This is a genomic window from Flavobacterium rhizophilum (genome assembly GCF_046000485.1).
GTDB lineage: Bacteria > Bacteroidota > Bacteroidia > Flavobacteriales > Flavobacteriaceae > Flavobacterium > Flavobacterium rhizophilum.
Genome location: NZ_JBELQB010000007.1, coordinates 115344 through 171610, shown reverse-complemented (window position 1 = coordinate 171610; position 56267 = coordinate 115344). Strand labels below are relative to the sequence as shown.

The window sequence follows — 56267 nt, the reverse complement described above, 5'->3', positions numbered from 1 at the left end:
ATAACTAAAACCTAAGCCAAAAATACACCATACAACAAAGCCTATTATAATTCTTAAAGGCTTAAGGGTTTCTTCACTCATTAAAGGGAAGACTATATCTAATAAAAGGCTCATTATTAATGCCCATGTAAAACCCTGTACTATCCAGTTTTTCATAAGTTATTAGTTTGGAGTTTTAGTGTTTTGTTTTTTTAACGAATACTTTACCCAAAAAAAGCTGGCAGCTATCCATACCGGTATGCCTACAATAACCCTAGTTTGTAAAGGTACTTCATCATTTATGCCAATAAGAGGGAAAAGAAAAGTGGATATAGAGAACATAAGTACAAAAAATATAAGTCCTGCTATAATTTTTTTATTCATTGTAAAGTGTATTTGTGACAATAGCCAAATATATGTAAACTTCTTAATCTAAACAAAATGTGTGTTGATTGTGTAATTGCCTAATTATCCTATCTTTGCGGCTTCAAAAAAATACCTCTATGATAACTGTAGATGCGCTTTCGGTACAATTTGGCGGTACCACATTATTCAGCGATGTTTCTTTTTCTATAAATGAGACAGATAAGATTGCCCTTATGGGTAAAAACGGGGCAGGAAAATCAACATTGCTAAAAATAATAGCAGGAGTTAACAAGCCTTCAACCGGAGCTATATCGGCACCAAAAGGGACTGTTATAGCTTATCTTCCGCAGCATTTACTTACAGAGGATAATGCTACGGTTTTTGAAGAAACATCAAAGGCTTTTGCTACTATCTTTAAGATGAAGGAAGAGATTGATGCCTTAAATGAGGAACTTACCGTTCGTACCGATTATGAGTCAGACGAGTACTATAAGATTATTGAAAGGGTATCTGAGCTTAGTGAGAAGTTCTACTCTATTGAAGAGGTGAACTATGAGGCTGAGGTAGAGAAGGTGCTTATTGGTATGGGCTTTAGCCGTACCGACTTTACAAGACCTACATCTGAATTTAGCGGTGGATGGAGAATGCGTATTGAGCTTGCTAAAATACTGCTTCAAAAACCGGACCTTATCCTGCTGGATGAGCCTACTAACCACATGGATATTGAGAGTATACAGTGGCTGGAGGATTTCCTTTTAAACAGTGCTAAAGCGGTTATCGTAATTTCTCACGACAGGGCTTTTGTTGATAATATTACTAACCGTACCATAGAGGTTACTATGGGAAGGATATACGATTATAAAGCGAAATATTCACATTACCTTGAGCTTAGAAAAGACCGCCGTGCACAACAGCAAAAGGCGTATGATGAACAGCAGAAGATGATTGCCGAAAACATGGAGTTCATTGAGCGTTTTAAAGGGACTTATTCTAAAACCTTACAGGTACAGTCGCGCGTTAAAATGCTGGAAAAACTGGAGCTTGTAGAAGTTGATGAGGTAGATACATCGGCACTAAGGCTTAAGTTTCCGCCATCACCACGTTCGGGTCAGTATCCTGTGGTGGTAAATGAGCTTTCAAAATCATACGGTGATCATGTAGTGTTTAAAGATGCTTCGATGGTTATTGAACGTGGACAAAAACTAGCCTTTGTAGGTAAGAACGGTGAAGGTAAATCGACCATGATTAAAGCCATTATGGGAGAGCTTGAGTTTGAAGGAAGCCTTGAGGTAGGGCACAATGTACAAATAGGATACTTTGCGCAAAATCAGGCATCGCTTTTAGATGAGAACCTAACTGTTTTTGAAACGATAGACCGTATTGCTGAAGGTGATATTCGTACCCAGATAAAAAACCTGCTTGGTGCGTTTATGTTCAGTGGGGATGATACAACCAAAAAAGTAAAAGTACTATCGGGTGGAGAGAAAACACGTTTGGCTATGATTAAGCTATTACTTGAACCGGTTAACGTACTTATTCTGGATGAGCCTACCAACCACCTTGATATGCGTACTAAGGATATTATTAAGGATGCTCTTAAAGCTTTTGACGGTACATTGATATTAGTATCGCACGACAGGGATTTCCTTGACGGACTGGTGACTAAAGTATTTGAGTTTGGTAACAAACGTGTTAAAGAACACTTTGAAGATATTAAAGGTTTCCTTGAACTTAAGAAGATGGAAAACCTAAGGGAGATAGAGAAATAATATTTCTATTACATTATATAACAAAGGCAGGATTTAATCCTGCCTTTTTGGTTATTGTACCATATTTACGAGTCGTATAAACTCGACTTTATAGCCATCGGTATCATTTTTAATACCTTCTTTTGCGAGTTTCTCAATCTTTTTAGACGATTTACTTGGTATAAGCTCAGAGTCCCTTAGTTTAAGCCCAAACCACGCTACTGATGCGGCAAACTTAAAGTCGGCAGAAGCTTTATCGAGTTCAACAGGTTCGTTTTCTATAACCAGTTCTGTTTCGGTACTCTTATTGCCATCCGGTTTTTTGTGCCTTAATTTAACTGTTGCGAGTTCATCTTCATATTTGCTTTTCTCTTTTGCCTGTTGGGTATACTTCAGTTTTGAATCAGGGGTAAAGTAATCACTTTCCACACCAACCGGGATTATTTCATATAAAGCCGTAACGGTATGTCCGCTACCCAGTTCGCCGGCATCTATAGCATCATTTTCAAAATCCTGATCCCTTAATTTACGGTTTTCATAACCTATAAGCCTGTACGACTGTACATGTTTAGGATTAAATTCAATTTGTATTTTAACATCCTTAGCTATAGCATACATAGAGCCTTTAAATTCTTTTTGAAGAAAACGATCGGCTTCCTGCATGTTGTCTATATAGGCATAGTTACCATTCCCCTTATCTGCCAATATTTCCATTTTGGAGTCCTTGTAGTTACCCATTCCGTAACCAAGGCAGGTAAGGAACACACCGCTTTCTCTTTTTTCTTCAATTAGGGTTTGCATCTCCCTGTCGGAAGAGTCTCCTACATTAAAATCACCGTCGGTAGCCAGTATTACACGATTGTTTCCGCCTTTAATAAAGTTTTCCTGTGCCGTTTTGTAAGCCAGTTCAATACCCTCCCCACCGGCAGTACTGCCACCTGCCGATAGCTCATCAAGGGCATCAATTATTTTTGTTTTTTCACTTCCGTTAGTTGAAGGCAATACCAGTCCGGCAGCACCTGCATAGACCACTATTGCAATTTTATCTTCAGGGCGCATTTGGTTAACCAGTAGTTTCATAGACTGTTTAAGCAATGGTAACTTATTGTCATCACTCATAGAACCACTTACATCTATAAGGAATACAAAGTTAGAAGCCGGTAATTCGTCCATTGGTATATCTTTACCTTTAAGTCCTATTTTAAGCAGCTTGTGGTCAGGATTCCAAGGGGCGTCACTATATTCTGTATTGATAGAGAACGGTTGTTTGCCTTTAGGCTGAGGATAATCGTATTTAAAGAAGTTTATCATTTCCTCAACACGAACCGCATCTTTAGGTACTTTTTGTCCGTTGTTTAAAAAGCGTCTTATATTAGTATAGGAAGCATTATCAACATCAATAGAGAAAGTAGAAAGCGGATTTGTAGTAGGATTTTCAAACTGATTTTCCTCAAACATATTATAGCTCTCGCGGTCTACCTGTATTTTAGACGGATCTAAAGGTTCGTTTTCCTCTTCGTCCTCTTCAATAATTTCGCGGGCATATTCTCCCTGTTTTGTTTTGATAACCACAACACCGTTACTTCCTCTCATACCGTATAACGAAGTTGCACCGGCATCTTTTAAAACCCTGATGTTAGCCACATCATTTACATTCATATTCTTTACGGTCTCCTCATCTACCGGCATGCCGTCAAGGATGTAAAGGGGAGTGCTGTTTCCGCGGGTTGTAACAACGCCCTGTAGCAACGCCCTTTTCTCTGAGTCTGACTGATTGTCTAAAGCGGCTGTGTTCAGCTCTATAGTTGTACCTTTTACTGTAGTTATAACAAGTACACCGTTAACACCTTTGTCTCCGTAAGCCGATATTGCATCCTGGTCTTTAAGTATTCTAATTGTAGCAATATCATTTTGATTTAAATTCCTGAAGGTATCTTCGTTAACCGCTACTCCATCTACTACATACAGAGGTGCTATACTGGTTTTATCAGCTATATTTAAAATAGCTGTATATGTTTGCTGATCTGTTTCAGAAATTTGTCCCGGTAACTCACGAAACTGAATTCTTCCGTTAGATAAGGTGTCATATTCTATATCGTTAGAGGTTACTACTGAAGCCTCTTCTTTATACATATTTTTACGTAAATAGTCCTGATTGTTTTGAGAACCCTTGTCAGCTTTACTTGTTAGAACGCTTACATAACTTGTAGACTGCTTGTCCCCGTCTCTGAAAATACGTTTTGAATTGGCTTGACTTTCTCTGTTTTTACGGGTATAGACTTTGTTTTGTTGGGAATTCATATCTACATACCCACTTTGCATACTTATATTGTCTATTGAATTACTGTCTTCAATTTTTACACCTGCCACTCTTCCCTGTAAACTTTGTGATATGTTAGTGTTTATATTCTGCTCTTCTATGTTTGCTACAGCCATTGCAGATTTAGCTACAGTAGTAACACGGTATACATCTTTAACAACTTCATTAAGCTGTATACCTTCGTTTAGCTGTACATTTACTTCTTTATTGTTCTCTTTAAGAGCTACAGTTTGGCTGCTGTACCCAACAAAGGCGAAGTCTAAAGTGTCTCCAACTTTAGCAACGATGGTATATTTACCGTCTAAATCGGTTTGAACTACCTGATTGGTGCCTTTTATATACACATTTACAGAAGGAAGCGGTCCCGTTTCATCACTTACAATTCCCGTTATAGTGTCTTTACCAAAATAAAGGCTGTTAAGGTGGGTGTACTTATCCTTTGAAGGAACTATAAATTCATTTAAATTCTCGTTTTCAGGATCCTGTAGGGCTACGTTACTATAGGCGGTGGCAGAATAAGAACTATCATCCTTTTTAGGTGTTATTTCTCCTTTTACCCGAAATTCTCCTTTGTCGGTTCTGGTATTCCAAACTATTGCTTTTTTCGTTACAGGGTCAAAGTGTATGGAATCGGCTTCTATTGTATAAGTTGTATTGTTTCCTTCCCCTACAACCACTTCAATTTTTTGAGTATCCCTTACTGTTGTTGGGTTAAATGTTTCCTCTACTTTATTGTGGTCTATAGCGGTAACCTGTGTTTCGGGGTTTAGTTCGGGTTCTGTAGGGTTAGCGTGTTTTTTAAAGAACTGACCACCTATAGCTAATAATATTAGCAACATGGCAGCAATCCCGCCATATCTCCAAAAAACAAGGCCTCTTGGTTTCTTTTTGTGGTCCAGTTTTTCTTCAACCCTGTCCCATATCGCTTCCATTCGGTCAAAGCCTTTGTTCTCGACTTTTCCGGCAGCGTTTTTAAACTGATTATCTAATTTATTTTGATTTTCCATAGCTGTTTTCATTTTGATAATAAACACTGTTTATTAAATCTTTTAATTTACTGCGGGAGACATTTAATTGTGATTTCGAAGTCCCTTCTGTAATATTCAGCATTGCAGCTATTTCTTTATGAGAGTAACCTTCTATGGCAAAAAGGTTAAATACCGTACGGCAACCTTCAGGAATGTAGTCAAGCAGTTTTAGCAGGTCTTCCTCTTCGAGACTGGCCGGTTCGTTTTGCGAAGGCTCTGCCGCTGTGCTCATGTCTTCAATATAAATATTAAAGTTTACCTTCCTTTTTAAAGTTAAAAGACACTGGTTTATGGTTATACGCCTTGCCCAGGCCTCAAAAGCCTTAACTTCTTTTAACTGATTGAGTTTTGTGAAAATGGTATAAAAGGCATCGGCCACTGCCTCTTCTATTTCCTCTTCACTCTTTAAATACCTTTTGCAGGTGTGGTATAGCTTGGGTGCCATAAGTTCATACACCTGCCTTTGGGCATTTCGGTGCATGTTCCTGCATGCTGTTATGAGTTTTTCGTCTATCACAATATGTCTCTTTGTTTATATAGAGCAGAAAAAACAGTTAAAGGTTGGGAGAGAGGTAATTTTTTGTTTAAGGTTTCAAGTTTCATGTTGTAGTTAAACACGTAACTAATAGCCCGTAACATAAAACTATTTATCAATAGTAAGTTTATATATGTCAGATTCGGTTGCATCACTATCGGTATCTTCACATAAAAGGAATTCCAGTGATTTGCCCTTGTCCTTGTATAGGGTAATACCCTCAAACTTATTCTTGTTCGATATTATTTGGGTAAACTCCACCTTTACAGTCTCGATATCAATACAACCTATAAGTGAACCAGCCACTTCACCATCAAGATAAGTAGAGCCCGACTTTTCAGCAGCAGCAATAAAGTATAGTTTATCACCTACTTTAACGGCATCGGTAAAACTGGCCTGAGCACCGTTTATTTTAGGCAGGGTAATAGGGTTGTATATAATCTGGAAATAAATTTCGTTAATATCACCATCCAGTGTAAACAGTCCGTTTTGCTGTGCAGGTCCATTACCACGCTGAAACAGGTACCATATAGTTCCGTCGTTAACCGCAGCTTCTATATTAAAGTCTTCCGGACTAATCTCTCCAAAGCTCTGCATACCAAGGTAAAGGTCGGTCAGATCTGTAGGTGCTTGTGTGGTCTTGGTTTTAAAGTTGTAATGGGCAAGGCTGTTTCGGTTTTCCTTTAGCCCCGAACCCGAACCAAATATATATAAGGTGTTATCAAGTTTAGTGATAGCTTCAAAGTCCTGCTTGTCTTTTTTAGGGATGTTTTCAAGCGGACCAGTATAAGTGCTGTCGGCAAGGGATATCTTGCTGGTGGTTTTGTCGGTCATGTTGTATTCATACAGCATGTTGCTGTTGTCTGAAATAAGGAATAGCGAATTGTCGTTAAAAAACAACCCTGATGCAGAGCCTATTCCCATAATGTGTAACAGCAGTTCCAGCTTAAATTTTTGCATAAACTTGTGTTTTTGTTGTAAACGTATTGTTGTTTAATTTCTTACATTTATAAAGATAAATATTTCTTCGCATGGATATCAATACCGACGATTTTAAAGTAACCGAAACTTTTTCCATAAGTAAAGCGCCTACAAATATAGAACTGGAACTCTCAGCTAAAAAGAAAATAAAGAAAATTGAGAAAACCGGTAAAAAACTGGGTAAGCTTCAGGATAAGATGTATGCCAATAACCGCTATAGTGTTTTAATATGCCTACAGGGTATGGATACTGCCGGTAAGGACAGCCTTATACGTGAGGTATTCAAAAACTTTAATGCAAGGGGAGTGGTGGTGCACAGCTTTAAAACGCCAACATCAAACGAATTAAAACATGATTATTTATGGAGGCATTATATTGCCCTGCCACAAAGAGGAAAGTTTGCTGTTTTTAACCGTTCTCATTATGAGAATGTACTGGTAACCCGTGTGCATCCCAACTATATTTTAAACGAAAACCTTCCCGGCGTGGATAAAGAAGAAGATATAACTGATGCCTTTTGGGAAAGCCGTTTTGAACAGATTAATAATTTTGAGCAGCATTTGGCCGAAAACGGAACCATAGTACTTAAATTTTTCCTGCACTTAGGGAAAGAAGAGCAAAGACAAAGACTACTGCGCAGGCTGGAAAAGGAAGATCACCTTTGGAAATTTTCTGCAGGAGACCTTGACGAAAGGGAATTGTGGGATACTTATCAAACCTATTATGAGGAAGCAATAAGTAAAACCAGTAAGCCTCATGCACCTTGGTTTGCTATTCCTGCAGATGATAAAGAAACGGCGAGGCTGCTTGTAGCAAAAACAATATTAAACGAACTTAAAAAATATGATTTTAAAGAACCCGAAGTAAGTGATGATGTACTGGATAATATTGCCTTATACAGGGTAAAGTTACTTAACGAAAAGCCTTAAAAACATTAAAGCCTGTAACTTTTACATTACAGGCCTTAATTTGGTCTACTTAGGTTATTTATTAATTATTTTGGTGTTTCAAAGTTTAAATCCGTAGGCTACCCTAAAGGCAATCTGGTCGGCATGAAAATCGTTCATTCCTTCATATCTCAGGCTAAGGTCAATAAAACTGTTGGCATAACCTATACCCGGCGACCATAAAAAGGTGGTTTCGTTGTAATCGTTTGTTACAGCAAACCCGGCACCTGCCTCACCTAATACATAAAATCGGTCGCCCCACACAAAGGCTTTAAAACCGGCTTTAGCAGGAATAAATCCAAGATCTTTTATTTCATCCTCTCCAAAAAGATGCGTATAACCCGTTGTAAGGGTTAGAGAGGTTTTTTGAGAAAGATCATATTGTAATCTTGCATCGCCTCCCAAGGCAAAATTGAAATAATCTCCGGTTACTGCCCCGGCGTTAAGACCAAATCCTAAACGGAATCCCTGGTCGTAATTTGTATTCTCATTTACCTGTTGTGCATGGCTCGCTCCTGTAATTAGCAGAATGACAGCCATTAAAAAATGTTTCTTCAACTTCATATATCATTTTGTTACGATTATGAAGCAAAATTAACGCTTCAAATATAAAAATATTTTTAATATAAGGTTAAAAACTGTTATTATTTTTATTTTTTTAACGCTAAATTGTTTTTATGTTGATTTTTAGTGTATTAGGTGTTCTTCTTACTTTTGCAGAAAATTTAAAGCGGTGAACTTAGCGCAATACACAAAGGAATTCTCTTATAATATAAGGCTGGCCTATCCGGTAATACTGGGTATGCTGGGGCATACCATTACAGGTATTATAGATAATATAATGGTAGGGCAGCTGGGTGCTGCCGAACTTGCTGCTGCCTCACTGGGCAACAGTATGGTGTTTGTGGCTATGTCTGTAGGGATTGGCTTCTCCACAGCAATTACACCTATTATTGCAGAAGGTGATGCCGAAAAGGACACCGCTAAGGTAAGAACGGTTTTCCATCATGGTCTGTTTTTATGTACCATGCTTGGAATAATGCTGTTTGCAGTAGTATGGTTTGCCAAACCGCTTATGCATTTAATGGGACAGCCGGATGAGGTGGTTACTCTTGCGGCTCCTTATGTGGATTGGGTAGCTTTCTCGCTACTGCCTATGGTTATATTCCAGGGATACAAACAGTTTGCCGACGGACTTTCGCTTACCAAATATGCCATGTATGCTGTTATAGCCTCAAACATTATTAATGTTGTGGTAAACTACCTGCTTATATATGGTATTTGGATATTCCCTAAAATGGGGATTATAGGTGCGGCACTGGGTACTGTGGTTTCAAGGATATTTATGCTTATTTATATGCATATAAGCCTGTACAAAAACTCAAAACTCGAAACCTATTTTAAAGGCTTTACTTTTAAGGAAATTACAAAACCTATACTAAAAAAGATTACTTCGCTTGGCGTGCCGTCGTCTATGCAAATGTTGTTTGAAGTAGCCTTGTTTACGGGTGCGGTATGGCTTTCGGGCTCTATTGGGGCAAACAGCCAGGCGGCAAACCAAATTGCACTGAGCCTTGCTTCCATGACGTTTATGTTTGCCATGGGGCTTAGCGTTACGGCCATGATTAGGGTAGGGAATCAAAAAGGACTTCAGGATTACAAGAAGCTGCAACTGGTTGCACGTTCCATATTCCTGCTGGCTATTATACTGGAAATAGTGTTCGCTTTGTTCTTTGTGCTTTTCCATGATTACCTGCCAATGTTCTTCCTTAATATGAAGAACCCCGAACTGGCGCTTGAAAACAGCGAGGTTATAAGTATTGCATCTACCTTATTACTGGTGGCAGCCGTTTTCCAGATTACCGATGGTATTCAGGTGGTGGTGCTGGGAGCACTCCGCGGACTACAGGATGTTAAGATACCTACCTATATTACCTTTGTAGCCTACTGGGTTATTGGTTTCCCTGTATCTTATTATTTAGGGTTACATACGCCTTTAAAAGCGACCGGAATATGGATAGGACTGCTGGCAGGGTTAACAGCTGCCGCAATATTTTTGTATATTCGCTTTCACGTACTTACCAAAAGGCTTATTGCTAATCCCGTTAGCAAAGCCGAAGTAGCGTAAAACGGATTTATTGTAAGACTTATATTTTATAAATTATACTATGGAACTACCTAAATTTTTATTGGGAGATAATACCGATCATCCGGAAGATATTTACATTATTCACCTTGACTATCCTCGATTCATTATCAATTTAAAAGATGATGAGGTAGAGTTCCTGGAAGAGCCGGAAGACCTTGACGAAAATGAACTGAACAGTGAAATGGAAGGCCTTATTGAAATGGCTAATAATTTTTACGACAGGGAAATGGAACGTTATGAAAGTGAATAGGTAACCTATTTACCAAAATATTTTTCCAACAATATATGAGCGGCTGCAAACGGTGATATTTCATTGTTTTGCACCGCTTTTTTATTTTGGTTAAGCAGTTCGGCAATATCAGGCCTGTTGTAAAAACGGTTTTTAAGCTGTTCGTTTATAGTTTCGGTAAGCCAGTGGCTGTTCTGCTCGCTGCGTCTGTCTTCAAAGTAGTTGTTCTCTTTAGTAAGAGAGAAATATTCGTTCATTATCTGCCAAACATCATCTATACCATCATGGGTAACGGCACTACAGGTAGTAACCTTTGGTTGCCACCCTGATGTTTTTGCAGGGAATAGGTGTAAAGCTCTGTTGAATTCGGTTTTGGCAAGTTTTGCCTTTTTAATGTTATCACCATCGGCTTTATTGATTACAATTAAATCGGCCATTTCCATAATCCCGCGTTTAATACCCTGAAGTTCGTCTCCGGCTCCGGCAATTTTAAGCAGCAGGAAAAAATCAACCATACTGTGTACGGCAGTTTCACTTTGCCCAACTCCTACGGTTTCTATTATAATAGTATCAAAGCCACATGCCTCACAAAGTATAATCGCTTCGCGTGTTTTGCGGGCTACACCACCCAGAGTATCGCCCGATGCTGACGGACGTATATAGGCATTTTCATCTTTTACTAACTCTTCCATACGGGTTTTATCGCCCAGTATACTACCGTGTGATAACGAACTGCTGGGGTCTACAGCCAGTACAGCAACCTTGTGTCCATGTGCGGTAAGGTGTTTGCCAAAAGCCTCTATAAAGGTGCTTTTTCCTACACCCGGTACACCCGTAATCCCTATTCTAACCGACTTATTTGCATGTGGAAGGCAGGTAGCAATAACCTCGTTAGCTTTTTCAAGATGCGATGGGTTTGTGCTTTCTATAAGTGTAATGGCACGGCTAAGCGCAATTTTATCTCCGTTAAGTATACCGTCAGACAGTTCTTTGGCAGAAGGCTGTTTTCTCCTAAGATTGGTAATATGCTCAATGGAAGATTTACTGATGCTTTCCGGCTGGTTAACACCTTCTTTTTCGTGCAGGGCAGTTTTATGGGCTTTCGGGTTATTCACGTGTAATTTCTTAGTAGGGTAAAATTACGTTTTTTTGTGCAAAACGCCATAGTTGCAGCGCTAAACATAAAAAGGAATGCAACTGCATTCCTTTTTAATATATACTAGGTATGATGGGGGGTTAGTATGCTGCGGTAAAACGTTGCTGGTGGTGTTTTGGGTTTTCGGCCTCATCGGCAATAACAACAGCAAGGTCCTCGCCCGAAAGTATACTTCTTTTATCATCATTAAATACAGGGTTTTCCAGTCCTAAGCGGTAGTTACCTGTACGACCTGTATCAATACCCTGATGCATTTCTATGGCAGGACTAAAGAAAGCCCAGTCAAGCTCTTTTTCATCTCTAAGTATATTAAGGTAGTCTCTTGCAGCAGTAGCGCCTGCTTTGTAGTCTTCAGGGAATTCAGGAGTATCTACAAGCTGTAGGTTAGGAGCAATGTAAAGGCTTCCGGCACCCCCAATAGTGATGAATCTTTTTACACCTGATTTCTTAACAGCTTCCTGTATGGATTGTGATCCTTTAATGAAATCGTCATAAATGTTAGGGTTGGTCCATCCCGGGTTATAAGCGTTTACAACAACATCGTTTCCTTTTAATGCCTCGGCTAGAGCTTCAGTATCAAAAATGTCTGTTTTTTTCCAGGTAACACCACTAACGTCTTCTTTTGGATTACGTACAATGGCAGTTACTTCGTGTTTTCTTGAAGTAAACTCTTTTACAAGGTTTGAGCCTACAAATCCGGTGGCTCCTATAATTGCTATTTTCATAATTTTATATGTAATTAAAAATGTTACAGTTTAGGGTAAAAAAAATCAAAACTTATCAGTAAACTCCAAAAGGCTAATGTCCTTTAACTGAACGCTGATTTTATTGTTTATGTCATCATATAATGCGTCTAGATTCTGGTTTATTTTTTTTCCTACCGGGCAGGCAGGGTTAGGGTCATTTTTGGCATAGCCGAGACTTACTTTCTCAAAAGTCATTTTAAAAATATCATCAAGGCTAATATCCTTCACTGATTTTGCCAGTCGTGTACCGCCGTTTTTTCCTTCGCGGCTTTCTACCATATTATGCTTTTTCAGGTTGGCAATTTCTTTTCGTACCAATACAGGATTTATATTCATGCTACCAGCCAAAAAATCTGACGATAGGTATTCGTCCGGAAATTTTGAAAGGAGCGTGAGTATATGTAATGTTATGGCAAACTTACCTGAAATCATACTGTAATAAAATATATTACAAATGTACGATATTATTTGAAATAAACATAATTGAATGTTTTTATTTAAAAAATAGGTAAAAAAAAATTAAAGTTTATATTTGCTTTTAGCATAATTGTACAAACACTACCACCTACAAGAATGAAAGGAACACAAGAAGTAGCCCCGGTTTTTGTGTCCGGATTCCGTTTTGGTTTGCCGGATATCACCTTACAGATTATTTTAATTATTAGTTTTTATATGACTGTAAGTTTACCTGAAAATTCTGTGTATTTTCTGTTATTCGGGTTATTTCCCTTTTTTGTTTCCATACTTTTTATATCACATTTCTGTAACAAATCAGCCAGGAAAATAAGTTTTACCTCTCTAAGTAATACTGATTGTAATGGATAATGTTATATTGATTTTTATATGCCTTGTGCTGGGTGTAGTGTTACAAAAAATTAAGGTTTTTCCTAAAAATGGCCATGTAACATTAAACCAGTTTATTATTTATATATCATTGCCGGCATTAACACTTTACTTTATACCTAAAGTAGTAATACGCAGTGAACTGCTATTTCCTCTATGTACTTCGTGGATAGGGTTTATTCTTGCTTATGTCTTTTTTACTTTATTGGGAAGATGGCTGGGCTGGTCTAAAAAACTAATAGGCTGCCTTATTTTAACCGGAGGCTTAGGTAATACGGCATTTATTGGATTTCCTGTAGTGGAGGCCCTTTTTGGCAAGCAGGGGCTTAAAACAGCTATAGTGCTGGATCAGGCAGGGACCTTTGTGGTAATGGCTACACTGGGGATATTGGTGGCAACCACACATTCTGCCAGTATGAAAGACAGTGGGGCGAGCGTGATTTTAAAGCGGGTTTTTACGTTTCCACCGTTTATCGCCTTTCTTATCGCCGCAACAATGAATGTTAGCGGATTTGATTTTACGGAAGATATTCAGGAAGTTATTATGAATATATGCCGTACTACGGCACCTGTGGCATTGGTTGCTGTAGGAATGCAGTTAAAAATTGACAGAAAAAGCAAATATTGGAATTCACTATACATCGGATTGTTTTTTAAACTAATTTTGATGCCGGCTGTAATATTTACCCTTTATAAGGTAATACTTGGGGGGAAAGGCCTTGAAACCAATGTCTCTTTGATAGAGGCTTCCATGGGCCCCATGGTAACCGCGGCAGTGTTGGCATCGGCATATGGTTTAAAGCCTAAACTTGCCGGTATGATGATAGGGGTGGGAATCCCTGTTTCTTTTATAACACTGGACTTTTGGTATTGGTTAATACTGAATTACTAATTTTTAAGTCCGTTGTTTTTTTATGGATAATGTTCTTACAGAGAAGCAAAAAGAAATTGCTTCTAAAACCGTTTATTCAATTCTCTTTTCCATAAGTTTTGCCCATTTGTTAAACGATTTGTTACAATCGGTTATTCCGGCATCTTACCCTATACTTAAAGAAAATTACAATCTTAATTTTACTCAGGTAGGACTTATTACCTTTTCCTATCAGGTAGCAGCATCGATACTACAGCCTTTTGTAGGCTTTTTTACCGATAAAAACCCAAAACCATTCTCTAAAGTTATAGGTATGCTGTTTACCCTTTCGGGTATCATCACGCTTTCTTATGCGGGATCTTTTCCTGTTATATTACTTTCGGTAATTATGGTGGGTATTGGTTCTTCAATATTCCATCCTGAAGCATCCAGAGTTGCTTATTTGGCATCCGGAGGTAAAAGGGGACTGGCACAATCCATTTTCCAGATAGGGGGTAATACAGGTACGGCGATTGGTCCCTTACTTATAGCATGGGTAGTAGTGCCAAACGGACAGCGTTACATTGTTTGGTTTGCCATTGTAGCTATACTGGCTATCATGGTACTAACCCATATTGGGAGATGGTATCAGGAGCATTTAAATCTTACTGCCAGAAAGAAAAAGATAGAAAAATTACCCGACTTAACGCAAACTCAGGTAGTAATTTCGGTAGTCATATTGTTGGTGCTTATATTCTCAAAATACTTTTATGTAGCGAGTATTTCCAGCTACTTTACCTTTTATCTAATGGATAAGTTTTACCTTTCGGTACAGGATGCACAGTTCTACTTATTCATGTTTCTTATATCGGTAGCTGCGGGTACACTGCTTGGCGGGCCATTGGGAGATAAGTTTGGCCGTAAATATGTAATATGGTTCTCTGTACTGGGTGCAGCTCCGTTTACGTTACTGTTACCGTTTGCTAGTTTGTTTTGGACAGCCATACTAATTGTAATAATAGGTGTTATAATCTCGTCGGCTTTCCCGGCAATATTAGTATATGCGCAGGAACTACTCCCTAAAAAACTGGGAATGGTATCGGGACTTTTTTATGGTTTTGCTTTTGGTATGGGTGGACTGGGCTCTGCATTATTGGGCTACCTTGCTGATAAAACCAGTATTGAGCATGTATATAACATTTGTGCCTACCTTCCATTAATAGGTGTTATAGCTTATTTCCTTCCGAATCTGAAAAAGAAATAAATAAAATCAGTTATAATTTTAACAAGAGCCGGTGATATTGTTTTATTATCGGCTTTTTGTTCTTTTTTGTAGTATTTTGACTAAGTTTATGAAATCCATCTAAACTCAAAACAATATGTCTGCATTAAAGTTAACGGCAGTCCCTGTGCTTAAGGTATTAAGGGCTGCAAGGCTGGTGATTTTTGAAATTATCGGCAGTAAGTATCTCCCCAAAAAAACACCTGCTATGGTACCTATACCTGTAGCGAATAAAAAGTTTCCCCCACAATGTACAAAGTAACTCCCCACTTAACATTTAAAGGAATTTTTAATTATGTGGATTTTTGATACTACAAGAGATAAAAGATTATACAATTTCGTTCTTTTTTTAATCAGGATTACAATAGCTCTTTTTATGCTTACGCATGGGCTAAAAAAAATAGACCTACTACTTAGTGATGAGCCCGTACAGTTTGCCGATCCCTTTGGTATAGGAGCAACCGCTTCCCTTATGCTAACGGTATTTGCAGAGGTAGTGTGTTCTGCACTGTTAATAATAGGCCTGGCAACCAGGCTTGCGGTATTACCGTTAATAATAACTATGGTAGTGGCAGTGTTTATGATTCATGGTTCTGATGGTTTTGAACGACAGGAGTTGGGAGGTATATACTTAATGGTTTATGTGCTGTTACTCATTACAGGTAGCGGGAAATATTCACTGGACCATTTGATATGCAGGAAAAAAAGGAAGATGTTTTATTAGTACTTTTATATTTTTCAGGCTGGTTTTTTGTAGTACTTTTGATGTAAACTTACATTAATACTATGATGACTAAGCCGCTAACACAAGAAATGATTGCCTCACTTGAAACGATAGTAGGGCAGTCATTTCTTTTTTTAGATACAGATACCCGAAACCATTACGGACATGATGAAACCGAGGATTATATTTTTCCGCCCTCGGTTGTGCTTAAACCCGGCAGTACCCAAGAGGTGGCTGCTGTAATGAAACTGGCAAACGAGTATGGTGTACCTGTAGTGCCTATTGGCGGGCGTACAGGTCTTAGTGGTGGTGCGCTTAGTATTTATGAGGGGATCGGGCTTTCTATGGAGCGCTTTAATAAGATTGACATAGATGAAAAAAATCTTCAGGCAACTGTTGAGCCTGCGGTAATTACTCAGGTATTTAGGGAAGCAGCTAAGGAAAAAGGACTTTTTTATCCGCCAGATCCAAGTAGTCAGGGTAGTTGTACCATAGGAGGTAATGTAGCCGAAAATGCCGGAGGTGCCCGTGCTGTTAAATATGGTGTTACTAAAGATTATGTACTTAACATGGAAGTAGTATTACCTAACGGCGAAATTATATGGACAGGCGCCAATACACTTAAAAACTCAACCGGATATAATTTAACCCAGCTTATGGTGGGTAGCGAAGGAACACTTGGTATCATTACCAAAATTGTAATGAAACTATTGCCTGACAATTCCCATAATATATTGATGTTAGTACCTTTCTTTAATGCAGGACAGGCTTGTGAAGCTGTAGCACAAATATTCAGGGCCGGGGTAGTTCCAAGTGCGCTTGAGTTTATGGAGCGTGATGCGATTGACTGGACGCTTAAATATGTAGATGGTGTAAGCCTTGATATTAAGGATGAGGTTGAAGCTCATTTGCTTATTGAAGTAGACGGTAATTATCCTGATGTGCTTTTTGCCGAAGCAGAAAAGATTACCCAAGTACTGGAACAGTTTGATATTGACGAGATTTTATTTGCCGATAGCGAAGACCAGAAAAATGCACTTTGGAAACTCCGCAGGGCTGTTGGCGAGGCTGTAAAATCGAACTCGGTTTATAAGGAGGAAGATACCGTAGTGCCACGATATGAACTTCCTACACTTTTGGAAGGAATAAAAACAATAGGTAAAAAGTATGGTTTTCATTCGGTTTGCTACGGACACGCCGGAGATGGTAACCTGCATGTGAATATCATAAAAGGGGATATGACCGATGAGAACTGGAAAACCAAAGTGCCTAAAGGGATACGTGAAATTTTTGAACTTACGGTATCATTAAAAGGAACGCTTTCGGGGGAGCACGGTATTGGCTATGTACAGAAAAACTATATGGATATTGCTTTTAACAACACCCAGCTTCAATTAATGAAAAGCATTAAAAAGATATTTGATCCTAATAACATACTGAATCCGGGTAAGGTGCTTCCTGATAATTTGATTTAATTACTTTTTGGATAGCAATTTTCCTGCAATCTTAGCAATAGATAGTCCCTGTACCAAAATAGAGAATACCACCACAAAGTAGGTAATGGCAATTATATCATTTTTATAAGGTACGTCGTCTATAGATAATGCCAGTGCTATAGATACCCCGCCTCTTAGTCCGCCCCATACCAGTATTTTTATGGTACTGGAGTTGAATTTCTTTTTGAAGGGAACTATAAGTGTAGGCAGCCATATAGATACATAGCGAGCCAGTAATACAACAACGACACAGGTAAGTCCCGGTAGCCAGTAACTATTTATGTTATTTACCATAAGCAGGTTGAAACCTATAAAAAGGAATAATACGGCATTGAGTATTTCGTCGTTAAGTTCCCAAAACTTCTCGAGGTAATCTTTTGTTTCTGCTGACATCGTCGATTTCTTTTTGAAATTACCTATAATTAAACCGGCAAATACCATGGTAAGCGGACCCGAGATATGCATTGCCGAAGCAATTAAATAACCTCCCATAACAACAGCCAGTGTTATTAATACGGTCACTTTATAGTCATCAATTTTTCGTATGGCAGTTGCAGCAACTACACCTAACAGTACACCAAGTAAAAAGCCACCGCCTGCTTCTCTTAAAAATAACCAAACCACATTAAAAACGGTAGGGGTGTATTCGTTGTCCTGGGCAATGTTAAGTATAACGGCAAAAGCAACAATTGCCATACCATCGTTAAAAAGAGATTCCCCGGCGATTTTTGTCTCGAGTGATTTACGCACTTTAACTTCCTTTAATATACTTAGTACTGCTACAGGATCTGTAGGGGATATAAGCGCCCCAAAAAGCAGGCAGTACATGTATGGAATATTAAGGTGTAAAAAGGGCGTAAGATAATAAAGGAATGTGCCTACGGCAAACGTTGATATAACAACGCTTACGGTAGAGAATATAATTATAGGAAGTCGCTGCTCCCTGAGGTCTTTTAAGTTAATGTGAATAGCCCCTGCAAAAAGCATGAAGTTAAGCATAGCACCCATTAGGAGCTCGGTAAAATCAAACTGGGAGATAAGTGACGATATTCTATGTAGCGTATCGGGAACTACATGACCAAAGACTACCAAAAATATAGATACAGCCATTGCTATAACCATGATGCCAATAGTGGAAGGCAGTTTAAGGAAGCGTACATTAAAATAGGCAAAAAAAGATGCTAATACTATCAGTACAGAGAGAGAATAGTATAATTCCATAGGTATTTAAAAGTATAAGAGTAATAAATGCGGGTTTTCCAAAAATACAGAAATCCAGATGATTTACCTATTCTTTTAAAACACAAAAGTCGTTTAATTGGAGGACTCTTGTGTTAAATTTTTTAAAGCTTTTACATCCTGCGAAAAACCAGAAAAGACTGTGAACAATAAAATGAAGGTAATTAGGCGTTTTTTCAGGGTTGTTTGATTTTTGGTAAAGATGAATTTTTTATCTTAAAACAGATGGTATAAAAAAATCCCGACTGTTAAGTCGGGATTTTTATTTATGAGCTGAATATAATTACTCGTTTACAATAACCCATTCACCGGTTGAAATCATGCTTTCAGCCTTTTTGAATTTCATGGTTTCGGTTTTACCGCTCATAACATGTTTAATAGTAACATTGTCATTACGGTTAATTTTTGGAGCATCCCTTACAATGGTTTCAGTAACCTGAGGTCGGCTTTGGCTTTGTTGTGACACTTGGCGTGCTTTTTCGGCCATTTCCTCAGTATTTAAAACTTCTTCCTTAGTTTCAGTATACTCTTCTTTTTGCTGGACCTGTTGTCCCGCATCCTGAATTTGCTGAGCATTTTGAGACGGAAGCTCTCCTTTAAACAGGAATGAGATTACATCTTTGTTAATACCGTCTACCGTCTTTTTAAACAGTTCGAACGCTTCAAACTTATAGATAAGCAGCGGATCTTTTTGCTCGTGCACTGCAAGCTGTACCGATTGTTTCAGCTCATCCATTTTGCGAAGGTGCTTCTTCCAGGCCTCATCAACAATGGCAAGGGTAATGTTCTTCTCAAAATCAGTGATAAGTGATTTACCTTCGCTTTGGTACGCTTTTTCAAGGTTAGTAACTACGTTAAGTGATTTTACACCATCGGTAAACGGTACTACTATACGCTCATACTGTCCCTGATTATTTTCGTAAACGTTTTTGATTACGATAAATGCCTCGGCAGCAGTACGTTCTGTTTTATCATGGTAAGTTTGGCTTACAACTTTGTAAACTTTACCTGCAATTTCTATAGAGCTTAGTTTACCAAATTCGGCTTCGCTAATTGGAGAACTTATAGCAAAATTACGGATAAGTTCAAACTCAAAGTTTTTAAAGTCATTTATGGCTTTGTTGTTTTCGGCAATAACTTCGGCAGTATCGTACATCATGTTAGCGATATCCACTTTAAGACGCTCCCCGAATAATGCGTGCTTTCTACGTTTGTAAACCACCTCACGTTGTGCATTCATTACGTCATCATATTCAAGAAGACGTTTACGTACACCAAAGTTATTTTCTTCCACTTTTTTCTGTGCACGCTCAATAGACTTGGTCATCATAGAGTGTTGGATAACCTCACCCTCTTTAAGTCCCATTCTGTCCATTATCTTGGCTACTCTTTCAGAACCGAATAAACGCATCAGGTTATCTTCAAGAGATACATAGAATTGAGAACTTCCCGGGTCTCCCTGACGACCGGCACGACCACGAAGCTGTCTGTCCACACGTCTTGAATCGTGACGTTCTGTACCGATGATTGCTAAACCTCCTGCAGCCTTAACCTCTGGGGTAAGCTTAATATCGGTACCACGACCTGCCATGTTTGTAGCAATGGTTACGATACCCGGTTTACCTGCTTCGGCAACAATTTCTGCCTCTTTTTTGTGAAGTTTCGCGTTCAGTACATTGTGCGGTACATTTCTCATTTTAAGCATACGGCTTAATAACTCTGAAATATCTACCGATGTAGTACCGATAAGTACCGGTCTTCCTGCCTGAGAAAGTTCTGTTACATCTTCAATAACAGCGTTGAATTTCTCACGCATTGTGCGGTATATAAGATCGTGTTTGTCTTTACGTGCAATTGGTCTGTTAGTTGGAATTTCAACAACATCCAATTTATAAATTTCCCAAAACTCACCTGCTTCTGTAACAGCTGTACCCGTCATACCGCTCAGTTTGTTGTACATCCTGAAGTAGTTTTGCAGGGTAATGGTAGCAAAGGTTTGAGTAGCAGCTTCAATCTTAACGTTCTCTTTTGCCTCAATTGCCTGGTGTAAACCGTCTGAATAACGTCTACCATCCATAATACGACCTGTTTGCTCGTCTACAATCATGATCTTATTGTCCATGATTACATACTCAACGTCTTTTTCAAACAGGGTATAAGCTTTTAACAGCTGAGTAAGGGTATGGATACGCTCACTTTTAACAGAGAAGTCTTTAAATAATACTTCTTTCTCTTCTGCCTCTTCTTCTTTGCTTAATTTTTTCTTTTCAATGTTGGCAATTTCGGTACCAATATCCGGAAGTACAAAGAATTCTTTGTCTGTATCCTGAGAAAGGAACTGAATACCGTTATCGGTAAGTTCTACCTGATTGTTTTTCTCTTCGATTACAAAGTAAAGAGCCTCATCAATTTTATGCATTTCACGGTTGTTGTCCTGCATATAGTGATTTTCGGTTTTTTGAAGCAGTTGCTTCACACCTTCTTCACTCAAGAATTTGATAAGTGCTTTATTTTTAGGTAAACCACGGTGTGCTCTTAATAACAGGAAGCCGCCTTCTTTAGTATTACCTTCTTTGATTAATTTTTTAGCCTCTGCAAGTACACCGTTAATAAGTGTTTTCTGCATGTTGTAAAGGTTGTCTACTTTTGGCTTAAGTTCGTTGAACTCGTGGCGGTCTCCCTGCGGAACCGGACCGGATATGATAAGCGGCGTACGGGCGTCGTCAATCAATACCGAGTCAACCTCATCGACAATTGCATAGTTATGCTTTTTCTGTACGAGGTCGCTAGGAGAGTGAGCCATATTATCCCTTAGGTAGTCAAAACCAAACTCGTTGTTTGTACCATAAGTAATATCTGCAGCATATGCTTTTCTTCTGGCGTCAGAGTTAGGCTGGTGGTTGTCAATACAGTCAACCGTCATACCGTGGAACTCAAATAAAGGAGCTTTCCATGTACTATCCCTTCGTGCAAGGTAGTCGTTCACCGTTACAAGGTGAACTCCGTTTCCTGTAAGGGCGTTAAGGTAAAGCGGAAGTGTAGCCACAAGGGTTTTACCTTCACCCGTTTGCATCTCGGCAATTTTACCCTGGTGAAGTACTATACCACCAATAAGCTGAACATCGTAGTGAATCATATCCCAGGTAATTTCCTTACCTGCGGCATTCCACGTGTTAGCCCACGAGGCGTTGTCGCCCTCAATGGTAATATAAGGTTTAGTTGCAGAAAGTTCAATATCCTTAGGAGTAGCCTTAACCGTAATAGAGCTGTTCTCTTTAAATCGGCGGGCTGTTTCCTTAACTACCGCAAATGCTTCCGGTAGTATATCCATTAATACTTTCTCACTTATCTCATATGCCTCTTTTTCAAGAGCATCGATAGATGCATAAATATCTTCTCTTGCATCAATGTCTTCTGTTTGTTCAACTTCCTGCTGGTAAGAGGCTATTTTAGCATCTTTATCGGCACGGGCATCACGTATCTTCTCCTTAAAGTAGATAGTTTTAGCTCTAAGCTCATCGTTAGAAAGTTGCGCTAAAGCTTCCTCGTAGGTTTTAACCTTATTGATTAAAGGCTGGATGGCCTTTATATCCTTTTGCGATTTGTCACCTACAAAAGCTTTTAGAATGCTGTTTATTAAACTCATTATTATATAATTACTTTTGTTTGTTTTTCTCTGATAGGTACAAATTTAACCAAAAAAAAAGCCTCATTGAAGAGACTTTTCAGTTGATTTTATTTTCCTAATATTCATCCTCATTCCAAAGATAGTCTTCGTCTGTAGGATAGTCAGGCCATATTTCTTCCATTGATTCGTAGATTTCTCCTTCATCTTCAATAGATTGTAGGTTTTCTACTACCTCAAGTGGTGCTCCTGTTCTGATGGCATAGTCAATCAGCTCATCTTTTGTAGCCGGCCATGGGGCATCACTCAAATAGGATGCTAGTTCTAATGTCCAATACATCTTATAAACGATTTAATTTTATGCAAAAATAAATTTTATACTGAAATAGTCAAGTAAAATTTTGTTTATTTTCTGTAAAAAGTTAAGAACGTTTTTTTGGTGTCCCATATGCGGTGTTCACGGGCAGTTTAAGACTGCTTAGATTCCCCGATTTTACTGTTAACCATAAAGGTTTGCCAACTAATACTTTTCCGGTATCCACTTCACTTCGTCAGCCTTAAGATCATGGGACAACTTTCGTGCCAACACAAAAAGGTAGTCAGAAAGTCGGTTTAAGTATGTCAAAACCCTTTCATCTGTAGGCTCAAGCTCATGTAAATGTACCGATAAACGCTCTGCACGACGGCAAACACAACGTGCTATGTGACAATATGACACAGTTGTATGGCCTCCCGGAAGCACAAAGTGCGTCATAGGTGGTAGTTCAGAATCCATAGCGTCAATCTCATTTTCAAGATGTTGGATATTCTCTTCAGAGATTTTAGGGATGTTAAGCCTATCTTTTCCGTTTTTCAGGGTTAGTTTTTCGGGGTCTGTTGCCAATATGGCACCCAAAGTAAACAGGCGGTCCTGAATATGCTCCAGTACTTTTTTGTAATGCGGGTTCATATCCTGATCACGGATAAGCCCAATGTGTGAGTTAAGTTCGTCTACAGTACCGTAGCTCTCTATGCGTATATGGTGTTTTGGTACACGGGTTCCGCCAAAAAGGGCGGTAGTACCTTTATCTCCTGTTTTAGTATATACTTTCATTTTGTTATGCTATTGAAAGATTGGAAATTTAATGATTAAAAAAATTATGCATGGTTATCATCCTGACGAAAGAAGGATCTTTTTTCCTGATTTAGATTCTTCACTCCGTTTGTATTTCGTTCAGAATGACAGCCTGTTTGCGGAATATTGTCAAATGTTCACTGAATACTACCTGTGCGGATTAGGGTTAACTTTGTCGCTTTCTATAACACCGTCCCTAAGCCGGATAACCCTGTGGGCATAAGCCGCAATGTCTTCCTCGTGGGTTACCAGTATAACGGTATTACCGTTTGCGTGTATCTCATTGAAAAGTTTCATAATTTCAACCGATGTTTTACTGTCAAGGTTACCTGTAGGTTCATCGGCAAGGATAATAGATGGGTGATTAACCAGTGCACGGGCTACAGCAACCCTTTGGCGCTGCCCTCCCGAAAGCTGGTTGGGTTTGTGATCCATGCGGTCTTCCAGTCCTACCTGTGTTAGCACCTGTGAGGCTCGCTCGTTACGCTCGGGTTTTTTGTGGCCTGCATATACCATAGGCAAGGCTACATTATCCAGTGCGGTGGTGCGCGGCAGCAGGTTAAAAGTTTGGAAAACGAAACCTATTTCTTTGTTACGTATTTCGGCCAACTCATTATCGCTCATTTTGCTCACGTCCTTTCCGTTAAGAATGTAAGTACCTCCGGTAGGGGTGTCCAGGCAGCCTAACAGGTTCATAAGGGTAGATTTACCGGATCCCGACGGGCCCATTAATGCCACATATTCGCCTTTGTTTATAGTTAGGTCAATGCCTTTTAAAACTTTTACCACCTCATTGCCCAGCGGAAAGTTTCTGGTTATGCCTTTTATATCGATAATTGGTTGTGCCATACTTTTATTTTGAGGCTTAAAAGTAAGGAATTTTTGTTGGAATGAATAGTTTTGACTGTTACACTAATTCATTAATTAGATTATGGAAATTAGTTATTGTTTTTTCAGATAATAATTGCTTAACCTTTTTCTTTTTTTCTTTAGTTGAATTAAGTATTGAAAAAACAGTAGCAAAATCTTTTTTGCTGATTTTTTTCTTTTCAACATTTAATGCTAAAAAATAAAGTTTTTCTTTTTCTTCTTCTGTAAAATAGCCTTCAATTTTTTTATTATCAATAGGAAGTATCTTAATTATTGAATCATCTAAATTATATTCTTCAATATATTTTTTTTGAGCCGATTTACCTTCTTTGTCAGAATCTAAAAGAACTTTAAAATCAGCACTCCAACCAATGTTTAGTGAGATTAGTGAAGAAAGGTTTTGTGCTGAAGTGCCTGGATAAATTGTGAATTTTCTCTTAGCTTTTGGATGAAGGACTTCAAACATAACTAATAATACTTTTAAATCAGAGGGTCCCTCAGTTATTATGGCTTTTGTCCAAGGTATGTCAAAAGAGTTTGGGATTATGTTTAATAAGTTTGCTAAGGGTTGATAATATGTCTCATTTGAGGTGTCTTTTTTGATGTAATCAGACCAAAGTGTACTGCTTACCTTTCCTTCATTTCGCTCAATAATATAGGTTGTTTTAATGTTTTCTATAGAAATTAAGTATTGGCTATGAGTACTATAGATTACTGAAGTGTCTTCAACAAGTTTTTGAAAATCAGCTATCATATTTTGTTGGGCGGTTGAATGTAAATTTGAAGCCGGTTCATCAATTAAAAAAATTGGTTTTCCTGAATTAAGTCTCAATTTTTTTCGTCTGAATTCAGTTTTCATCAAAAATGATAAATACCAAAGAGCTCCTTTACTTCTTTCATCGACTTTAAATGTTGTACCGTCAGTATCAGTTATTGAAATTTCAAAATAGTGTTTAGTAGAGTTATAAGTTAGTTCTGTTTGTTCAATATCTTTTACTCCAGAAATTCTTTCCACTTTTCAGAAAAAGATTTATTTAGGGTTTTATTTACTCTTTTTAAAACGGTTTGTGCATCATTTGATCTAAGATTTTTCTTTGAATAGTATTTTTTGAAGCCTTCAATGGAAAAATCTTTATCAGTATTATAGAAAAGACCATCAATAATATCATACCAGTCAGGATTGAAATTTTCATTTGTTTTAGTAGTGATTATCCTTTCAGGTATTCTGTCTTTAAAATCTTCAAAATAGATTATATATGGGCATTTTTTTACAATTGCTTTAGCGAATTCTCTGGATAGTTTGTTTTTTACAAACGAATGGTCTGATATAAATTCATAATAGTATTGTTGAGGGTTTCCGTTTTTAAATGGTATTACTCTAGATATGATTATTTTTTTACTATTATTTAAGTCTTTTAGAAATTCATCAAATAATGGTTTTTGAGTCTCTAAAGATTTTATAAGGTCGTTTTCAAACCAATTGGATGTTAGTTCTTGGATTAACTGTATTGTTGCTGTAATTTTCGCAGGTGAATTAGAGTTGACGTCAGCTTTGTTTCTTATTGCTTTAAAAAAACTATTGTCGCTATCTGTTTCAGAGTCATTTAGATAGTCGAATGTTTCTATTGCTTTTAATATTGTAGTTTTTCCGGACTCATTTAGTCCTAAGAGAAGTACCAAGTCATCCTTAATTAGGTTTATTGTTACGTCTTGTATTCCTTTGAAGTTTTCAATTTTAAAGTTTTTATATATCATAATTGGTTCGGTGTGTGTTAAGTTTTTATAAAAATAATAAATATTATTTATTATTTAGATATTCTAACTTTACAATTTCTTTACATAAAACTGCTTTCGAACATTTTTTTTACTATATTTATAATGTTGATAGTCAGTATATGAAAAATCATTTCCTACTCATGCTTTTTATTATCAGCATGCCGGCATGCCTGGCACAACATGGTTATCCTGAACCTCCCGATAGCCACAAACGCCTTTTTTATATTCAGCACAGCAAAAATCACAATACCTATGTTTATGATGCTAATATTATTAGCAATACCAACATAAAGGACAGTGATCCCATTGATGTGTACCAAATAGATTATAAAAAGGACGGTACCCGTGAAGAACTTACCGGATTACAACGTAAAATGGCTTACGGGATTACATTTAATAAAGTAGGGGAAAACAAGTTTGAGTTTACCCTTGCTGCCTATCCCGAAAAAACACTTACCCTTGCTATGCAATCGGGCAAGCCTGTGGTTACCGTAAACATTAACGGTAAGGAAATGGAACTGGAGCGTATGTTTTTACACTGCAATGCCCTTGGTACAAATGTTTCTCAAATTGACTTTTACGGCAGGGATGTAAAAACACACAAGGATCTTGCTGAAACCATGTACCTAAGCAGGTAAATAATCTTTCTTAAGTCTTAAAGTCTAAAGTCCTCAAGTCGTTATGATGGTAATAGGGTTTATGTGCTTTATGGCTTTCTAATCTTCAATATCTGTTTTTAATTCCGTTAAGTATTTCTTAAAAATCTTAATATATTCTTTAAGTGTATTAAACTATTCTTAATAATTTAACCAAAACTTTGAAATGTCGTAATCATGATGTTACCTTTGATTCATCAAGTAACAAATAATTAAATGACTATGAAAAGATTAAATTTATTATTAGGAGCAGTGTTAGTAGCAGCGGGTGTAACGTCTTGTAAGACTGATACCGAGCAAATGGCAGAACAGAATATTGACCGTTATGAGTCGTATGTAGACTCAATTGGAAACCTTGATGCTACCGAAAGGTCGGCTAACTGGGCGCAGATTGAGGCTGAATATCAGGCAAGACTTGCAGAAGCTGAAGCAGCACTAAGCGAGGCTAAAGAAAGCCAAAATGCAGAAACTCGTATTAATGATACGAAAACCAAGTATGAGAACGTAAAAACTGAAACAGAGAAGGAAGCTAAAGAAACAGCTGCTGATGCACTTGTAGTTTCATACTTCGGTCCTGATAACATGGTTGGAGATGATCTAAACTTTAACTGGGTGAACAAGGATAACATTCTTAGTGTGTACCAAAACTTTGTAGATACCTTTAATAAAAATAAAGATAGCTACACAAGACAGGATTTTGATAAAATCAAAGCTTGGTATGAGGCACTTGATGCCAGAAAAAACACAGTAGAGAAAGAAGGTCTGTCTTCAGAAGATAACCGTAAAATTGCGGCTCTTAAGTTAGAGTTTGCTCCTAAATTTAAATGGGAGCGTATGACAGCTAAAGGTGAAGAAAACCAGGAAGCTAAAGAAGAAGCAACAGAGTAAGTATAAGGTTTTATATAAATTTGTGTTTGTGGAAAAAAGCCGGCTATATGCCGGCTTTTTTAATTTTATTATGTTTGTTTTAACCGGTGTTTAACGTGTTGTTGTTTAATGGTTTGCTAACTTTATGTAGTAAAACCGATTAAAAATATATGTTATGCCAACAGGAAAAGATACTAGACCTCAAATAAAAAATGAAGAGCAGTATGAGGCGTTAAGAGACAAAGGTTACAGTAAAGAGAAATCGGCACGTATAGCTAACAGTGAAGGTGCTGAACACAGGGGCGGTAAAGCTAAAAAGTATGAAGACCGCACAAAGCAAAGCCTATATGATGAAGCTAAAAAAGTAGGTATTGAAGGGAGTAGCAAAATGACCAAAGCGCAACTGGCTTATGCTTTGCGACACAATTAAGCGAGTAATCCCCATAGGTTACGGATGCCTAAAACGGCATCGAGGAAAAAGGAGCGGTAAGGTCGGATAATAAAATCTTGTTTTGCCTGTCCTTTACGGAAAAAGATAAGGCCTAAATGGTACGTGTCTATAGTGACGGTAACATTCGGGTCTTTTTTTATGGTTTCCCACGCCTTTTCCATTTCTGGTGTTTTATGGATATCAGGTAGTACAAACAGGTTTTGGTCGGTTACGTCTTTACGGAGTTGTTCAAAGGCTTTCATAATACTTTGAGTGTTGCTTCCGCAAATAAAACCAAGGTCGAGTCCGCCCGGTACAGGTGCCATAGGAGAAAAGAACCATAGTTTTGTTTTGGTTCTTTCACCTACTTCACGAATGGTTTCGGTAACCTCGTTAGAGTTTTCTCCATATACCACCAGTTTAAACGACTTGCAGTGGTTAATGGTTTTAAATAAAATTGTAAGCACTTTACTGCTGAGACCGTTTTTGTCATTTCCTGATATTTTCTTTCCGGAATAAAATCCTTCGGTTACCAACTCATATACAAAAGGCGAATGTATGCTGTGTGCATTGCTTGATTTTAAAATAAATGTTAGGTATGACATAGTCTTAAAAAGTTTGCTTAGGATTATTCTTCCATTTTAGCGCTTAACTCAAACCAACGCTCTGTTTTTTCGTCTATTTTATCAAGTATCTTTTGTAGTTCGTCAGCCTTTCCGGCAATCGCATCATCGGCTACTTTACCTTCAGAGAAAAGCTGTTCGATAGCTTCTTTCTGTTTTTCCAAATCTTTAATTTCCTTTTCTATTTTTTGGTATTCCTTCTGTTCGTTAAAAGTAAGTCCGGCTTTTACCTGATTTTGTTTCCAGGCTTTTTTATCGGTAGCAGGTTTTGTTTCTTCCTTAACAGGTTCGGCACTGTCTTCATAAGCACGGAAGTCACTATAGTTACCAGGAAAGTCTTCAATAACTCCTTCGCCACGGAAAACAAACAGGTGGTCTACAATCTTATCCATAAAGTAACGGTCGTGCGATACTACAAGTAAACATCCAGGATAGTCCAACAGGAAAGCTTCCAGTACGTTTAGTGTAACAATGTCAAGATCGTTTGTAGGCTCATCCAGTATAAGGAAGTTTGGGTTTTGTATCAGTACGGTACACAGGTAAAGACGTTTTAATTCGCCACCACTAAGTTTCTCTACAAAATCATATTGTTTTTTACGGTCGAATAAAAAACGCTCTAATAGTTGTGCTGCCGAAATGGTTCTGCCTTTTGTAAGCGGAATGTACTCGCCAAACTCCTTAATAATATCAATGACCTTTTGTTCCGGTTTCGGGTTAATGCCCGACTGTGTATAGTAGCCCAGTTTTATGGTTTCTCCAATAACAACCTTACCGTTATCGGGCTGCATGCTTTGGGTGAGTATATTAAGGAAGGTAGATTTTCCGGTTCCGTTTTTACCTATAATCCCTATACGCTCGCCACGCTTAAAGTTGTAACTGAAGTTATCCAGTATGGTTTTGTCCTTAAATTTTTTAGATACATTATGTAACTCAACCACTTTGCTCCCCATGCGCTCCATGTTTATTTCGAGCTCAACTTGGTGCTCCTTGCGGCGGCTGTGTGCTTTTTCCTTAATTACATAAAAGTCATCCTGACGGGATTTTGACTTGGTTGTACGTGCTTTTGGCTGACGTCGCATCCAGTCAAGCTCTTTTACAAAAAGGTTTTTTGCTTTGTCAATACTTGCGTTTTCAGCAGCTACACGTTCCTCTTTTTTGTTTAGGTAGTATGAGTAGTTGCCTTTGTATTGGTATAGGTTTCCGTTTTCAAGTTCTATTATTTCGTTACATACACGTTCCAGGAAAAAGCGGTCGTGAGTAACCATAAACAGTGTCATGTTCTCTTTGGCGAAATAATTTTCCAGCCACTCTATCATTTCAAGGTCAAGGTGGTTGGTAGGTTCATCCAGTATTAAAAGGTCGGGCTTATTAATAAGGATGATAGCCAGAGCTAAACGCTTTTTTTGTCCTCCCGAAAGGCTTTTAACTTTCAGTTTCAGGTCTTCCAGCTTTAGTTTGAATAGTATTTGCTTGTACTGTGTTTCAAAATCCCAGGCATTATTGGCGTCCATGCGCTCAAATGCTTTTTGGTAAGCTTCTTCATCTTCGGGGTTTTCCAGTGCTTTTTCGTACTGTTCAATTACCTTCAGTGTATCGTTATCTGATGCGAATATGCTTTCCTCAATAGTAAGTTCGGGGTCAAGGTTGGGTTCCTGTGACAGGAAAGCCATTTTGATTTCCTTGCGTATTACCACCTGTCCGCTGTCTGGAGTATCTTCTCCGGTAATTATTTTAAGTATGCTTGTTTTACCGGTTCCGTTTTTGGCAACAAAGGCAATTTTCTGGTCTTTATTGATCCCGAAAGAGATGTTCTCAAAAAGTGTGCGTTCGCCAAATGATTTGGATATGTTTTCAACTGAAAGATAGTTCACTGCTGTATGATTTTGTGCAAAAATAGTCTTTTTGTGTCATGTTTTGTTTCTGAAACATGTTTTCGCTCTTATCTTTACATTTAAGTGTTTAATTTATACTATATGTTCAACAGGTTAAAAAATATTTTCTTTAATAAAAGGGAGAGGGTAAAATATAAATGCGCAGAATGTGGTGAATATCATGAAAACTGGCCCGCATTGGGCTATAATGCTCCTATTTATTATTCACAACTATCTGATTATGATAAGGAGAATATAGCTTCTTTGAATAGTGATTTTTGTGTTATAGAGCATTCTGATCAAATAGATAGGTTTATTCGTGTAGTGCTTTTTCAAAAGGTGGTTGGTAGCTGTGAAGATTTACATTACGGATTATGGGTGTCTCTTAGTGAAAAGAGTTTTTTAGATTATAAATCTCATTTTGATTCAAATGATTATGAAGCTGTGTATTTTGGTTGGATAAGTAATATTTTAGAGGGGTATGATGATACTTTGAGTGTTCCTGTTAATGTGGTATATAATGGAGGTGCCAACAGGCCTGAAATTATACCGCATAAAAGTTTTTCCCATCCTTTTGTTGAGGAATATTATAATGGTATTTCTAAAGAAGAAGCACAAAAACGTGTTGATAATGTTTTAAAAGGTTGCGATAGTGAAGCATAATCCAGTTATATTACTGGTGTTTTGGCAGAAGCGTTCAAATGTGAACGCTTTTTTTATATGCAATACAGACAAAAAGTCATGTAAACCGACAAAATGACATTATTTTTTATATTGGAACAGAAGTTGACTATTACTAAGCAAATATTTGAAACTAAAAAATTAAACGATATGAACTTAGTAAAACGTAACAACACAAACAGCTTTCCATTTGTAATGGACGAATTATTTAAAGATTTAATGGGTGGTACACAGTATGTAAATAAAACGGCGCCTGTTAATATTAAAGAGACAGAAAATAATTTCCTTGTTGAGCTTATGGCTCCGGGATTTAAAAAAGAAGATTTTAATATTGAGCTGGATAATGATATCCTGACTATTTCAAACGAAGTGAAAACGGAAAAAACAGAAGAGGAAGAAGGTAAGTTTACTCGTAAGGAGTTTAGTTACACATCTTTCAAAAGATCGTTCACTTTGCCAGAAACAGTAAATCAGGAAGGTATTGAAGCTCAGTATGAAGGTGGAATATTAAAAATAATGCTTCCGAAAAAAGAGGAAGCGCTTCCAAAAGAGAAAAAAGTGATTAGTATTTCATAATGATTTGAGTTAGTTGGTTTGAAAAGCGTCCTGATTAAGGACGCTTTTTTATTTTGGTGTATTAGGTAAATAACCAATTCAACATAATAATTATATTTGCGCTATGCAGTTATCGGTTATTATTCTTAATTACAATGTCCGCTATTTTTTGGAGCAGTGTGTGCTTAGTGTACAAAAGGCTCTTAAAGATATTGACGGAGAGATAATTGTGGTAGATAATAATTCTCCGGATGATAGCTGTGCAATGATGAAACAGCGCTTTCCTGATATTACCCTTATTGAAAGCAAAGAGAATTCGGGGTTTCCAAAAGGTAATAATATAGGTGTAGCTGCAGCTAAGGGTGAGTATATATGTATACTGAATCCGGATACCGTGGTGGCAGAAGATACTTTTAAAAAAGTATTACAGTTTGCCGAAGGGAAACCTGATATGGGGATTGCCGGAGTTAAACTGGTAGACGGTCGCGGTAACTTTTTGCCCGAAAGCAAAAGGGGGGTGCCTACTCCCTGGGTGGCTTTTACTAAAATAGCCGGAATGTATAAGTTTTTTTCTAAGTCATCAATGTTTAATAAATACTATGCCCAGCACATTACTCAAAATGAAACGGGCGTGGTAGATATACTGGTGGGTGCCTTTATGGTTATGAAGCGTGAACTGTACCTGCAGGCAGGTGGTTTTGATGAAGGGTGTTTTATGTATAGTGATGATATTGATTTGTCGTATACTATACAACAAATGTGTAAGGTTAACTACTACTTTCACGAAACTACAGTTATACATTATAAAGGAGAGAGTACGGTTAAAGATGGTACTTATATGAAGCGTTTTAGGGAAGCGATGCAGTTTTTTTATAAAAAACACTTTAGGAGCTCTCCTTTTTTTGATTTGTTTATGCGTGCGGGTACTTTGTTTTTTGCTGTAGTAAAGCGCAGTAGAAAAGGAGAGGTAGTTGTTCCGGAAGAGTATGTGCTTTTCTCGGGTGATGAGAATTTACGTATTGCTCTGGAAGACAGCCTTGAAAAAAAAGTAACGCGTTATGCTAAACCTGATGAAAAATTATTAAATTCGCAATCGTTTTCCGGGTACGGACAAGTTGAGGTGATTTTTGATAATAATTCGGTTGATTTTTTTGAGATAATTAAATTTATGGAGAAATTCAGCAAATCAGGATTTACCTTTAAGATCAGGCCGGAAGGCAGCCGTTTTATTATTGGCAGTAACGATAGTAACGACAGGGGGCAGGTATTGCAATTAAAGCTTAAATAATTGTAAAAGTGCTCACAAACCTATTGTAAAACGGGCAAAAACTGATTTTTTTTAGTAATTTCGCAAGCGGAAAGATTAATTTTACCTTTAGGTTAACGATATGGCAAAATTTGAATTAACATTACCCAAAATGGGTGAAAGTGTTGCTGAGGCAACGATTACAAATTGGTTAAAAAATGTGGGAGACCGCATTGAAGCTGATGAAGCGGTTTTAGAAATTGCCACAGATAAAGTGGACTCAGAAGTTCCGTCTGAAGTTTCGGGAGTACTTACCGAAATTTTATTCCAAGTGGATGATGTGGTTCAGGTGGGGCAAACTATCGCTTATATCGAAACTGAAGGCGGTGCTGCAACCGAAGCTCCAAAAGCAACCGAAGCTGCTCCTGCTGCTGCAGAGGCTATTGCCAAAACTGTTGAGGTGGCTCAGGAAACTGCTGCTACTGCTCAGGTAGACTTCTCTGAGTCTGACAAGTTTTTCTCTCCGTTAGTAAAAAACATTGCAAAAGAAGAAGGTATATCCTTAGCTGAACTTGAAGCTATTAACGGTACAGGTAAAGACGGAAGGGTAACCAAAAACGATATCTTAGATTATATTAAGAACAGAGGCTCTCAGCCAGCTGAACAACCGGTTCAAACTGCTGCACCAGCCGCTAAGGCTGCTCCTGTAGCACAACCGGCGCAGGCTGCTAAAGCTGCTCCGGTATCTGTAAACGGTCAGGATGAGATTGTTGAGATGGACAGGATGAGAAAACTTATCTCAGGTTACATGGTACAGTCGGTACAAACTTCGGCACACGTACAGTCGTTCATCGAAGTAGATGTTACCAACATTGTAAAATGGAGAGATAAGGTAAAAGGTGCATTTGAGAAGAGAGAAGGTGAGAAGCTTACATTTACTCCTATATTTATGGAGGCTGTGGCAAAAGCACTTAAAGATTTCCCATTAATGAATATATCTGTTGATGGTGAATACATCATCAAGAAGAAAAATATTAACCTTGGTATGGCTGCTGCATTACCAAACGGTAACCTTATCGTTCCGGTAATTAAAAATGCAGATCAGCTTAACCTTGTAGGTATGGCAAAAGCGGTTAACGATTTAGGTAACCGTGCTAAGGCTGGTAAACTTAAGCCGGATGATACTCAGGGAGGTACTTATACAGTAACTAACGTAGGTACATTTGGTAGTGTATTTGGTACGCCAATCATCAACCAGCCTCAGGTAGGTATCCTTGCTCTTGGAGCGATTAGGAAAGTGCCTGCGGTTATCGAAACTCCTGATGGTGACTTTATAGGTATCCGTCAGAAAATGTTCCTTTCACACAGTTACGACCACCGTGTGGTAGACGGAGCTCTGGGAGGTTCATTCGTTAAACGTGTTGCTGAATACCTTGAAGCATTTGATCCAAACAGAGATATATAAAAACAGTATATTATAATAAAAAAAGCGGCTTTAAGCCGCTTTTTTTATTTAACCGAAATAGGTTTGTAATATAAGCTTGTGACTCCTGATTTAGAAGGTTTTGCTTCAATGAGTTCCAGGTTTAATCGTTGTTTGATACTTTGAAATAATGGTTTTCCATCGCCCAATATAACAGGGTGGACTGCAAGTCTGTATTCATCAATAAGGTTATTATTGATAAAGTCTGTAATTAGTGAGGCACCTCCAAATAGCCAGATGTCTTTTCCTTTCTGGTTTTTTATTTGGTTTACTTCTTTGATAATATTATCTCTTATTACGGTATGCTCCCCGGCATTATTAAGGGTTGACGAAAAAATATATTTTTTCATTCGGTTTATCTTATCATAAAAGTCTTTAAAACCACTTTCTTTTTCTGGTTGGTAGTTACCATATAGTTCATAGCTTTTTCTTCCGTAAAAAACAGTATCTATTTCTTCAGGAAAGGTTTCCAAAAAACTTTTCTCTCCTGCTCCAATATCGGTATCCATAATGCACCAGTCAATTTCTCCGTTTGGCCCTTCAATGAAACCATCAAGCGTAACGGCAAGGTCTAAAATTACTTTTCTCATAATTAAAGTTCGTTTATTATCTCAGTTTATTCTCTTGCAAAAAAAAAACTCTGTTACAGCTAAATGATATTACTTTATTTGCTTCAATGCTTCTTTATAGCGCTTTGTATTCTGTTATAGTATTAAGGTAGCGTTCATTAATAATGTTCATGTGGTGACGCACATGCCCTATAAGCGCATAACCTACTGCTCTTGCAGAAACGGCATCCTCTCCGCTTCCTAAGCATAGTTGTAACTGCTTTTCTGTAAGTCCTGAAAAGAACTCTATACTGTAATTGCGAATTACATTAAACTCTTCCAGTAGCTCGTCAATATCATGGCGTTCCACTTCGGCATTTTTTATGTAAGCTTCATGGTTAGTGAATCCAAACGGAGTTTGGTTGTCTCCTCTGGAAGCTGCCAGGGCACGGTATTGCATTATTCTTTCTACATAGTTTATATGCATCAATACCTGTTTAATAGTCCATTTGCCTTCGGTATAGCGATAGTTTTCCATATCTGGGCTAATGCCTTTAAAAAAGTTGTAAGTCTGTTTGCGGTCCTGCCTCATAAGTTGTATAAGCCCGTCTTCTTTGGTTAGGCCTATATACATTTCTAATCTTGGCGGATACTCGTTTGTAGCGGGTTTGGTAATCATACTGTTTGTTTTTTGATTGATTGTTGAATGGTTAAACTAATTCCTCGCAGTTTAATCCGTTTGCCTTAAAGAGGTTGATAACCTTTGTTGCGATTTCCTTATTGCTTTCAATTCTCACAATGCGGTCGCAGTCTTCGGGGTCAAAATCGACCCTTAAAACCGAATCGATAGCAGCAAGTATTCTGCTGGCAAAACGTATTTGTTTACTGGTACGGACAGAAGTTTTAAAAACGAACACTTTTTTCATAATTGTTGGTTTTTAGATGATGATTGATGATGATTATTAAGTAGTGTAAAGTTACAATAGAAACAATGATAAAAATTGTACTTTAAAGTTTAATGGCTGTCATTTTATCTGGCAAAGCCATACAAAATTATTTTACAGCCGTTTACAGTGATAAATGGCGCGTTGACAATAGTGTTGACAATACTATAATGGTAGGTAAAAGGTTTACTTATTATCCCTGTATCTATCTGAAGCTTTATGCAAACGGCGTGCAATTATATCCCTGAGTTTTTTGGGTGACAGCACTTCTATAGTTTCTCCAAATCCTAATATTTCCCTTTCCAGTTCAAAATTATGCACTACATCTATACGTATTGTTATACCGGTTTCATTTTCACTTAACAGTTGTTGGGAAGCATGTATGGGTTTGGTAATAACATAAGGTGCGTTGTACTTGTTTACGTGTAATATTATTTTGTTTGGCCTGTCCTTGTGTGATTTGGTCACACCTAGCAGGTCGTCAAAATAACGTTCAAAGTTTACCCCTTCATAATCTACATACAGTTCTTTAGGTAATGGGTGAAACTCAATAACCCTGTCGAGAGCCAGGGTTAACAGGTTTGGGTTAGATTTTGGTCTGCAAACCAAAAACCAACGGTTTCTGTATTCCTTTAAAAGGTATGGGTAATATATTTCCTTGCTTGGCTTTAATGCTTTAAACGATTTGTATTCTAAAAACAATGGCGTTTTATTAAATATTGCCTGATACAAAGGGGTTATGTGTTCCCTGCCTTTTAACTCCTTATTATCTTCAAACTGTATGAAGTTCTTATTACTGTCGGCCGATTTGTTTACGTTATTCTCCAGTTTTGCAATCAGGTCGCTCATTTCGTCAAAGTAATTAAACCCGTTAAGCTGTTTGAGTACACTTACAATTTCCTTCATTTTGTCCATATCGGCAGTATTGATAGGAGAGTTGGTAATGCTGTAATCAGCATCTTCATAAGTGTAAAAGCGTTTGTCGGTAACTATTATGGGTGCATTGTAACCCAGTTTATCACTGCGCATGGTTTGTATATCTGACTGTACAGTACGTTTGCTTACTCCTGTTGTGATGCCTTCATATTCATACAAAGCATCTGATACTTTTTCTATAAGATCTTCCAGTGTCCATTTTCTAAACCTGTTTTTAAGGCATTGGTCAATGGTTTTGTATCGCAAAAGCGCAAGCTTGTTTGTAGCCATATTTAAGGTTTTGTCGGTTTAAGGCAAAAAGTGATACTTCAAATGTAGGTAAAATTAATTTTACTGCGCATTCTAATTGCGTACATTTTATTTTTTGATAGATTTTAAAAAATATTTTAAGTTTTAATTGTTTTAAAATCAGTTTTTTAAGTATAAATTTTCAGAAAATATTTAACTGCGCATATTCATTGCGTATATAGGTGGCCATCTTTGCAATGTCAGGATGAGACATTAAAACCACACCTTATCAATTTTAAGTTTAACCATAAAGATTTGTATTATGAAATTCAATTTTTTAGCCAAAACAAAAAACACAACGGTGAATTATGAAGGAGCAAAGGCTTATAAAGTTACTCCCGAAATGGAACTGTATACAGCAGTGGTTACAACCGGGCTGAGTGATACATTTTACGAATCGGGGGATGACAGACTTAAAAGGATTAAAAACCTGATAACTCAATGTGATGCTGAGTTTGTTGCAAAGTTAGCTGTTTATGTGAGAACACAAATGTACTTAAGGAGTATACCACTGGTACTTTCGGTAGAGCTTGCAAAACAGACATCGGGCACATCAATAGTGAGTCAGGCTATAAACGGTGTAGTACAGCGTGCAGATGAGATAGCCGAGCTTTTGGCTTACTATCAAATAGCAAACCAGCGTAATGGTGTAAAAAAGCTGAACAGGCTTTCTAAGCAGGTGCAAAAAGGACTTGCATCATCATTTAACAGGTTTGATGAGTATCAGTTTGCGAAGTACAACAGGAAAACAGAAGTAAAACTAAAAGATGCTCTGTTCCTGGTACACCCAAAAGCAAAAGATGAGAGCCAACAAGCGGTATTCAATAAAATTGCTGCCGATACTCTGGCTACTCCTTATACATGGGAAACAGAACTATCTGAACTGGGTAAAGCCAAATTTGAAAACGAACATGTTAAGCAGTTAGCTATAGCCCAAAAATGGGAAGAGCTTATAGAAAGTAAAAAGGTAGGTTATATGGCAATTATGCGTAACCTAAGGAATATACTGGATGCTAATGTTTCGGCAAATCATTTATATATGGTTTGCGATTATATAGCAAACGAGCAGGCTGTGGCAAATTCAAAACAATTGCCTTTCAGGTTTCTTGCAGCATACAGGGAGGTTAAAAAGCATGACTCTAAATATGCCTCTGTAGTACTGGAAGCTCTTGAAGATGCTGTGATGCACAGCGCGCGTAATATAAAGGGTTTTGATGCAGATACTTCGGTAGTTATTGCCTGCGATGTTTCGGGATCCATGCGGCAACCTGTTTCGGCAAGAAGTAGTGTAATGCTTTATGATGTGGGGCTTATGCTGGGTATGTTGCTGCAGTCGCAATGTAAAAACGTGATTAGCGGTATGTTTGGCGACAAATGGAAAATAATAAACATGCCACGTAGAAATGTACTGGCTAATGTACAGGAGTATTACAGGAGAGAGGGTGAAGTAGGTTATTCTACATACGGTTATCTGGTTATAGACGACCTTATAAAAAGAAAGCAGGTTGTAGATAAGGTGATGTTGTTTACCGATGTACAGATGTATAGTAATGATGGATTCAATTCGTTTGAGAATTCATGGAAAATGTACAAGCGACTGGCACCAAAAGCTAAGCTGTACATATTTGACCTTGCAGGGCATGGTAGCATGCCTCTGGATATAAAAAGAAATGATGTGTATTTGATTGCAGGCTGGTCTGACAAGATCTTTGATGTTCTTAATGCTGTAGATGATACGGCGATTGCTATGGAAAAGATAAGCCAAATCAAATTGTAGGCCGCTCCCGTAGCCGGGGATGCTGCGGGAGCTTAATAAAAGTTCATAAAATATTGATAATATAACAGGTGTCGTAGATAAGAGTTACTTCGTCCAGTTCTGTGTCACAGGTTCGAATCCTGTCATTGTAAAATGTAGCTCAGTCCGGTAGAGCAAGAAAAATAGTCTCTTTTCGTTTGTAACCCTGTTTTAAGAAAAAAGGATGCCGTAGGTAAGAGATACTTCGTCACAACTTTGGTGAGGAATAGCGTAGTCATTTTAATATGGCAAGGTTATCCGGTTCGACTCCGGCTAGACATGCCCCGTTCTCTTGCCGCTTTTTGCTTCTTTGTTCTTTTAAAATCTGTCGGGTACCGTAGGGAAGTGTTACTTCGTCCGGTTGATTAAAGCGGGTTCAAGTCCCGCAGGTCACTTCACGCCTTTAGCCCCGCTAATAAAAGAGTGCCGTTGTTAAGTGTTACTTCGTTTCTCCAAAAATTCAGTCACTTTACGCTTATTGCCTCTTTTTTTATTTAAAAATTATAAATTTAGTTTAAACGCATCTATTTGCACACATAATAAAATTATGGAACGATTAATTACCGGAACCGATTTGTTGAACATCGGTTTTAAAGAAAATGCAGTTTTAGGGACAGCTCTTACCCTTGTGAACGAGAGATATGCTTCACAGGATAAGGGTGAGATATTGGTTTTGCTGAAAAACCTGAATGATACTCCCGAAAGTTTCCTTGAAGATAAAGCGTTAGGAAGCCTGGCTCAGGCTATGATTGAAGAAGCCAATAAACCAAAAGATGAAGTGATTCCGTTAGTTGAAAATGCTAACGGGTATACCATATACGGAGAGCAGAATATTGAAGAAGGCGCAAAAGACCAGATGAAAGTGGCTATGAAGCTGCCGGTAACAGTAGCAGGTTCATTAATGCCCGATGCCCATCAGGGTTACGGACTACCGATTGGTGGTGTGCTGGCTGCAAAAAATGCTATTATTCCTTATGGTGTAGGTGTAGATATTGGGTGTAGAATGGCTTTGTCTGTATATGATATCCCTGAAAGTTTCTTTATGGAGAATCAGGCAAAATTTAAAAGGGAGCTTATTGCCCAGTCTAAATTTGGTGCCGGGCAGGGATTTAAGGGTAAGGAAAAAGCAAATCACGATGTGCTTGACCGTGATGAGTTCAATATGAATCCGTTATTAAAAAGCTTAAAGGATAAGGCCTGGTCACAATTAGGTACATCGGGTGGAGGTAACCACTTTGTTGAATTCGGTATTATAGAGTTTGAACAAAGGGATGAGGTGCTTAATATCGATAAAGGGAGATACCTTGCCCTGTTAACACATTCGGGTTCGCGAGGACTGGGAGGTATTGTTGCGGGGCATTATACCAAACTGGCAAAAAGCATTTGTAAACTGCCAAGAGAGGCAGAGAACCTTGCTTACCTTGATATGAAATCGCAGGAAGGTATGGAATACTGGATAGCCATGAACCTTGCCGGAGATTATGCATCGGCCTGTCATCAGGTGATACACGATAAAATGACGAGGGCTGTAGGAGGTAAAGTGCTTGCTAAGGTAGAGAATCATCATAATTTTGCCTGGAAGGAAATTTTAAACGGTGAAGAGGTAATTGTACACCGTAAAGGAGCAACTCCGGCAGGGAAAGGTGTTATGGGTATTATACCGGGAAGTATGACTGCGCCGGGATTTTTGGTTAGAGGAAAAGGTGAGGAAAACGCAATTAATTCGGCCTCACACGGTGCCGGAAGGTTAATGAGCCGAACGCAGGCCATTAAGAATATTACAAGAGATGATATGAGGCAGGTACTTAAAGATCATGGCGTGACCCTTATCGGGGCCGGAAAAGATGAAGCGCCAATGGCTTATAAGGACATCAATACAGTGATGGCCTCTCAAAAAGACCTGGTGGATGTTGTGGCTAAGTTTACCCCGAAAATGGTAAGAATGGCAGACGACGGAAGTCGGGAAGATTAAACAATGCGGTGCTAAGGGAGACAGTTTTTTTCTGTCTCCCTTTTTTATTTGTCTTTGGTCATTAATTCAATTCCCTATCTTTGTGATATAAAACAAAAAACCGGTGAAAACTATTTTGGCTATATTAGGTGTTTTGGTGCTGTTGCTGCTTGGTACAAGCACGGTTACAGATCAAAAGCGCACAAACGATTTTCATCAGGAATTAGTTATGAAAGACAGCAGCGACTGGAAGGAAATAAATATGGATGCTAAGGGTATGGTCAATAAAATGGCTTATGCCGATACTGCGAACTTTATGGGACAGAAAATTTATCCCTGTGCCAAATGTTTCCTTAGGCCGGAAGTAGCCGAAGCTTTAGAAAAAGCTAACACACTGGCTAGTCAAAAAAACATGAAATTGGTTATTTTTGACTGCTACCGTCCTTACGGGTATCAGCAAAAGATGTTTGAGATAGTAAACAATCCAAAATATGTGGCACCTCCGGGTAAAGGTTCAAACCATAACAGGGGTGCTGCTGTAGATTTGTCTCTGGCAGATAATCAGGGTAATTTACTGGATATGGGGAATGAATTTGATGATTTTTCGAGTCTTTCTTATTATATTTCCGATAAGATATCGGCGAAAGCCCAAAATAACCGCAAACAGCTGCGTGATATTATGAAGGAAGCGGGATTTACTCCCTATGATAATGAATGGTGGCATTTTGATTACAGAAAGAAACGATATGAAACTTCCGACTTTAGGTGGGAATGCGACGACAAAACACAACAATAAATAAAAGAAATGGAACTAAAACTGAACAGGCCTATCTGTTTTTTTGATCTGGAAACAACAGGGACAGATATAACCAAAGACAGAATAGTTGAAATATCAATATTAAAGGTATTCCCAAACGGGAACAAGGAAAGTAAAACGTGGCTGGTAAACCCGGAAAGACCTATACCGCCACAGTCTACCACGTTTCATGGTATAGATGACGCAAAGGTGGCAAACGAACCTACCTTCAAGGAGCTTTCACATCAGGTATATAATATGATTAAGGATTCTGATTTGGCAGGGTACAATTCCGACCGATTTGATATTCCGTTACTGGCAGAAGAGTTACTTAGAGCCGATGTAGACTTTGATATGAAAAACAGGGTAACGGTAGATGTGCAAACCATTTTCCATAAAAAAGAGGAACGTACCCTTAGTGCGGCATTTAAATTTTACTGCGGACAAATACTTGAAAATGCCCATAGTGCTGAGGCTGATGTGAATGCCACATACGAAATACTTAAGTCTCAACTGGACAGATATGACGATTTAGAGAATGATATGAAATTGCTTTCGGAATTTACCACGCGTAAAAAAGCGGTTGATTTTGCCGGTTTTATTGCGCTGGACGACGACGGAAACGAGATATTTACCTTTGGTAAGCATAAGGGGGCAAAAGTGGAAGAAATACTGGAAAAAGAACCGGGTTATTTCGGGTGGATACAAAACGCCGATTTTCCTCTGTATACAAAAAAAGTGCTTACTGCTATTAAATTGAGAAAATTAAACAATAAATTAGTATAAAATAATCCCCGTTTAGATAACGTTACAAGAATGAAAATAATCTGCATTGGCAGGAATTATGCCCGCCATATAGAGGAGCTTGCAAACGAAAGGCCGGAAGAGCCGGTTATTTTTTTAAAGCCGGATACAGCACCTGTTCTAAGAAAGTTTCCTTTTGTTATCCCTGAGTTTAGCAACGATGTGCATTATGAAGTGGAAATACTTGTAAAAATTAATAAGGTAGGTAAGTATATAGATGCTAAATTTGCCCACAAGTATTATAGCGAGATTGGGCTTGGTATAGATTTTACCGCCCGTGACCTGCAATCGAAACTAAAGGAAAAAGGATTGCCTTGGGAAAAAGCCAAAGGGTTTGACGGTTCGGCAGTAATAGGAGAAGAGTTTATTAATAAGTCGGAGTTTACCTCGGTAGATGATATTAACTTTGAACTTGTTAAAAACGGTGAAGTGGTGCAAAAAGGTAATACGCAAAATATGCTATGGAAAATAGATGAACTTATTGCCTATGTTTCGCAGTACTTTACGCTTAAAAAAGGAGATATTATATTTACAGGTACGCCTGAAGGGGTAGGTAAAGTAAACCCGGATGATGTGCTGGAAGGTTCGATAGAAGGAAAAAAAATATTCAGGATACAGGTAAAATAATGGCATTACACTATAATTTATCTAAGGTTTATGCGATTTCTGATAACGATGTGGAATTTGCAAAACAAATAATGGTACTATTTACAGAAGAGGTTCCGCCGGAGGTGAAAAACATAAGGCGCGGACTTAAAGAAAAGGATTATGAAATGGTGTACCACGCTGCACACAAAATAAAGCCTACACTGGATATGCTGGGTATGGACCTGGCTTATGAAGACGTACTTGCTATAGAAACATGGAGCAGGAGCGAGGGTAAGAAAAAAGAAATCAAAGAGGTATATAAAAGCCTTAAAGATAAAATAGAACACGCGCTTAAAGAGATAAAAAAAGATTACAGCCTTTAATATAGTATGAAAGCAGCAGTTGTTACCGTAGGCGACGAGATTTTAATAGGGCAGATAGTAGATACTAACTCGGCCTTTATAGCAAAATCATTAGATAAGATAGGCATAGAAGTAATAGAGATGCTTTCCATAAGTGATGACCGCGAGCATATACTGGAAACTTTGGCATCACTCCAAAACCGCGTAGATCTTGTTATTATGACAGGAGGGCTTGGGCCTACAAAAGATGATATTACCAAAAAAACACTTTGCGAGTATTTTAATGATGAGCTGGTGGTAGATGAAGCTGTACTGGAACATGTAACAGAGCTTATTGAAAAGGTAATGAAGCGCCCGGCTTCACAAATGAATAAAGATCAGGCGTTGGTGCCATCAAGAGGTACGGTACTGTTTAACAGGGTAGGTACTGCGCCGGGTATATGGATGGAAAACCAAAATACGGTTTTTGTATCTCTTCCGGGAGTGCCTTATGAAATGAAATACCTAATGGATAATGAGGTTGTCCTGAGGCTTATTTCAAAATTCAAACGCCCTTTTATAGTTCATAAAACCATACTTACATACGGGCAGGGCGAAAGCCTTATTGCCGAGCGTATAGAGGAATGGGAAGATAACCTTCCGGAGTTTATCAGGCTGGCTTATCTGCCAAGTCCGGGTAGGGTAAGGCTACGCTTAACTGCAAGGGGTATAGATGAAGATTTTTTACGCAAAAGTATTTTAGAGGAAGCTGAAAAACTAAAAGCAATCATAGGCGATATTATAGTTGGTTATGATGAAGATGAGACTCTCGAAGTAGTTTTAGCTAAACTTTTAACCGAAAAGAAATTTACCATATCGGCTGCCGAAAGCTGTACAGGTGGTAGGATTGCGCAAATGTTAACCACACAACCGGGATCATCGGCCTATTTTAAGGGTAGTGCCGTGGCTTATGCTACCGAAGCCAAGGTGAATATACTGAAGATAGACCAGCAGCTTATAGATATATTTAGTGTGGTTAGCCCTAAGGTGGCCGAAGCTATGGCATCTCAGGCAAAGAAAATTTTCGGTACTGATTATGCTGTTGCCACTACCGGAAATGCCGGTCCTACAAAAGGAGATTCTGATGCAGAGGTAGGTACTGTTTTTATAGGTATTGCTACTCCAAAAGGGGTTTACAGTGAGAAGTTTGACTTTGGTCAACCCCGTGAAAAGGTCATAGAACGTGCTGCAAACAAAGCTTTGGAAATTATTTATCAGGAAATTTTAAAAAACTGATTGATATTGTTTGTGTAATAGTTTTATTTTTTGTTACTTTGCACCCTGATTTTGAATAACGATATAAAAGCGATAAATAATGTCAAGAGTTTGTGCCCTTACTGGTAAAAAAGCGATGGTAGGAAATAACGTTTCCCACGCGATGAACAAGACTAAAAGAAAGTTTAGTGTAAACTTAGTGAAGAAGCGTTTTTATCTTCCTGAAGAGGACAGATGGATTACTCTTAGGGTGGCTGCTTCTACTATCAAGACGATTAATAAAAAAGGTTTAGCTGCAGTTCTTAAGGATGCTAAAGCTAATGGATTTATTAAATAATATCCTTACCTAATAAATATATAGCAAGATGGCAAAGAAAGGTAACAGAATACAGGTAATTTTAGAGTGTACTGAGCATAAAGCTTCAGGTGTACCAGGAACTTCTAGGTATATTACTACTAAAAATAAAAAGAATACTCCAGACAGGCTAGAGATTAAAAAATTCAACCCTATCCTTAAAAGAGTAACCGTACATAAAGAAATCAAATAATTATACGTCATGGCAAAGAAAACCGTAGCAACGTTACAAACATCTTCAAAAAGGCTTACTAAAGCTATAAAAATGGTAAAGTCTCCAAAATCAGGAGCTTATACATTTGTTGAGGCTGTTATGGCACCAGAACTTGTGGATGAATTTCTAAAGAAGAAATAATAATCCAATACATATATAGAAAAGCTACTTTCAGTAACGGGAGTAGCTTTTTTATTTTCTATATTTACCATCGGAAAAACGAGACTTAAAAGCATATGAACTTCTTTAAAAAAATATTTTCTTCTGAAAAGAAGGAGACTTTAGATAAAGGGCTTGAGAAAACAAAAACTTCTTTCTTCTCTAAGCTGTCAAAAGCTGTTGCAGGTAAATCTAAAGTTGATGATGAGGTACTTGATAACCTTGAGGAAATACTTGTATCGTCTGACGTTGGTGTAAATACTACCCTAAAAATAATAGAGCGTATTGAAGAGCGCGTATCCAAAGACAAATATCTGGGTACAGATGAGCTTAACCAGATATTAAGGGAAGAGATTGCCGGACTATTATCTGAAACCAATACAGGTGAAGCTACCGATTTTGAAGTTCCTGCTAATAAAAAGCCTTATGTGCTTATGGTAGTTGGAGTGAATGGAGTAGGTAAAACCACCACAATTGGTAAGCTGGCATATCAGTTTAAGAAAGCCGGGCACAAAGTAGTACTTGGTGCTGCCGATACCTTTAGGGCTGCTGCTATAGATCAGTTACAGGTTTGGGCAGATAGGGTAGGTGTTCCTATCGTAAAGCAGCAAATGGGTAGCGATCCTGCTTCTGTTGCTTTTGATACATTACAGTCGGCCGTTACTCAGGGTGCCGATGTTGTAATTATAGATACAGCCGGAAGGTTACACAATAAAGTAAACCTAATGAACGAGCTTTCTAAAGTAAAAAGGGTAATGCAAAAGGTAGTGGGCGATGCTCCGCATGATGTGTTACTTGTGCTGGATGGTTCAACCGGGCAAAATGCTTTTGAACAGGCTAAGCAGTTTACGGCTGCTACAGAGGTTACTTCGCTTGCAGTTACTAAACTTGACGGTACTGCCAAGGGAGGAGTTGTAATTGGTATATCAGACCAGTTCCAGATACCTGTAAAATATATTGGTGTTGGTGAAGGGATAGAGGATTTACAGGTATTTAATAAATATGAATTTGTAGATTCGTTCTTTAAATAAAAACCAAATAAACCAATATTAATCAATTAATCACCTTACAAACAAATGAAATTTTACGTTCTGTTGGTGGCATTTTTCTTTGCCACTGTAACTTCTTATTCCCAAGAAAATAAAGGCTATTATGTTACTAATGGCGATGTGAGAATTAACGGCTATTTTAAGTCGGATAATTTTTCAAATCCAAATGACATTGAATTTAGAAAAGATGATTCAGAGTCTTTTGAAAAATTAGAGCTTCAAACGATAAAAGAGTATGGTATTGATAATCGCACCAGAATAATTAAGAAAACAGTTGAAGTGGATAGATCACGATCTTCATCTGTAAAATTTTATTCTAATTTCAAAGATCCCGACTGGCAAAAAGCAACATTGTTCCTTAATGTAATAGTAGATGGGGATGCTTCTTTGTATTCTTGTATTTATAACGGAGAAAATAAATTTTTTTACGAGATAAATTCAAAACAAATAAGACTGAGTCAGTTAGTGTACAAAAAATACTTTTTTAATAATAGCGATGTAAAAGAGAATATTACTTATAAACAGGATTTGTATAATAATGTTAGATGTGATGATTCTGATATTAACTATAATTCTTTAAGTTATACCGAAAGCTCTCTTAAAAAAGTATTTGTAGCCTACAATGAATGTCATAAAGGAGCTTATGCAGTGTATGAAAACAAAGTGACTTCAAAAATTGAACTCTCAGTAAATGGTTATGCGGGTCCTACGCTTAATATGCTCTCTACAAAAACACAAGGAGGAAGTGGTAATGATAGCGGTTTCGGACTTAACATAGGAGCTGAGGTTGTTGTTGTGACATCTTCAGGTAATTTAGGAGGCTTTTTAAGACTTGAGTATGCAATGTTGGCATCCGAACTTGAAACAATCACACCTTCTGCCAGTACAGATAGGCTTGCAGAAGAGTCTAAGCTGGATGTTAGTTATTTTAGTATTGTTTTAGGTCCGAGATATTATTTTAACGAAAATAAAAACAATAAAGGATTGTTTCTTGATGCAGGTTTTGGGATGGGCTTTGCCTCGGGAGAGTTAGTGAAAACCAGGTATGGAACAGGAGAGTATTTTGTGGGGTCTATAACAAAGTATGATTTAGCACATAATTTTTACCTGAGTGTTGGGTTTGGTTATGCTCTTTCAGATAAAATGGGTGTAGAAGTAAGATACGATACTCCAAGGGAAGTTGTAGATTATAACAGTAATTATAAATTCAGTAAATTAGGACTGAATTTTAAATATACATTTTTATAAAAAGAAAAAGAGCCGCTTTATAAGCGGCTCTTTTTTTTACTCTATAACGGCGTTTATTTTTTGCCAAAGCTCATTGTCAAAGCCCGATAGTGCAAAATTTTCACCATCGGCAGCATTACCCATTCGTATGACTACCATTTTTTTAGACGGAATCACATAAATTTTCTGGTCATTTTTTCCCAGTGCCATGTACATATCTGTTGGTCCCGATGGTATAACCGGACCGTTAAACTCAAACTGTGTTTGTGGTAGGTGGTAGCTTTCCTTTCCGTTTAACCACCATAGATATCCGTAGGATTTATTGATTTCCTGTGAAGTATTTATGGCACTGTTGAAATAGCTGCTGTTTATAATTTGTGTCTCTTTCCATTTACCATTATTAAGTGCCAGTAGGCCAAAGCGTGCCATGCTACGGGTGGTACTCCAGTATACACTAAGGTCTTCTCCGCTTTCCAACCAGGTACCTGTCATTCCTATAGGATCTCTTAGTTTGCTATTAAAATAGGTGTTCCATGATTGTTCGGTAGCTTGGGCTACAACATCCTGTAGTTTTACATATTCATTATGATAAGCCCATCGTGTACCGGCATCTGCAATGTATTGTAGGTTGGCGGGAGAAACATCGTCCCCCAATGAATCATCCAGTCCGGATGTCATGGTTAGTAAATGCCTGCATGTAATAAGATTTTCTTTGTCTAACGTTGCACTCGTCCATCCTGTGCCTAAATAATCGGAGACTTTATTATTAGTATTAATAAACCCTTCCTGTTCGGCTATGCCTGTTAATGTTGCCGTAAGGGTTTTACCTGCACTGGCCCAATACCAAGGAGTTGTTGCTGTATGTCCGTTAAAATAGTTTTCCATTACAATACGGCCGTTAACCAGTATCATAAAGGATTTGGTGTTTTTGGTTTCCAGAAATTCCAGTAGTGCCGGAATATTACTTTCATTCCACTCCAGTGTGGCGGGTGACTTGGTTTCCCAATTATCGGTTCCGTTATCAGGGAAATACATGGCTTCCTCTACCGGAGGGTTAGTTGTTCCTCCAGATTCGGCTTCACTATCGTCAGATGAGCTACAGGCAAAAAACAAAAATGAGCTTAATGCTATAAGTGATAATTTTTTCATACGGTTATAGTAACTGATGCTAAAGATATTAAATACTTGTTTTCGTTAAACTCGTGTTTTAAAATTTGCAGACATTTTTAAATGCTTAAATTTGCTTGTTAATAACTAAAAACTAATCATGAAAAAATTATACCTTTTTTTATTTGTAGCGATTGCTGCTATATCATGTTCGCAAAAAATTGAGAAGGCCGATTTAAAAAAATTAAACGGTTACTGGGAAATTGAAGAAGTTGTAATGCCCGACGGAGAGAAGAAGGAATATAAAGTAAACCCAACAATTGACTTTTTTATGCTGAGTGGTGAAGAAGGTTTTCGTCAAAAGGTAATGCCTTTGCTAGAGGGGGGCTACAGGACTAATGGTCTTCGTGAGAAAATGACTATTACAGAAGAAGACAACAAAACCTATATTGCCTACAAAACCGAGCATGCTGAGTGGAAGGAGCAGATACTTGAGGTAAATGAGGAGAAGCTTGTTGTTAAAAATGAACAGGATATAGAATATCATTATAAAAGAGAGAAACCTTTTACTAATAAGAAATAATGGCAAAACGATTAAACGATTACAATTCGGTAAGCGATGTGCTTAAACAGTTTATTGAGTCTAATAATCTGCAAAAGGGTATGGATAAGATAGATGTTAGGGATGCATGGAAAAACCTTATGGGTAATGGTGTAAATAACTATACCCGTGAGATAATGCTAAAGGGTACTACGCTTTATGTAGAGTTAACATCGGCAGTGTTGAGGGAAGAGCTTAGCTATGGTAAGGAAAAAATCGTTAAAATGATTAATGAGGAAATGGGAAGGGAAATAATTAAAGAAGTAATATTGAGATAAACAAAAAGCCGCTTATAAAGCGGCTTTTTTTATATGTTGTCAGTTCAGGATAGTTATTAGAACTGCTCTCTTCCTGCAAAATGGAAGTTGCTCTCGATAGCAGCGTTCTCATCGCTGTCTGAACCGTGAACTGCATTCTCACCAACAGAAGTAGCATATTTTTTACGGATAGTACCTTCTGCAGCGTCAGCTGGGTTAGTAGCACCAATTAATGCTCTGAAATCTTCAACAGCATTATCTTTCTCAAGGATAGCAGCTACGATTGGTCCTCTTGTCATGAATTCAACTAGTTCACCAAAGAAAGGTCTTTCTTTGTGTACTGCATAAAATGCCTGAGCATCAGCTAAAGTAAGTTGAGTTAATTTCAGAGAAACGATTCTGAAACCAGCTTCAGTTATCATAGATAAAATACCACCGATGTGTCCGTTTTCAACAGCATCCGGCTTAATCATTGTAAATGTCCTGTTAGTTGCCATAGTCTTTTTAAATTTTGTGCAAAAGTAGTAGTTTTTACATTAATAACTTTAATAAATTATTAATGTTTTTTACTTTTTTACAGCACAACTATATTAAAGTCGTGTTCCAGTGGTTTAAGGCTACTAAACAGTTTGTCAATAAGTTTACCATCGTACTCCAGGTAAAACTGAGAGAAGTTGGCTTTTCGTTCCTGCAGGCTCCTGCCCGGGAACAGTTCGTTTTGAATTTCGGTTATACGCTCCAGCTTATCGGCATGATTGTGTTTTTCTGCCCTGCGGAGTTTTTTCTCTAAATTGTCAAGCCCCTTTAACTGTTTTGTTTCCTGTGCTTTTACAGCTCCTCCAAAAGTAGCATCTGTTTTGGTTGCCATAGCATGAAGTTTGGCGAACTGTTGCTGTAAAAACTCTCTTTGCTCACTAAAGTCAAGGCTTAGGTCTGAAAATTCTACCGTTTTTTTATTTACAAGCTTATCCTGTTTCATAAATACATCGGCCCAGCTTAGGTTAAGCCTGTCCAGTTTTTCGGCTTGCTTTTCGGTGGCAATCAGTACAGAGTTACGCAATAACAGCATAGGGAAAGTAACTCCTGCCGACTCAAAATAGGATTTAAGTTCCAGCCAGTAAGCAAGTTCTCCGCCTCCGCCTATATAACATAGGTTAGGCAGTATTACTTCTTCATAAAGCGGACGCATAATTACATTAGGGCTAAACTTCTCCGGGTTAGTTTCCAGTAATGCCAGTATTTCTGCTTCGCTAAATTGAATCTCGGTATTGTTTATATAGTAAACGCCATCCTGTAAAATGATACGTTCTCTTATGTTATCTTCTATATAAAAGAGGTTTATTTCCCTTGGGTTTACCTGTATATTATAATCTGTAAGGTTATCGGCTGTTTCGGCTACTTTAGTATGCGATGTTTGGTTTAAAAGCTCTTCCTTAACATGCGGGGTAAACAGTCTTTTCAGGTTAGCGCTGTCTCCGTCAATAATTACCAGTCCGTTTTTACCGAATATTTCATTTGCCAGAAAGCGGGTCGCATCGGCAAGGTTGCTGTGTTTTATATAGGCTTCACTAAAAAGTTCTTTTAGCCATGCAGCATTGTTACCCGGGCCAAGCTCTTTTTCAAAAACCTCTAACACAGCTTCAAGTCCCAAGGTAGATAATCTCCCTACCGGACCAGTGCTTTCCCTGTTCCAGCTTATTTTTTTATCCTTAAAGTTAAAGTAATTTATTTCGTCAAAGTCATGATCTTCGGTAGCCATCCAGTATACCGGTACAAAGTTGTACTCAGGGTAGGTTTCGCTAAGCTGTTTGCTTAGGTTTATAGTGCTTACAATTTTATATAAAAAGTAAAGCGGACCAGTAAACAGGTTTAGCTGATGGCCTGTGGTTATGGTAAAGGTGTTTTCCTGTTTTAGTAAATCAAGGTTATGTTTTGTAGCTTCGGTAGTATTGAAGCCTGCATATTGTTTTTCTAAAGCATTGAATAAAACACTGCGTGAATCACTACTGTAGTTTTGCTGTTTTTCCTGTAATTGCTGCTTAAAGTTTTGCAGGGTAGGGAAGCGGTTGTATAACGGCTTCAGGTTTTCTTTTTGGTTAAGGTAATCGGTAATAAGCGGGGTGAAATATCCTGAACTTTGGAAGCTAATACAGTCTGACGGCATTGTAGTAATTTATTTTCCTGTAAAGTTAGGGAAAAAAGGAATACAAACTGTATTATTGATTATGCCAGTTATGAAAGCAATGTGGGCATATTTTAGCTCGCGGAGTACGTGCCCTTTTTCCGCATTTTGGGCAGTTGTTGAAAAACTGAATATCTTTGTTTTCATCGACTATCCTATGGGCTGATTTACTCCTAAAGTTTTCATACCCGATATTAAGGAGTTTTAAAGTCTCAGGATCCTCGGTTAGAACACCCATTTCCAGTAAATTTTTTCTTTTTTCAGGGGTGGGTTTATGATCAACAGTATGTAAATAATTACAATGCTTTAGGGCGAGTGCTTCTTTTTCTGTAAGTAGGTTGGAGAAGTGTTCTAAAATATAATTTACTGTTTCTTTGTCCATTATTTTTTAGGTCTTTTTAAAATAACTGCCATTAAAGGCATAGCTGTCAAAGCTATTCATTACATTACAATTTAATCTCAAATATTTTTTTGATGGCATTGTAAAGAACATCCAGTGCAGCATTAGCCGCTTTTTGGGCTATGGCTTTAGATATTATGGCTATAGCATGCAGTTCGGCTTCAAAAACAAGTTTTTCATCTTCCAGTCTTGATTTAAGCTTTTCTATAGGAAGGTCGCCTGTAAGGGTAAGTTCTGCTAAAAGTTCCAGTCTTTCCTTACGTCGGTTTAAAAACTCGTTAGCTACTGATTTTACTTCTTCCCAGTTGTCTGTTACCGTATCTTTAACGGTGCCCAGCATTTGAGCCAATACTTCGTTGATGTCAAATATAGGGTCGTTGGTTTGTAGATTTGTCATTTTTATTCGGGTGGATTGTTTGCAATTTGTTTTCCTTTTTCAGCCGAAAGCATAGCGAAGAACAGGTCATCAAAGGTTTTACGGTTCAGTTTGATTTCGCCGTCACTTAAATAGTCCTGCTCTTTGTGTTCGGCTTTGTATTTCCTCCATAGCTGTAGTGTGATTTCACATATCCTTGCAGAGTGTTCGTTAACAGGCTTCACTTTGTTTTTTGTGAGTAGTGAGTTCAACTCTACTTCAAAGTTAATGTACTGCTCCTGGAATATTGCGTAAGCTCTTCCGTTTTCTTCTTCTGCTGTAACTTCAAGCATAATAAGGTAAAAGCGGTCTATCTCTTTTGCAGTGGTTTCAATCTGTTGTACCATTCCGTCATCATAAGGAGCAACGAGCTGAACTTTACAGGAGATAAACGACAGGCTTAATGCCAAAAGGATAAGCAACGACTGTATTTTGAACCTGGATTGTAATAACATGGTTTTCATTTGCGGTTGGTTTAAGTAAATATACTTAAATTAGGGAGTGTAATAAAAATAAAAAACCAAAAATATCTCCTACTTTTGCAGGCTAAACCATTACTGTTTTGAGTACTAAAGTATTATTAATAACACCGCCTTTTACCCAGCTTAATACGCCTTATCCGGCTACCGCATACCTTAAGGGATTCCTTAATACTAAAGGTATTAGCTGTGTTCAGGCCGATTTAGGTATTGAGGTGATATTAAAACTTTTCTCAAAACAGGGACTGGCAAATCTTTTTACCCGTATAGAGGAGGGACTGGAGACAGGAAGCCTGCAACCATCTGCCAATTCAGAACGTATTATTGCACTTAAGGACGAGTACCTTAAAACTATTGATGCGGTAATGCTGTTTCTGCAAGGGAAAAACCCTACGCTTTCCCATCTTATATGTCAGGAAGATTTCCTGCCTGAGGCTTCACGCTTTGCACAGCTTGAGGAACTGGATTGGGCTTTTGGTAGTATGGGAACTCAGGATAAGGCCAAGCATCTTGCAACGCTTTACCTTGAAGATATATCTGACCTGATTGTGGATTGTATAGACCCCCATTTTGGGTTTAGCCGTTATGCGGAACGACTGGGACGTTCGGCTAATTCGTTTGATGAACTTTACGGTAGCCTGCAACAGCCTTATACTTATATCGACGAACTGCTTATAGATTTACTGCACCAGCGTATGCGGGATACTAACCCTATGTTGGTTGGTTTTTCGGTACCGTTCCCGGGGAATCTATATTCGGCTTTTAGGAGTGCGCAGTACATCAAAAAAATATTTCCTGATGCAAAAGTGAGTATGGGAGGCGGTTTCCCAAATACCGAATTGCGTTCGCTTACTGATACCCGTGTAATGGAGTTTTTTGACTTCATTACTCTTGATGACGGAGAGGCTCCGGTGGAATGCCTTGTGGAGCATCTTGAAGGGAAAAGAGATGTAAACCAACTGAAACGTACTTTTGCTTTAATCGAGGGAGAGGTTACTTATTTAGATAATTCAGGATGTAGGGACTACAAACAAAGTGAGGTAGGTACTCCTGATTATTCTGATTTATTACTGGACGATTATATTTCGGTTATAGAGATTGTAAACCCTATGCACCGCATGTGGAGTGACGGCAGGTGGAATAAACTTACCATGGCACACGGTTGCTATTGGGGTAAATGTACATTTTGTGATATATCATTAGACTATATAAAGATATACGAACCTATTGCTGCTAAACTGCTGGTAGACCGTATGGAAGAAATGGTGAAGCAAACTGGGCAAAACGGTTTCCATTTTGTAGACGAAGCCGCACCGCCGGCATTAATGCGTGAACTGGCACTGGAAATTATCCGAAGGAAACTGGCAGTAACATGGTGGACCAATATCCGTTTTGAAAAAAGCTTTACGGCTGATTTGTGCCGACTGTTAAAAGCATCGGGTTGTATAGCGGTTTCGGGCGGACTTGAAGTGGCTTCCGACAGATTGCTGGAACTAATTCAAAAAGGCGTAACCGTAGCTCAGGTGGCCAGGGTTACACGAAACTTTACCGAGGCCGGCATTATGGTACATGCTTACTTAATGTACGGTTTCCCTACACAAACGGCTCAGGAAACTATTGATTCGCTAGAAATGGTGAGGCAGATGTTTGAGTTAGGGATATTACAGTCAGGGTTTTGGCATCAGTTTGCCATGACGGCTCATAGTCCTGTAGGGATGTATCCCGAAAAGTTTGGCGTAATAAAGGAAAACGAAACAATAGGTACTTTTGCTAATAACGATATTGTACATATTGACAAAACCGGAACTAACCACGATAAATTTAGTTACGGACTAAAAAAATCACTGTTCAATTTTATGCATGGTATCTGTTTTGACTATCCGTTGCAGGATTGGTTTGAGTTTAAGGTACCGCGTACTAAGGTAAATGAGGATTATATACATAATGTACTTCATGAAGATGATACGTTTACCGTTAAGCCTACTGCAAAAGTGGTATGGATAGGGGGTAAGCCTACAGTGTCTTACTTTACCAAAAATAAAAAAGGGAGAACTTTTGAAACTGCCTCATTGACCTTTCATGATAAAAAGGAAAGTTATAGTATACAGGTAAATCGTGAGCAGGGAGAGTGGTTAGTGAAGTTGTTAAGAGAGATTACTGTAAATCCTGAAAATAAGGTACTGGGATTCCAGCAGGTAAAACAAAATTATGAAGCCGAAGGGATGGACGATTTTGAACTGTTTTGGTATAGTAAACCCGTAAACACTTTACGTGAATACGGGCTTCTTATATTGTAAGTTATAAATGAGTGATTATTTCTTATCACGCTCGTCTATAATTTTTTGATAAGCTGTTTTTTGTTCTTCAGAAAGTAAAGGGAAAATCTCTTTATCTATTTCTTCACTTATTATCCTGAATTTATCAGTTATAACATCTCTTGTATCGACCTGATTTTGTGAAAGAGCAAGTATTTCATCCTTACGCTCATCATAAACTGATTTAACTGCGGCTTTTTGGAAATCATCCAGTTTAAGCTCCTTAGCTAAATAGTCAGACATTAGCACTGATAGGTCTTTAGGTTTTTCATCCTTATTCTTCCTGATGCTTTTTTTGTTTCTTTGGGTATCTATCCTTCTGTCTACACCCGGCCTGTAGCCTGAACCATAATAAGGATCGTAGTAACTGCCGTAACCATATTGTGCCATAGACTCATATCCTGACAAAAGAAGGAAGGCAAAAACCAAAAGCTTAAAATATTTCATAACTGTATTGCTTTTTAAAGAAATTCAAACTTAATCATTTTTTAAACAAAAAAGCTAAAGTTATTGAACTTTAGCTTTTAAGGTATTATTCGGCAGAGGTATTTGCCGGAATGCCATACAGGTCAAATTCTGTAGCGTCGGTTATTTTTATATCAACAAACTCACCTGTTTTAAGGTAGGTAACGGTAGCATCAATAAGTACTTCGTTATCTACATCAGGGCTGTCAAACTCTGTTCTTCCTATAAAATAGTTTCCTTCCTTACGGTCAATAATACAACGGTATACCTGTCCGATTTTTTCCTGGTTAAGTTCCCATGAAATTTGAGACTGTAGTTCCATAATTTCATTAGCACGCTGTTGCTTCACATTGGCAGGAAC

The 56267-nt window shown here is 38.0% G+C and carries 61 protein-coding genes and 1 pseudogene (2 of these 62 cut by a window edge); 31 read left to right on the top strand and 31 right to left on the bottom strand.

Annotated elements, in window-relative coordinates; genetic code table 11:
- Together ABS768_RS10955 and ABS768_RS10950 are read right to left on the bottom strand one after the other, a co-directional pair.
- Nucleotides 1-156 carry the 5' portion of a hypothetical protein gene (locus ABS768_RS10955; protein WP_408075005.1) on the bottom strand. The gene continues 48 nt to the left of window position 1, outside the view, so 156 of the gene's 204 nt are visible here — the first part of the coding sequence; the start codon lies at nucleotides 154-156; its stop codon lies off the left edge, out of view.
- 6 nt (nucleotides 157-162) lie between these two features.
- The gene (locus ABS768_RS10950; RefSeq protein ID WP_408075004.1) at nucleotides 163-363 is read right to left on the bottom strand and encodes a hypothetical protein; all 201 of its coding nucleotides are present in this window, start codon (nucleotides 361-363) and stop codon (nucleotides 163-165) included.
- A 119-nt stretch (nucleotides 364-482) separates the two neighbouring features.
- Here ABS768_RS10950 and ABS768_RS10945 point away from each other — a divergent pair, with 119 nt between their 5' ends.
- Entirely contained in the window at nucleotides 483-2114 is a 1632-nt protein-coding gene (locus ABS768_RS10945) for an ABC-F family ATP-binding cassette domain-containing protein (RefSeq protein ID WP_408075003.1), read from the top strand.
- 51 nt (nucleotides 2115-2165) lie between these two features.
- On the opposite strand, the gene ABS768_RS17895 is transcribed toward ABS768_RS10945, so the two are convergent.
- The 4 genes and pseudogenes from ABS768_RS17895 to ABS768_RS10930 all read right to left on the bottom strand — a co-directional run bounded on the left by ABS768_RS17895 (nucleotide 2166) and on the right by ABS768_RS10930 (nucleotide 6936).
- Nucleotides 2166-3962 (bottom strand): YfbK domain-containing protein, encoded by a 1797-nt coding sequence (locus tag ABS768_RS17895; protein WP_456264638.1) that lies wholly within the window; start codon nucleotides 3960-3962, stop codon nucleotides 2166-2168.
- Nucleotides 3963-4580: 618 nt separating this feature from the next.
- Nucleotides 4581-5252 (bottom strand): annotated as a pseudogene (locus tag ABS768_RS17890) (carboxypeptidase-like regulatory domain-containing protein); the annotation flags it as partial.
- Between the two features lie 151 nt (nucleotides 5253-5403).
- Entirely contained in the window at nucleotides 5404-5922 is a 519-nt protein-coding gene (locus tag ABS768_RS10935; RefSeq protein WP_408075071.1) for an RNA polymerase sigma factor, read from the bottom strand.
- Nucleotides 5923-6084: 162 nt separating this feature from the next.
- Entirely contained in the window at nucleotides 6085-6936 is an 852-nt protein-coding gene (locus tag ABS768_RS10930; RefSeq protein ID WP_408075001.1) for a DUF6929 family protein, read from the bottom strand.
- 71 nt (nucleotides 6937-7007) lie between these two features.
- On the opposite strand from ABS768_RS10930, the gene ABS768_RS10925 reads away from it, so the two are divergent.
- A complete protein-coding gene (locus ABS768_RS10925; RefSeq protein WP_408075000.1) occupies nucleotides 7008-7886 on the top strand; it encodes a PPK2 family polyphosphate kinase in 879 nt (292 codons plus the stop codon).
- A gap of 78 nt (nucleotides 7887-7964) precedes the next feature.
- Here ABS768_RS10925 and ABS768_RS10920 read toward each other — a convergent pair whose 3' ends face one another.
- On the bottom strand, nucleotides 7965-8444 hold the full coding sequence (locus ABS768_RS10920; protein WP_408074999.1) for a hypothetical protein: 480 nt from the start codon (nucleotides 8442-8444) through the stop codon (nucleotides 7965-7967).
- A gap of 193 nt (nucleotides 8445-8637) precedes the next feature.
- Between ABS768_RS10920 and ABS768_RS10915 the strand changes: the two genes are divergently transcribed.
- A complete protein-coding gene (locus tag ABS768_RS10915; protein ID WP_408074998.1) occupies nucleotides 8638-10032 on the top strand; it encodes an MATE family efflux transporter in 1395 nt (464 codons plus the stop codon).
- Between the two features lie 40 nt (nucleotides 10033-10072).
- On the top strand, nucleotides 10073-10303 hold the full coding sequence (locus tag ABS768_RS10910; protein ID WP_408074997.1) for a hypothetical protein: 231 nt from the start codon (nucleotides 10073-10075) through the stop codon (nucleotides 10301-10303).
- Between the two features lie 5 nt (nucleotides 10304-10308).
- On the opposite strand, the gene meaB is transcribed toward ABS768_RS10910, so the two are convergent.
- From meaB to ABS768_RS10895, 3 genes are all read right to left on the bottom strand, one after another.
- Nucleotides 10309-11397 carry a methylmalonyl Co-A mutase-associated GTPase MeaB gene (gene meaB / locus ABS768_RS10905; protein ID WP_408074996.1) on the bottom strand — a complete coding sequence of 363 codons (1089 nt, stop codon included), beginning with the start codon at nucleotides 11395-11397 and terminating at the stop codon, nucleotides 10309-10311.
- A 121-nt stretch (nucleotides 11398-11518) separates the two neighbouring features.
- Nucleotides 11519-12163, bottom strand: a complete 645-nt coding sequence (locus tag ABS768_RS10900; RefSeq protein WP_408074995.1) for an NAD(P)-dependent oxidoreductase — start codon at nucleotides 12161-12163, stop codon at nucleotides 11519-11521.
- 45 nt (nucleotides 12164-12208) lie between these two features.
- On the bottom strand, nucleotides 12209-12616 hold the full coding sequence (locus ABS768_RS10895; protein WP_408074994.1) for an Rrf2 family transcriptional regulator: 408 nt from the start codon (nucleotides 12614-12616) through the stop codon (nucleotides 12209-12211).
- Between the two features lie 385 nt (nucleotides 12617-13001).
- On the opposite strand from ABS768_RS10895, the gene ABS768_RS10890 reads away from it, so the two are divergent.
- The 5 genes from ABS768_RS10890 (at nucleotide 13002) to ABS768_RS10870 (ending at nucleotide 17358) form a co-directional block, all read left to right on the top strand.
- Nucleotides 13002-13919 carry an AEC family transporter gene (locus ABS768_RS10890; RefSeq protein WP_408074993.1) on the top strand — a complete coding sequence of 306 codons (918 nt, stop codon included), beginning with the start codon at nucleotides 13002-13004 and terminating at the stop codon, nucleotides 13917-13919.
- A gap of 22 nt (nucleotides 13920-13941) precedes the next feature.
- Nucleotides 13942-15141, top strand: a complete 1200-nt coding sequence (locus tag ABS768_RS10885; RefSeq protein WP_408074992.1) for an MFS transporter — start codon at nucleotides 13942-13944, stop codon at nucleotides 15139-15141.
- A 115-nt stretch (nucleotides 15142-15256) separates the two neighbouring features.
- Nucleotides 15257-15421, top strand: coding sequence for a hypothetical protein (locus ABS768_RS10880; RefSeq protein WP_408074991.1), 165 nt, complete (start codon nucleotides 15257-15259; stop codon nucleotides 15419-15421).
- A gap of 33 nt (nucleotides 15422-15454) precedes the next feature.
- Nucleotides 15455-15883 (top strand): DoxX family protein, encoded by a 429-nt coding sequence (locus ABS768_RS10875; RefSeq protein ID WP_408074990.1) that lies wholly within the window; start codon nucleotides 15455-15457, stop codon nucleotides 15881-15883.
- A 65-nt stretch (nucleotides 15884-15948) separates the two neighbouring features.
- Nucleotides 15949-17358, top strand: coding sequence for an FAD-binding oxidoreductase (locus tag ABS768_RS10870; RefSeq protein WP_408075070.1), 1410 nt, complete (start codon nucleotides 15949-15951; stop codon nucleotides 17356-17358).
- Here the strand turns inward: ABS768_RS10870 and ABS768_RS10865 are convergent, their stop codons facing one another.
- The 7 genes from ABS768_RS10865 to ABS768_RS10835 form a co-directional block, all read right to left on the bottom strand.
- Nucleotides 17359-18600 (bottom strand): cation:proton antiporter, encoded by a 1242-nt coding sequence (locus tag ABS768_RS10865; RefSeq protein WP_330442827.1) that lies wholly within the window; start codon nucleotides 18598-18600, stop codon nucleotides 17359-17361.
- Nucleotides 18601-18901: 301 nt separating this feature from the next.
- Nucleotides 18902-22264: a preprotein translocase subunit SecA gene (gene secA, locus ABS768_RS10860; RefSeq protein ID WP_408074989.1), complete on the bottom strand. Its 3363-nt coding sequence runs from the start codon at nucleotides 22262-22264 to the stop codon at nucleotides 18902-18904.
- A 97-nt stretch (nucleotides 22265-22361) separates the two neighbouring features.
- On the bottom strand, nucleotides 22362-22583 hold the full coding sequence (locus ABS768_RS10855; protein WP_002986941.1) for a DUF2795 domain-containing protein: 222 nt from the start codon (nucleotides 22581-22583) through the stop codon (nucleotides 22362-22364).
- A 180-nt stretch (nucleotides 22584-22763) separates the two neighbouring features.
- A complete protein-coding gene (locus ABS768_RS10850) occupies nucleotides 22764-23336 on the bottom strand; it encodes a cob(I)yrinic acid a,c-diamide adenosyltransferase (RefSeq protein ID WP_408074988.1) in 573 nt (190 codons plus the stop codon).
- Nucleotides 23337-23504: 168 nt separating this feature from the next.
- Nucleotides 23505-24206 carry an ABC transporter ATP-binding protein gene (locus ABS768_RS10845; protein ID WP_408074987.1) on the bottom strand — a complete coding sequence of 234 codons (702 nt, stop codon included), beginning with the start codon at nucleotides 24204-24206 and terminating at the stop codon, nucleotides 23505-23507.
- 58 nt (nucleotides 24207-24264) lie between these two features.
- Nucleotides 24265-25242 (bottom strand): ATP-dependent nuclease, encoded by a 978-nt coding sequence (locus ABS768_RS10840; protein WP_408074986.1) that lies wholly within the window; start codon nucleotides 25240-25242, stop codon nucleotides 24265-24267.
- Nucleotides 25221-25982 carry an AAA family ATPase gene (locus ABS768_RS10835; RefSeq protein WP_408074985.1) on the bottom strand — a complete coding sequence of 254 codons (762 nt, stop codon included), beginning with the start codon at nucleotides 25980-25982 and terminating at the stop codon, nucleotides 25221-25223. The genes ABS768_RS10840 and ABS768_RS10835 overlap by 22 nt, the downstream gene beginning before the upstream one ends.
- 161 nt (nucleotides 25983-26143) lie before the next feature.
- Between ABS768_RS10835 and ABS768_RS10830 the strand changes: the two genes are divergently transcribed.
- The 3 genes from ABS768_RS10830 (at nucleotide 26144) to ABS768_RS10820 (ending at nucleotide 27956) form a co-directional block, all read left to right on the top strand.
- The gene (locus ABS768_RS10830; protein WP_330122773.1) at nucleotides 26144-26641 is read left to right on the top strand and encodes a DUF4833 domain-containing protein; all 498 of its coding nucleotides are present in this window, start codon (nucleotides 26144-26146) and stop codon (nucleotides 26639-26641) included.
- 240 nt (nucleotides 26642-26881) lie between these two features.
- Complete coding sequence (locus ABS768_RS10825; RefSeq protein ID WP_408074984.1) at nucleotides 26882-27547, top strand: hypothetical protein; 666 nt, start codon at nucleotides 26882-26884, stop codon at nucleotides 27545-27547.
- Between the two features lie 154 nt (nucleotides 27548-27701).
- Nucleotides 27702-27956 (top strand): DUF7218 family protein, encoded by a 255-nt coding sequence (locus ABS768_RS10820; RefSeq protein WP_408074983.1) that lies wholly within the window; start codon nucleotides 27702-27704, stop codon nucleotides 27954-27956.
- On the opposite strand, the gene ABS768_RS10815 is transcribed toward ABS768_RS10820, so the two are convergent.
- Complete coding sequence (locus ABS768_RS10815; RefSeq protein ID WP_408074982.1) at nucleotides 27953-28561, bottom strand: hypothetical protein; 609 nt, start codon at nucleotides 28559-28561, stop codon at nucleotides 27953-27955. The genes ABS768_RS10820 and ABS768_RS10815 overlap by 4 nt on opposite strands.
- Nucleotides 28562-28584: 23 nt before the next feature.
- Nucleotides 28585-30450, bottom strand: coding sequence for an ABC-F family ATP-binding cassette domain-containing protein (locus tag ABS768_RS10810; protein WP_408074981.1), 1866 nt, complete (start codon nucleotides 30448-30450; stop codon nucleotides 28585-28587).
- 102 nt (nucleotides 30451-30552) lie between these two features.
- Between ABS768_RS10810 and ABS768_RS10805 the strand changes: the two genes are divergently transcribed.
- From ABS768_RS10805 to ABS768_RS10790, 4 genes are all read left to right on the top strand, one after another.
- Nucleotides 30553-31113 (top strand): DUF2199 domain-containing protein, encoded by a 561-nt coding sequence (locus tag ABS768_RS10805; RefSeq protein WP_408074980.1) that lies wholly within the window; start codon nucleotides 30553-30555, stop codon nucleotides 31111-31113.
- 168 nt (nucleotides 31114-31281) lie between these two features.
- Nucleotides 31282-31707, top strand: coding sequence for an Hsp20/alpha crystallin family protein (locus ABS768_RS10800; RefSeq protein ID WP_408074979.1), 426 nt, complete (start codon nucleotides 31282-31284; stop codon nucleotides 31705-31707).
- Between the two features lie 103 nt (nucleotides 31708-31810).
- Complete coding sequence (locus tag ABS768_RS10795) at nucleotides 31811-32974, top strand: glycosyltransferase family 2 protein (protein ID WP_408074978.1); 1164 nt, start codon at nucleotides 31811-31813, stop codon at nucleotides 32972-32974.
- Between the two features lie 100 nt (nucleotides 32975-33074).
- A complete protein-coding gene (locus ABS768_RS10790; RefSeq protein ID WP_408074977.1) occupies nucleotides 33075-34397 on the top strand; it encodes a dihydrolipoamide acetyltransferase family protein in 1323 nt (440 codons plus the stop codon).
- Between the two features lie 44 nt (nucleotides 34398-34441).
- Here the strand turns inward: ABS768_RS10790 and ABS768_RS10785 are convergent, their stop codons facing one another.
- The 4 genes from ABS768_RS10785 to ABS768_RS10770 form a co-directional block, all read right to left on the bottom strand.
- Nucleotides 34442-35005: a dihydrofolate reductase family protein gene (locus ABS768_RS10785; protein WP_408074976.1), complete on the bottom strand. Its 564-nt coding sequence runs from the start codon at nucleotides 35003-35005 to the stop codon at nucleotides 34442-34444.
- A gap of 94 nt (nucleotides 35006-35099) precedes the next feature.
- Nucleotides 35100-35642: a DinB family protein gene (locus ABS768_RS10780; RefSeq protein WP_408074975.1), complete on the bottom strand. Its 543-nt coding sequence runs from the start codon at nucleotides 35640-35642 to the stop codon at nucleotides 35100-35102.
- A 31-nt stretch (nucleotides 35643-35673) separates the two neighbouring features.
- Nucleotides 35674-35889, bottom strand: coding sequence for a hypothetical protein (locus tag ABS768_RS10775; protein WP_330122780.1), 216 nt, complete (start codon nucleotides 35887-35889; stop codon nucleotides 35674-35676).
- A gap of 204 nt (nucleotides 35890-36093) precedes the next feature.
- A complete protein-coding gene (locus ABS768_RS10770; protein ID WP_408074974.1) occupies nucleotides 36094-37113 on the bottom strand; it encodes a helix-turn-helix transcriptional regulator in 1020 nt (339 codons plus the stop codon).
- Nucleotides 37114-37393: 280 nt separating this feature from the next.
- Between ABS768_RS10770 and ABS768_RS10765 the strand changes: the two genes are divergently transcribed.
- From ABS768_RS10765 to ABS768_RS10710, 12 genes are all read left to right on the top strand, one after another.
- Entirely contained in the window at nucleotides 37394-38908 is a 1515-nt protein-coding gene (locus tag ABS768_RS10765; RefSeq protein ID WP_408074973.1) for a TROVE domain-containing protein, read from the top strand.
- Between the two features lie 565 nt (nucleotides 38909-39473).
- Nucleotides 39474-40898 carry an RtcB family protein gene (locus tag ABS768_RS10760; RefSeq protein ID WP_408074972.1) on the top strand — a complete coding sequence of 475 codons (1425 nt, stop codon included), beginning with the start codon at nucleotides 39474-39476 and terminating at the stop codon, nucleotides 40896-40898.
- A gap of 103 nt (nucleotides 40899-41001) precedes the next feature.
- Complete coding sequence (locus tag ABS768_RS10755) at nucleotides 41002-41673, top strand: M15 family metallopeptidase (RefSeq protein WP_408074971.1); 672 nt, start codon at nucleotides 41002-41004, stop codon at nucleotides 41671-41673.
- 9 nt (nucleotides 41674-41682) lie between these two features.
- Nucleotides 41683-42459, top strand: coding sequence for an exonuclease domain-containing protein (locus ABS768_RS10750; protein WP_408074970.1), 777 nt, complete (start codon nucleotides 41683-41685; stop codon nucleotides 42457-42459).
- A 30-nt stretch (nucleotides 42460-42489) separates the two neighbouring features.
- Nucleotides 42490-43104, top strand: a complete 615-nt coding sequence (locus ABS768_RS10745; protein WP_408074969.1) for a fumarylacetoacetate hydrolase family protein — start codon at nucleotides 42490-42492, stop codon at nucleotides 43102-43104.
- Nucleotides 43104-43448: an Hpt domain-containing protein gene (locus ABS768_RS10740; protein WP_408074968.1), complete on the top strand. Its 345-nt coding sequence runs from the start codon at nucleotides 43104-43106 to the stop codon at nucleotides 43446-43448. The genes ABS768_RS10745 and ABS768_RS10740 overlap by 1 nt, the downstream gene beginning before the upstream one ends.
- 6 nt (nucleotides 43449-43454) lie before the next feature.
- A complete protein-coding gene (locus ABS768_RS10735; protein WP_408074967.1) occupies nucleotides 43455-44702 on the top strand; it encodes a competence/damage-inducible protein A in 1248 nt (415 codons plus the stop codon).
- 79 nt (nucleotides 44703-44781) lie between these two features.
- Nucleotides 44782-45018, top strand: coding sequence for a 50S ribosomal protein L28 (rpmB, locus tag ABS768_RS10730; protein ID WP_035132449.1), 237 nt, complete (start codon nucleotides 44782-44784; stop codon nucleotides 45016-45018).
- Between the two features lie 28 nt (nucleotides 45019-45046).
- Nucleotides 45047-45229 carry a 50S ribosomal protein L33 gene (gene rpmG, locus ABS768_RS10725; protein WP_026981158.1) on the top strand — a complete coding sequence of 61 codons (183 nt, stop codon included), beginning with the start codon at nucleotides 45047-45049 and terminating at the stop codon, nucleotides 45227-45229.
- Nucleotides 45230-45238: 9 nt separating this feature from the next.
- Nucleotides 45239-45391, top strand: coding sequence for a DUF4295 domain-containing protein (locus ABS768_RS10720; RefSeq protein ID WP_084596023.1), 153 nt, complete (start codon nucleotides 45239-45241; stop codon nucleotides 45389-45391).
- Nucleotides 45392-45486: 95 nt separating this feature from the next.
- Entirely contained in the window at nucleotides 45487-46440 is a 954-nt protein-coding gene (gene ftsY / locus ABS768_RS10715) for a signal recognition particle-docking protein FtsY (RefSeq protein WP_408074966.1), read from the top strand.
- 45 nt (nucleotides 46441-46485) lie between these two features.
- Nucleotides 46486-47706, top strand: coding sequence for an outer membrane beta-barrel protein (locus ABS768_RS10710; protein ID WP_408074965.1), 1221 nt, complete (start codon nucleotides 46486-46488; stop codon nucleotides 47704-47706).
- Between the two features lie 36 nt (nucleotides 47707-47742).
- On the opposite strand, the gene ABS768_RS10705 is transcribed toward ABS768_RS10710, so the two are convergent.
- Nucleotides 47743-48834 (bottom strand): serine hydrolase domain-containing protein, encoded by a 1092-nt coding sequence (locus tag ABS768_RS10705; RefSeq protein WP_408074964.1) that lies wholly within the window; start codon nucleotides 48832-48834, stop codon nucleotides 47743-47745.
- Between the two features lie 118 nt (nucleotides 48835-48952).
- Between ABS768_RS10705 and ABS768_RS10700 the strand changes: the two genes are divergently transcribed.
- Complete coding sequence (locus tag ABS768_RS10700) at nucleotides 48953-49375, top strand: hypothetical protein (RefSeq protein ID WP_408074963.1); 423 nt, start codon at nucleotides 48953-48955, stop codon at nucleotides 49373-49375.
- Complete coding sequence (locus tag ABS768_RS10695) at nucleotides 49375-49671, top strand: DUF721 domain-containing protein (RefSeq protein ID WP_408074962.1); 297 nt, start codon at nucleotides 49375-49377, stop codon at nucleotides 49669-49671. The genes ABS768_RS10700 and ABS768_RS10695 overlap by 1 nt, the downstream gene beginning before the upstream one ends.
- A 56-nt stretch (nucleotides 49672-49727) precedes the next feature.
- Here ABS768_RS10695 and ABS768_RS10690 read toward each other — a convergent pair whose 3' ends face one another.
- From ABS768_RS10690 to ABS768_RS10670, 5 genes are all read right to left on the bottom strand, one after another.
- The gene (locus ABS768_RS10690) at nucleotides 49728-50147 is read right to left on the bottom strand and encodes a nucleoside-diphosphate kinase (RefSeq protein WP_035132464.1); all 420 of its coding nucleotides are present in this window, start codon (nucleotides 50145-50147) and stop codon (nucleotides 49728-49730) included.
- A 77-nt stretch (nucleotides 50148-50224) separates the two neighbouring features.
- Nucleotides 50225-51814, bottom strand: a complete 1590-nt coding sequence (gene bshC, locus ABS768_RS10685) for a bacillithiol biosynthesis cysteine-adding enzyme BshC (RefSeq protein ID WP_408074961.1) — start codon at nucleotides 51812-51814, stop codon at nucleotides 50225-50227.
- 52 nt (nucleotides 51815-51866) lie between these two features.
- A complete protein-coding gene (locus ABS768_RS10680; RefSeq protein ID WP_408074960.1) occupies nucleotides 51867-52214 on the bottom strand; it encodes a hypothetical protein in 348 nt (115 codons plus the stop codon).
- A gap of 64 nt (nucleotides 52215-52278) precedes the next feature.
- On the bottom strand, nucleotides 52279-52629 hold the full coding sequence (locus ABS768_RS10675) for a hypothetical protein (RefSeq protein ID WP_035132470.1): 351 nt from the start codon (nucleotides 52627-52629) through the stop codon (nucleotides 52279-52281).
- A 2-nt stretch (nucleotides 52630-52631) separates the two neighbouring features.
- Complete coding sequence (locus ABS768_RS10670) at nucleotides 52632-53111, bottom strand: hypothetical protein (protein WP_408074959.1); 480 nt, start codon at nucleotides 53109-53111, stop codon at nucleotides 52632-52634.
- Between the two features lie 98 nt (nucleotides 53112-53209).
- Between ABS768_RS10670 and ABS768_RS10665 the strand changes: the two genes are divergently transcribed.
- Entirely contained in the window at nucleotides 53210-55423 is a 2214-nt protein-coding gene (locus tag ABS768_RS10665) for a B12-binding domain-containing radical SAM protein (RefSeq protein WP_408074958.1), read from the top strand.
- Between the two features lie 15 nt (nucleotides 55424-55438).
- On the opposite strand, the gene ABS768_RS10660 is transcribed toward ABS768_RS10665, so the two are convergent.
- On the bottom strand, nucleotides 55439-55888 hold the full coding sequence (locus ABS768_RS10660) for a hypothetical protein (RefSeq protein ID WP_408074957.1): 450 nt from the start codon (nucleotides 55886-55888) through the stop codon (nucleotides 55439-55441).
- An 85-nt stretch (nucleotides 55889-55973) separates the two neighbouring features.
- Nucleotides 55974-56267, bottom strand: the final stretch of a protein-coding gene (gene rimO / locus ABS768_RS10655; protein WP_408074956.1) for a 30S ribosomal protein S12 methylthiotransferase RimO. 1035 nt of this gene lie beyond the right edge of the window; the window shows 294 of its 1329 coding nt (coding positions 1036-1329); the start codon falls outside the window, past its right edge — the gene reads right to left on this strand; the stop codon is at nucleotides 55974-55976.

Bases quoted from the DNA above. Each gene is read 5' to 3' on its own strand.
- ABS768_RS10950 (WP_408075004.1), bottom strand. From the start codon at position 363: ATGAATAAAAAAATTATAGCAGGACTTATATTTTTTGTACTTATGTTC.
- ABS768_RS10945 (WP_408075003.1), top strand. From the start codon at position 483: ATGATAACTGTAGATGCGCTTTCGGTACAATTTGGCGGTACCACATTA.
- ABS768_RS10935 (WP_408075071.1), bottom strand. From the start codon at position 5,922: ATGCACCGAAATGCCCAAAGGCAGGTGTATGAACTTATGGCACCCAAG.
- ABS768_RS10930 (WP_408075001.1), bottom strand. From the start codon at position 6,936: ATGCAAAAATTTAAGCTGGAACTGCTGTTACACATTATGGGAATAGGC.
- ABS768_RS10925 (WP_408075000.1), top strand. From the start codon at position 7,008: ATGGATATCAATACCGACGATTTTAAAGTAACCGAAACTTTTTCCATA.
- ABS768_RS10920 (WP_408074999.1), bottom strand. From the start codon at position 8,444: ATGGCTGTCATTCTGCTAATTACAGGAGCGAGCCATGCACAACAGGTA.
- ABS768_RS10910 (WP_408074997.1), top strand. From the start codon at position 10,073: ATGGAACTACCTAAATTTTTATTGGGAGATAATACCGATCATCCGGAA.
- ABS768_RS10900 (WP_408074995.1), bottom strand. From the start codon at position 12,163: ATGAAAATAGCAATTATAGGAGCCACCGGATTTGTAGGCTCAAACCTT.
- ABS768_RS10895 (WP_408074994.1), bottom strand. From the start codon at position 12,616: ATGATTTCAGGTAAGTTTGCCATAACATTACATATACTCACGCTCCTT.
- ABS768_RS10890 (WP_408074993.1), top strand. From the start codon at position 13,002: ATGGATAATGTTATATTGATTTTTATATGCCTTGTGCTGGGTGTAGTG.
- ABS768_RS10885 (WP_408074992.1), top strand. From the start codon at position 13,942: ATGGATAATGTTCTTACAGAGAAGCAAAAAGAAATTGCTTCTAAAACC.
- ABS768_RS10880 (WP_408074991.1), top strand. From the start codon at position 15,257: ATGTCTGCATTAAAGTTAACGGCAGTCCCTGTGCTTAAGGTATTAAGG.
- ABS768_RS10875 (WP_408074990.1), top strand. From the start codon at position 15,455: ATGTGGATTTTTGATACTACAAGAGATAAAAGATTATACAATTTCGTT.
- ABS768_RS10870 (WP_408075070.1), top strand. From the start codon at position 15,949: ATGACTAAGCCGCTAACACAAGAAATGATTGCCTCACTTGAAACGATA.
- ABS768_RS10865 (WP_330442827.1), bottom strand. From the start codon at position 18,600: ATGGAATTATACTATTCTCTCTCTGTACTGATAGTATTAGCATCTTTT.
- secA (WP_408074989.1), bottom strand. From the start codon at position 22,264: ATGAGTTTAATAAACAGCATTCTAAAAGCTTTTGTAGGTGACAAATCG.
- ABS768_RS10855 (WP_002986941.1), bottom strand. From the start codon at position 22,583: ATGTATTGGACATTAGAACTAGCATCCTATTTGAGTGATGCCCCATGG.
- ABS768_RS10850 (WP_408074988.1), bottom strand. From the start codon at position 23,336: ATGAAAGTATATACTAAAACAGGAGATAAAGGTACTACCGCCCTTTTT.
- ABS768_RS10845 (WP_408074987.1), bottom strand. From the start codon at position 24,206: ATGGCACAACCAATTATCGATATAAAAGGCATAACCAGAAACTTTCCG.
- ABS768_RS10835 (WP_408074985.1), bottom strand. From the start codon at position 25,982: ATGATATATAAAAACTTTAAAATTGAAAACTTCAAAGGAATACAAGAC.
- ABS768_RS10830 (WP_330122773.1), top strand. From the start codon at position 26,144: ATGCTTTTTATTATCAGCATGCCGGCATGCCTGGCACAACATGGTTAT.
- ABS768_RS10825 (WP_408074984.1), top strand. From the start codon at position 26,882: ATGAAAAGATTAAATTTATTATTAGGAGCAGTGTTAGTAGCAGCGGGT.
- ABS768_RS10820 (WP_408074983.1), top strand. From the start codon at position 27,702: ATGCCAACAGGAAAAGATACTAGACCTCAAATAAAAAATGAAGAGCAG.
- ABS768_RS10815 (WP_408074982.1), bottom strand. From the start codon at position 28,561: ATGTCATACCTAACATTTATTTTAAAATCAAGCAATGCACACAGCATA.
- ABS768_RS10805 (WP_408074980.1), top strand. From the start codon at position 30,553: ATGTTCAACAGGTTAAAAAATATTTTCTTTAATAAAAGGGAGAGGGTA.
- ABS768_RS10800 (WP_408074979.1), top strand. From the start codon at position 31,282: ATGAACTTAGTAAAACGTAACAACACAAACAGCTTTCCATTTGTAATG.
- ABS768_RS10795 (WP_408074978.1), top strand. From the start codon at position 31,811: ATGCAGTTATCGGTTATTATTCTTAATTACAATGTCCGCTATTTTTTG.
- ABS768_RS10790 (WP_408074977.1), top strand. From the start codon at position 33,075: ATGGCAAAATTTGAATTAACATTACCCAAAATGGGTGAAAGTGTTGCT.
- ABS768_RS10785 (WP_408074976.1), bottom strand. From the start codon at position 35,005: ATGAGAAAAGTAATTTTAGACCTTGCCGTTACGCTTGATGGTTTCATT.
- ABS768_RS10780 (WP_408074975.1), bottom strand. From the start codon at position 35,642: ATGATTACCAAACCCGCTACAAACGAGTATCCGCCAAGATTAGAAATG.
- ABS768_RS10775 (WP_330122780.1), bottom strand. From the start codon at position 35,889: ATGAAAAAAGTGTTCGTTTTTAAAACTTCTGTCCGTACCAGTAAACAA.
- ABS768_RS10770 (WP_408074974.1), bottom strand. From the start codon at position 37,113: ATGGCTACAAACAAGCTTGCGCTTTTGCGATACAAAACCATTGACCAA.
- ABS768_RS10765 (WP_408074973.1), top strand. From the start codon at position 37,394: ATGAAATTCAATTTTTTAGCCAAAACAAAAAACACAACGGTGAATTAT.
- ABS768_RS10760 (WP_408074972.1), top strand. From the start codon at position 39,474: ATGGAACGATTAATTACCGGAACCGATTTGTTGAACATCGGTTTTAAA.
- ABS768_RS10750 (WP_408074970.1), top strand. From the start codon at position 41,683: ATGGAACTAAAACTGAACAGGCCTATCTGTTTTTTTGATCTGGAAACA.
- ABS768_RS10745 (WP_408074969.1), top strand. From the start codon at position 42,490: ATGAAAATAATCTGCATTGGCAGGAATTATGCCCGCCATATAGAGGAG.
- ABS768_RS10740 (WP_408074968.1), top strand. From the start codon at position 43,104: ATGGCATTACACTATAATTTATCTAAGGTTTATGCGATTTCTGATAAC.
- ABS768_RS10735 (WP_408074967.1), top strand. From the start codon at position 43,455: ATGAAAGCAGCAGTTGTTACCGTAGGCGACGAGATTTTAATAGGGCAG.
- rpmB (WP_035132449.1), top strand. From the start codon at position 44,782: ATGTCAAGAGTTTGTGCCCTTACTGGTAAAAAAGCGATGGTAGGAAAT.
- rpmG (WP_026981158.1), top strand. From the start codon at position 45,047: ATGGCAAAGAAAGGTAACAGAATACAGGTAATTTTAGAGTGTACTGAG.
- ABS768_RS10720 (WP_084596023.1), top strand. From the start codon at position 45,239: ATGGCAAAGAAAACCGTAGCAACGTTACAAACATCTTCAAAAAGGCTT.
- ftsY (WP_408074966.1), top strand. From the start codon at position 45,487: ATGAACTTCTTTAAAAAAATATTTTCTTCTGAAAAGAAGGAGACTTTA.
- ABS768_RS10710 (WP_408074965.1), top strand. From the start codon at position 46,486: ATGAAATTTTACGTTCTGTTGGTGGCATTTTTCTTTGCCACTGTAACT.
- ABS768_RS10705 (WP_408074964.1), bottom strand. From the start codon at position 48,834: ATGAAAAAATTATCACTTATAGCATTAAGCTCATTTTTGTTTTTTGCC.
- ABS768_RS10700 (WP_408074963.1), top strand. From the start codon at position 48,953: ATGAAAAAATTATACCTTTTTTTATTTGTAGCGATTGCTGCTATATCA.
- ABS768_RS10695 (WP_408074962.1), top strand. From the start codon at position 49,375: ATGGCAAAACGATTAAACGATTACAATTCGGTAAGCGATGTGCTTAAA.
- ABS768_RS10690 (WP_035132464.1), bottom strand. From the start codon at position 50,147: ATGGCAACTAACAGGACATTTACAATGATTAAGCCGGATGCTGTTGAA.
- bshC (WP_408074961.1), bottom strand. From the start codon at position 51,814: ATGCCGTCAGACTGTATTAGCTTCCAAAGTTCAGGATATTTCACCCCG.
- ABS768_RS10680 (WP_408074960.1), bottom strand. From the start codon at position 52,214: ATGGACAAAGAAACAGTAAATTATATTTTAGAACACTTCTCCAACCTA.
- ABS768_RS10675 (WP_035132470.1), bottom strand. From the start codon at position 52,629: ATGACAAATCTACAAACCAACGACCCTATATTTGACATCAACGAAGTA.
- ABS768_RS10670 (WP_408074959.1), bottom strand. From the start codon at position 53,111: ATGAAAACCATGTTATTACAATCCAGGTTCAAAATACAGTCGTTGCTT.
- ABS768_RS10660 (WP_408074957.1), bottom strand. From the start codon at position 55,888: ATGAAATATTTTAAGCTTTTGGTTTTTGCCTTCCTTCTTTTGTCAGGA.